The 44,371-nt window shown below is 42.6% G+C and carries 36 protein-coding genes and 1 riboswitch; of the genes, 19 read left to right on the forward strand and 17 right to left on the reverse strand.

Going from position 1 to position 44,371, the window contains the following annotated elements:
- Positions 1–16: 16 nt before the first annotated feature.
- Positions 17–128, forward strand: a riboswitch (TPP riboswitch).
- A 144-nt stretch (positions 129–272) separates the two neighbouring features.
- The 6 genes from thiC to thiH all read left to right on the forward strand — a co-directional run bounded on the left by thiC (position 273) and on the right by thiH (position 5,824).
- Positions 273–2,261: a phosphomethylpyrimidine synthase ThiC gene (thiC, locus tag PR767_RS19450; RefSeq protein WP_109913191.1), complete on the forward strand. Its 1,989-nt coding sequence runs from the start codon at positions 273–275 to the stop codon at positions 2,259–2,261.
- On the forward strand, positions 2,245–2,910 hold the full coding sequence (gene thiE, locus PR767_RS19455) for a thiamine phosphate synthase (protein WP_272520830.1): 666 nt from the start codon (positions 2,245–2,247) through the stop codon (positions 2,908–2,910). The genes thiC and thiE overlap by 17 nt, the downstream gene beginning before the upstream one ends.
- Positions 2,911–2,986: 76 nt before the next feature.
- Positions 2,987–3,745 carry a HesA/MoeB/ThiF family protein gene (locus tag PR767_RS19460; RefSeq protein ID WP_004265857.1) on the forward strand — a complete coding sequence of 253 codons (759 nt, stop codon included), beginning with the start codon at positions 2,987–2,989 and terminating at the stop codon, positions 3,743–3,745.
- Positions 3,733–3,933: a sulfur carrier protein ThiS gene (thiS, locus tag PR767_RS19465; RefSeq protein ID WP_004265860.1), complete on the forward strand. Its 201-nt coding sequence runs from the start codon at positions 3,733–3,735 to the stop codon at positions 3,931–3,933. The genes PR767_RS19460 and thiS overlap by 13 nt, the downstream gene beginning before the upstream one ends.
- Positions 3,934–3,935: 2 nt before the next feature.
- Positions 3,936–4,706: a thiazole synthase gene (locus PR767_RS19470; protein ID WP_110732256.1), complete on the forward strand. Its 771-nt coding sequence runs from the start codon at positions 3,936–3,938 to the stop codon at positions 4,704–4,706.
- Entirely contained in the window at positions 4,703–5,824 is a 1,122-nt protein-coding gene (gene thiH, locus PR767_RS19475; RefSeq protein WP_004265866.1) for a 2-iminoacetate synthase ThiH, read from the forward strand. Before PR767_RS19470 ends, thiH begins: the two co-directional genes overlap by 4 nt.
- A 54-nt stretch (positions 5,825–5,878) precedes the next feature.
- On the opposite strand, the gene PR767_RS19480 is transcribed toward thiH, so the two are convergent.
- The 6 genes from PR767_RS19480 to PR767_RS19505 form a co-directional block, all read right to left on the reverse strand.
- The gene (locus PR767_RS19480) at positions 5,879–7,180 is read right to left on the reverse strand and encodes a uracil/xanthine transporter (RefSeq protein WP_272520831.1); all 1,302 of its coding nucleotides are present in this window, start codon (positions 7,178–7,180) and stop codon (positions 5,879–5,881) included.
- Between the two features lie 257 nt (positions 7,181–7,437).
- Positions 7,438–8,016 carry a DJ-1/PfpI family protein gene (locus PR767_RS19485; RefSeq protein WP_117163048.1) on the reverse strand — a complete coding sequence of 193 codons (579 nt, stop codon included), beginning with the start codon at positions 8,014–8,016 and terminating at the stop codon, positions 7,438–7,440.
- A gap of 91 nt (positions 8,017–8,107) precedes the next feature.
- Complete coding sequence (locus PR767_RS19490) at positions 8,108–8,962, reverse strand: tagatose bisphosphate family class II aldolase (protein WP_196720035.1); 855 nt, start codon at positions 8,960–8,962, stop codon at positions 8,108–8,110.
- Between the two features lie 115 nt (positions 8,963–9,077).
- Complete coding sequence (locus tag PR767_RS19495; RefSeq protein WP_272520832.1) at positions 9,078–10,544, reverse strand: DUF2264 domain-containing protein; 1,467 nt, start codon at positions 10,542–10,544, stop codon at positions 9,078–9,080.
- A 62-nt stretch (positions 10,545–10,606) separates the two neighbouring features.
- The gene (locus PR767_RS19500; protein WP_196719216.1) at positions 10,607–12,214 is read right to left on the reverse strand and encodes a sulfatase family protein; all 1,608 of its coding nucleotides are present in this window, start codon (positions 12,212–12,214) and stop codon (positions 10,607–10,609) included.
- A 23-nt stretch (positions 12,215–12,237) separates the two neighbouring features.
- On the reverse strand, positions 12,238–13,473 hold the full coding sequence (locus PR767_RS19505) for an anaerobic sulfatase maturase (RefSeq protein ID WP_272520833.1): 1,236 nt from the start codon (positions 13,471–13,473) through the stop codon (positions 12,238–12,240).
- A 527-nt stretch (positions 13,474–14,000) separates the two neighbouring features.
- Here PR767_RS19505 and agaR point away from each other — a divergent pair.
- The 11 genes from agaR to PR767_RS19560 all read left to right on the forward strand — a co-directional run bounded on the left by agaR (position 14,001) and on the right by PR767_RS19560 (position 23,975).
- Positions 14,001–14,777 (forward strand): transcriptional repressor AgaR, encoded by a 777-nt coding sequence (gene agaR, locus PR767_RS19510; RefSeq protein ID WP_115166442.1) that lies wholly within the window; start codon positions 14,001–14,003, stop codon positions 14,775–14,777.
- Positions 14,778–14,828: 51 nt separating this feature from the next.
- Complete coding sequence (gene kbaZ, locus PR767_RS19515) at positions 14,829–16,112, forward strand: tagatose-bisphosphate aldolase subunit KbaZ (protein WP_272520834.1); 1,284 nt, start codon at positions 14,829–14,831, stop codon at positions 16,110–16,112.
- Positions 16,113–16,120: 8 nt separating this feature from the next.
- Complete coding sequence (locus PR767_RS19520) at positions 16,121–17,305, forward strand: SIS domain-containing protein (protein ID WP_115166440.1); 1,185 nt, start codon at positions 16,121–16,123, stop codon at positions 17,303–17,305.
- Positions 17,306–17,339: 34 nt separating this feature from the next.
- Positions 17,340–17,834 carry a PTS N-acetylgalactosamine transporter subunit IIB gene (gene agaV, locus PR767_RS19525; RefSeq protein WP_115166439.1) on the forward strand — a complete coding sequence of 165 codons (495 nt, stop codon included), beginning with the start codon at positions 17,340–17,342 and terminating at the stop codon, positions 17,832–17,834.
- Positions 17,835–17,888: 54 nt separating this feature from the next.
- On the forward strand, positions 17,889–18,659 hold the full coding sequence (gene agaW, locus PR767_RS19530; RefSeq protein WP_004264436.1) for a PTS N-acetylgalactosamine transporter subunit IIC: 771 nt from the start codon (positions 17,889–17,891) through the stop codon (positions 18,657–18,659).
- Positions 18,649–19,536 (forward strand): PTS system mannose/fructose/sorbose family transporter subunit IID, encoded by an 888-nt coding sequence (locus PR767_RS19535; RefSeq protein WP_117163054.1) that lies wholly within the window; start codon positions 18,649–18,651, stop codon positions 19,534–19,536. Before agaW ends, PR767_RS19535 begins: the two co-directional genes overlap by 11 nt.
- A 62-nt stretch (positions 19,537–19,598) precedes the next feature.
- The gene (gene agaF, locus PR767_RS19540; RefSeq protein WP_115166437.1) at positions 19,599–20,030 is read left to right on the forward strand and encodes a PTS galactosamine/N-acetylgalactosamine transporter subunit IIA; all 432 of its coding nucleotides are present in this window, start codon (positions 19,599–19,601) and stop codon (positions 20,028–20,030) included.
- The gene (gene nagA / locus PR767_RS19545; protein WP_272520835.1) at positions 20,027–21,199 is read left to right on the forward strand and encodes an N-acetylglucosamine-6-phosphate deacetylase; all 1,173 of its coding nucleotides are present in this window, start codon (positions 20,027–20,029) and stop codon (positions 21,197–21,199) included. Before agaF ends, nagA begins: the two co-directional genes overlap by 4 nt.
- A gap of 37 nt (positions 21,200–21,236) precedes the next feature.
- On the forward strand, positions 21,237–22,067 hold the full coding sequence (gene kduI, locus PR767_RS19550; protein ID WP_272520836.1) for a 5-dehydro-4-deoxy-D-glucuronate isomerase: 831 nt from the start codon (positions 21,237–21,239) through the stop codon (positions 22,065–22,067).
- 67 nt (positions 22,068–22,134) lie between these two features.
- Positions 22,135–22,890, forward strand: a complete 756-nt coding sequence (gene kduD / locus PR767_RS19555; RefSeq protein WP_115166435.1) for a 2-dehydro-3-deoxy-D-gluconate 5-dehydrogenase KduD — start codon at positions 22,135–22,137, stop codon at positions 22,888–22,890.
- Between the two features lie 17 nt (positions 22,891–22,907).
- Complete coding sequence (locus PR767_RS19560; RefSeq protein ID WP_272520837.1) at positions 22,908–23,975, forward strand: glycoside hydrolase family 88/105 protein; 1,068 nt, start codon at positions 22,908–22,910, stop codon at positions 23,973–23,975.
- Positions 23,976–24,309: 334 nt separating this feature from the next.
- Here PR767_RS19560 and PR767_RS19565 read toward each other — a convergent pair whose 3' ends face one another.
- A complete protein-coding gene (locus PR767_RS19565) occupies positions 24,310–25,029 on the reverse strand; it encodes an oligogalacturonate-specific porin KdgM family protein (protein ID WP_117163059.1) in 720 nt (239 codons plus the stop codon).
- Positions 25,030–25,153: 124 nt separating this feature from the next.
- Complete coding sequence (locus PR767_RS19570; RefSeq protein ID WP_115166431.1) at positions 25,154–26,713, reverse strand: sulfatase-like hydrolase/transferase; 1,560 nt, start codon at positions 26,711–26,713, stop codon at positions 25,154–25,156.
- Positions 26,714–27,607: 894 nt separating this feature from the next.
- Here PR767_RS19570 and pepT point away from each other — a divergent pair.
- Positions 27,608–28,861 carry a peptidase T gene (gene pepT, locus PR767_RS19575; RefSeq protein WP_272520838.1) on the forward strand — a complete coding sequence of 418 codons (1,254 nt, stop codon included), beginning with the start codon at positions 27,608–27,610 and terminating at the stop codon, positions 28,859–28,861.
- Positions 28,858–30,231 carry a C4-dicarboxylate transporter DcuC gene (dcuC, locus tag PR767_RS19580; RefSeq protein ID WP_109913195.1) on the forward strand — a complete coding sequence of 458 codons (1,374 nt, stop codon included), beginning with the start codon at positions 28,858–28,860 and terminating at the stop codon, positions 30,229–30,231. The genes pepT and dcuC overlap by 4 nt, the downstream gene beginning before the upstream one ends.
- A gap of 69 nt (positions 30,232–30,300) precedes the next feature.
- On the opposite strand, the gene PR767_RS19585 is transcribed toward dcuC, so the two are convergent.
- The 9 genes from PR767_RS19585 to secE all read right to left on the reverse strand — a co-directional run bounded on the left by PR767_RS19585 (position 30,301) and on the right by secE (position 43,743).
- The gene (locus PR767_RS19585) at positions 30,301–31,254 is read right to left on the reverse strand and encodes a VWA domain-containing protein (protein ID WP_442959525.1); all 954 of its coding nucleotides are present in this window, start codon (positions 31,252–31,254) and stop codon (positions 30,301–30,303) included.
- A 294-nt stretch (positions 31,255–31,548) separates the two neighbouring features.
- Positions 31,549–35,772 (reverse strand): DNA-directed RNA polymerase subunit beta', encoded by a 4,224-nt coding sequence (gene rpoC / locus PR767_RS19590; protein WP_109913197.1) that lies wholly within the window; start codon positions 35,770–35,772, stop codon positions 31,549–31,551.
- Positions 35,773–35,880: 108 nt separating this feature from the next.
- Positions 35,881–39,909 (reverse strand): DNA-directed RNA polymerase subunit beta, encoded by a 4,029-nt coding sequence (gene rpoB, locus PR767_RS19595; RefSeq protein WP_004265877.1) that lies wholly within the window; start codon positions 39,907–39,909, stop codon positions 35,881–35,883.
- A 359-nt stretch (positions 39,910–40,268) separates the two neighbouring features.
- Entirely contained in the window at positions 40,269–40,634 is a 366-nt protein-coding gene (gene rplL, locus PR767_RS19600) for a 50S ribosomal protein L7/L12 (RefSeq protein WP_004265879.1), read from the reverse strand.
- A gap of 60 nt (positions 40,635–40,694) precedes the next feature.
- Positions 40,695–41,192 (reverse strand): 50S ribosomal protein L10, encoded by a 498-nt coding sequence (gene rplJ, locus PR767_RS19605; protein ID WP_004264381.1) that lies wholly within the window; start codon positions 41,190–41,192, stop codon positions 40,695–40,697.
- 325 nt (positions 41,193–41,517) lie between these two features.
- Positions 41,518–42,219 carry a 50S ribosomal protein L1 gene (gene rplA, locus PR767_RS19610; RefSeq protein ID WP_004265881.1) on the reverse strand — a complete coding sequence of 234 codons (702 nt, stop codon included), beginning with the start codon at positions 42,217–42,219 and terminating at the stop codon, positions 41,518–41,520.
- A 4-nt stretch (positions 42,220–42,223) separates the two neighbouring features.
- Positions 42,224–42,652 carry a 50S ribosomal protein L11 gene (rplK, locus tag PR767_RS19615; RefSeq protein WP_004264379.1) on the reverse strand — a complete coding sequence of 143 codons (429 nt, stop codon included), beginning with the start codon at positions 42,650–42,652 and terminating at the stop codon, positions 42,224–42,226.
- Between the two features lie 158 nt (positions 42,653–42,810).
- Entirely contained in the window at positions 42,811–43,356 is a 546-nt protein-coding gene (gene nusG, locus PR767_RS19620; protein WP_004264378.1) for a transcription termination/antitermination protein NusG, read from the reverse strand.
- The gene (gene secE, locus PR767_RS19625; RefSeq protein WP_004265885.1) at positions 43,357–43,743 is read right to left on the reverse strand and encodes a preprotein translocase subunit SecE; all 387 of its coding nucleotides are present in this window, start codon (positions 43,741–43,743) and stop codon (positions 43,357–43,359) included. It abuts the gene before it with no gap.
- Positions 43,744–44,371 lie beyond the last annotated feature (628 nt).

Genomic DNA, 44,371 nt, shown 5'->3' on the forward strand with positions numbered 1-44,371 from the left:
GGAAAGCTTATACTGAAATCTCTTGTCGGAGTGCCTAGCATGCATAGCATCGGGCTGAGACCGTTAATTCGGGATCCGCGGAACCTGATCGGGTTAATACCCGCGAAGGGAACAAGAGTAATCACTCAGCGTCTTTTTGCCATCTCTCATTTGGCTAAAAATTAAACGCAATGTCTTTTTATTACTCCGCCGAACTCCTGACAAGCAACTTTCTTTCGATAAACCCGCTACACACTTAGCTGTGATAGCCGTGACAATGTCAGGAAATTGCTATGTCCAATAATACACAACAAAATATCATCCCTACAGCTGATTTATCGCCACAAGCAGCACCCGCTCGCACTCGTAAAGCCCAACGTGATGCCGCTGAAAACTTTATCAACACTGTTTCTGGCGTTTCATTTCCCAATTCTGAACGTATTTATCTTCAAGGTTCAAGAGACGATATCCAAGTCCCAATGCGAGAAATTCAGCTTTCGCAAACCCTTATTGGTGGCGACAAAGACAACCCGCAATTTGAAGACAACGAACCCGTTCCTATCTACGACACTTCAGGCCCTTACGGCGACCCAACATCAGAACTCAACGTTCACAAAGGCTTGAAAAAAATTCGCGCGCCATGGATAAACGAGCGCTCAGACACCACTAAAGTAGAAAATCTCAGCTCTGACTTCACACAACAACGACTTGCTGATGCAGGCCTTGACCATCTACGCTTTAACAACCGTCCCCACCCGTTAAAAGCCCAAACTAACAAGTGTGTTACCCAATTACATTACGCACGCAAAGGTATCATTACCCCTGAAATGGAGTTTATTGCAATCCGCGAAAATATGGGACGTGAACGTATTCGTGACGAAGTTTTATTGCAACAACATCCAGGCCAAGGCTTTGGCGCAAATTTGCCAGAGAATATTACCCCTGAATTTGTTCGCCAAGAAGTGGCGGCGGGTCGCGCTATTATCCCAGCCAATATCAACCATCCCGAATCAGAACCAATGATTATTGGTCGTAATTTCTTGGTTAAGGTTAATGCCAATATTGGTAATTCATCGGTCACCTCATCCATTGAAGAAGAAGTAGAAAAACTGATTTGGTCAACACGCTGGGGGGCAGATACCGTCATGGATTTATCCACTGGCCGTTATATCCACGAAACCCGCGAATGGATTTTACGTAATAGCCCCGTGCCTATTGGTACAGTTCCGATTTACCAAGCCCTCGAAAAAGTGAACGGCGTCGCCGAAAATCTCACGTGGGAAATGTTCCGTGACACATTATTAGAGCAAGCAGAACAAGGTGTCGATTACTTCACTATCCATGCCGGCGTATTGCTACGCTATGTGCCAATGACAGCTAAACGCCTAACAGGGATCGTCTCTCGCGGTGGCTCTATCATGGCAAAATGGTGCTTGTCTCATCACCAAGAAAATTTCCTGTATGAGCACTTCCGTGAAATCTGTGAAATTTGTGCCGCTTACGACGTTTCCTTGTCGTTAGGGGATGGACTACGCCCCGGTTCAATTCAAGACGCCAACGACCAAGCTCAATTTGCCGAGCTCCATACCCTTGGTGAGCTCACAAAAATTGCGTGGGAATATGATGTTCAAGTCATGATTGAAGGTCCCGGCCACGTACCAATGCAAATGATCCGCCGCAATATGACCGAAGAGTTAGAGCACTGCCACGAAGCGCCATTCTATACGTTAGGGCCTCTAACAACAGATATTGCTCCGGGTTATGACCACTTTACCTCTGGTATTGGTGCCGCCATGATCGGTTGGTTTGGCTGTGCGATGTTATGTTATGTCACCCCTAAAGAGCACTTAGGATTACCGAACAAAGAAGATGTTAAACAAGGGCTAATCACTTATAAGATTGCAGCCCATGCCGCTGACCTTGCTAAAGGCCACCCAGGTGCACAGATCCGTGATAACGCCATGTCCAAAGCCCGTTTTGAATTCCGCTGGGAAGACCAATTTAACTTGGCGTTAGATCCTGAAACTGCTCGCAAATATCACGATGAAACCTTACCACAAGCCTCTGGGAAAATTGCTCATTTCTGTTCTATGTGTGGGCCTAAATTCTGTTCAATGAAAATATCCCAAGAGGTTCGTGACTACGCGGCCCAAAAAGAAGCAAATGAAAAAGAAGCGGGTATGGAACAGATGTCAGAAGCCTTCCGTGCCCATGGCAGCGAACTCTATCACGGTGCTGAAATTGTGAATGCTGAGGTGGATGAAAATGCCAAAATTGCCTAATGCTATAACTCTCCCAAATAGCCCTTTTCCTGAGACTGCACAACGCCTTGGGCTTTATCCCGTTGTGGATTCCGTTGAATGGATTGAACGTTTGCTTAATGCAGGTGTTTCCACAATTCAATTGCGTATCAAAGACAAATCTGACGCAGATGTTCGTGATAAGATTCAACAAGCTATTGCGCTCGGGGAAAAACATAACGCACGCTTATTCATTAATGATTACTGGCGGTTAGCGGTCGAGTTTGGTGCTTATGGCGTACATTTAGGCCAAGAAGATTTGGAAACTACCGATTTATTAGCAATCCACCAAGCGGGCTTACGGTTAGGAATATCAACGCACGATGAGCATGAATTGGCTATCGCAAAATCGGTTCGCCCTTCCTACATTGCCATGGGGCATATCTTTCCAACACAAACCAAAGAGATGCCTTCTTCGCCTCAGGGTTTAGAAACACTTAAAGCCATGGTGGAAGCAACACCTGATTACCCAACGGTAGCCATTGGTGGGATTTCCATTGATAAAGTGCCTGACGTGCTAGCAACTGGAGTGGGGAGTGTCGCGCTAGTCAGTGCGATTACTAAAGCCGATGATTGGCGCGCCGCAACAGAAACTTTGCTGAATTTAATTGAGCGGGATCACGCCAATTAGTCGATTTTTAATCACAAAATTAGCCCTAGTTTATCGTCATAAAAACAGGGCTAATGATGATTTAAGGAATTCAATCATGTTAAGTGACCAAGAATTCATGCGTTACAGCCGCCAGCTATTACTTGAAGACATCAGTCCTGAGGGGCAACAAAAACTGAAAAATAGCAAAGTCCTAATTGTCGGTTTAGGGGGCTTAGGCTCTCCCGCATCCCTTTATTTAACGGGCGCTGGTGTCGGCGAATTGTGGCTAGCTGACCACGATGACTTACACGTTTCTAACTTACAACGGCAGGTACTTTACGATACCGATGATATTGGCCAGTCAAAAGCCCAGCTTGCCGCAGATAGGCTACATCAACTCAATCCGTTGGTAAGAACCCATGTTATCGCACAAAAGTTGGATGTTGAGACTTTAATTCCATTAGCGGAACAAGTCGACTTAGTGCTTGATTGCTGCGATAACATGGCCACTCGTCATGCAGTTAATGCCGCCTGTGTCATGACCAATACAACCTTAGTCAGCGGCAGTGCTGTTGGGTTTGGTGGCCAATTAATGGTACTTGAGCCGCCATTTAGTACCGGTTGCTATGCCTGTTTATACCCAGACCAAGATGAACCCGAACGCAACTGCCGCACTGCTGGGGTATTAGGGCCAGTGGTTGGGATTATCGGCACGTTGCAAGCACTGGAAGCCATTAAATTACTTGTCGGCCTTCCCTCTTCACTGAGCGGTAAATTGCGTTTATTCGATGGAAAACAGCAACAATGGAATACATTGCAATTAATGCCGTCACTGCAATGTCCAATCTGTCGGGAAGAAACATGCATATCATAATTAATGACCAACCTATGGAATTCGACGCCCCACTGACGGTTAATCAATTATTTTCCACTCTCGATCGCCCAATGGTGGGAACTGCACTTGCCATCAATCAAGTGATCATTCCGAAGAGTCAGTGGGATTCATATCTCATTAATGACCAAGATAATATCTTGTTGTTTCAAGCTATCGCGGGGGGCTAATGATGTTAAAAATCGCAGATTTTACTTTTCACTCACGCCTATTTACTGGAACAGGTAAATTTGCCAGCGCCAATCTCATGCAAGACGCCATTGCGGCATCCGGCAGTCAATTGGTGACAATGGCAATGAAACGTATTGATTTACGTGGGCAAGATGATGGTATTTTACAACCTCTACAACAATTGGGCGTGAAACTATTACCGAATACTTCAGGGGCGAAAAATGCCCAAGAGGCGATATTTGCTGCACGCCTAGCTCGTGAAGCCCTTGGTACTAACTGGGTCAAACTCGAAATCCATCCAGATATGCGTTATTTACTACCGGATCCCATCGAGACATTACTCGCCGCAGAGCAGCTCGTTAAAGAGGGATTTGTTGTATTGCCTTATTGCAGCGCAGACCCGGTGTTATGCCGTCGTTTAGAAGAAGTTGGCTGTGCCGCTGTGATGCCATTAGGCGCACCGATTGGCACAAACAAAGGCTTAGCAACGAAAGAAATGCTCCGTATCATTATTGAACAAGCTTCTGTACCTGTCGTTGTAGATGCCGGAATTGGTGCACCAAGCCATGCGGCAGAAGCCATCGAAATGGGCGCTGATGCCGTTTTAGTCAACACTGCAATCGCTGTAGCAAAACAACCTGTACTCATGGCAAAAGCGTTTAAACTCGCGGTCGAAGCGGCTGAATTAGCTTATCAAAGTGGTTTAGCTACGCCGAAGCAACAGGCGCAAGCGTCCAGCCCATTGACCAGTTTCTTAGGGGCCTTATCATGATCCCAAGCTTCCAAGAACGCTTACAAGCACTGGATTGGGACGATACGACACTGCGGATAAACAGTAAAACACCTGCCGATGTAGAACATGCTTTAGCGGTGGATATACTCACACTCGATGATTTTATGGCACTGCTTTCCCCTGCTGCCCGTCCCTATATTGAGCTGATGGCACAAAAAGCTCAGAAACTCACCCGACAACGCTTTGGCCATGCCGTTGGGTTTTATGTGCCACTTTATTTATCGAACCTATGCGCAAACGATTGTACTTATTGCGGTTTTTCGATGAGTAATAAAATTAAACGTAAAACGCTAAATGACGCTGAAATTATCAATGAGTGCGAAACCATTCGCAAAATTGGTTTCGATAGCTTATTGCTAGTCACCGGAGAGCACCAGAGTAAAGTGGGTATGGACTATTTTCGTCACACATTCCCCATCATTCGCCCTTATTTCAGTTCCTTAATGATGGAAGTGCAGCCATTAAGCACAGATGAATATAAGGAATTAAAAACTCTGGGGTTAGATGGTGTGATGGTTTATCAAGAAACCTACCATGAGCCCACGTATCAACTCCATCACCTCAAAGGCAAAAAACAGGATTTTCACTGGCGCTTAGCCACGCCAGAACGCTTAGGAGAAGCGGGTATAGATAAAATCGGCCTTGGTGCGTTAATTGGTTTATCAAACAGTTGGCGTACTGATTGCTATATGGTTGCAGAACATTTGTTGTACCTACAGCAATACTACTGGCAAAGTCGTTATTCTATCTCTTTTCCTCGCTTACGCCCTTGTGCGGGTGGTGTTGAACCGGCATCACTGATGAATGAAGCCGAATTAGTGCAATTAATTTGTGCTTTTCGCTTACTGGCGCCAAATGTAGAGCTTTCACTCTCAACCCGTGAATCACCTTATTTCCGTGATAACGTGGTGCCATTGGCAATTAACAACGTCAGTGCTGGCTCGAAAACCCAACCAGGCGGCTATGCAGATACCAAAGAAGAGCTAGAACAATTTTCTCCAAATGATAACCGCAGTGCCGCACAAGTAGCGAATGCACTTGTGCAAGCCGGTTTACAGCCCGTTTGGAAAGATTGGGATGGTTATTTAGGCCGTTAGAATTTTACTGAAAAAGAGCATTAGCTGCACAACCGCTTAGTGCTCTTTTATTATTTAGGAGATTTTATCCCACTTGATCGTATTTTCTAAAATAAGAGCCAATATAATGCCCATAAGTAACCCATTACCCAGTAAAGAACTAAACATTGTTGGTAACGAATTTAGTACCGCAGCAGGGGCTGACATCAAAAAAATGCCAATAAAAATAGGTAATGCGAGGCGATAAATATTACGTGCATTCAGTTTCATATCCGCAAGAAATGAAAATGAAGAAAATAGCAGCGGCAAATAAGTCGCTAACATAACCGCGCTACCAATGGCTAACGGCAAAGAGCGGAAAAATTGAGTCAATACCGCAACGCCCCCCACGCATAAGAAAATAAGGCTGCCAATCGTAAAAGAGATACGTGAACTGTCTTTTGTTTGAGTAATTAGACCAATTGATGAAACAAACGGTGAAAAAGGCACTACGCCTATCGGCGCTGCTAATATTGTTACAACTCCTGACATCATAAAACTACGCCGATATAAGGACTTAACGGGTAATGAATCGGGGTAAAATACATCCGTTCCGCGCATTGCTCCAAACGTATTTGATGTGTTTAATATCCCAGCCAAAATCGCTGTTATCACAATACTTACATTAATTTCATCAGAGCGGCCTAATGGAAATAGCACCCATTCTCCTGATGAAACAGATGATATCGTGCTACCAAATAACCCACTATAAGCAACCCACCCTGTGATTGTTCCAATCAATAATGCATATTTACCAATATTCACGGGTAAATACACAATGATGCCTATCACAAATACTAATACTGCGAGCGCCAAAAAGAATACAGGATAATTAACTGTAATATTCTCACTACCAATACCAAAGGGTAGCCCTAGCATCCCCTTTAAAAAAATAGTGACCAACTGTGCGCCAAGTAAAAACATAAATACCACCAGCACACCTGGTTTGAATAAACCCGCTAACCAACCACCAAGACCACTTAGGCCAATAAGAATGGTAATAATCCCAGACAGAAAAATTCCCATTGCCAAACTCCATCCAATCGTCTCAAGAGGAGTTCCTTGCATAGATTCTGACAAAGTAACGGTTAAAATTGTTGCCCACCACAGCCCTGTAGGCCCTTCCATTATGGAGCGTTTATGTCCTATAAATGCTTGCAACAAGCAAGCTAAAGCTGTTAATAAGAAAGCATACTGAGTAATAACAAACGTGGTTTGTGGTGACAAATGAAAAGCAGACTGTAACGTCGGGGGAATAACAACCGTATTACAAAAGATAAAAAAGAACCATTGAAAGCCAGAAATAATATTATTTTTTGTAATAGCAATATTCCGCATTTTCATTCCTTACCAGTGATTATATATCTGACCAGATTAATGTTTATAACGGAAAATTTCTAATTTAAATCTAATTGTTATGATATTTATAAATTATGATTTATTCTTCTCATGATAAAAAATAGCTTCATACACTATTAATTCTCTATTTTTATTTTCATTCGACTAGTTGATAAAAATAAAGCGGGGGAAAATATTATTCCGCTTTATTTATTACCTTTATTGCCGATATAAAAGTACGTAGTTACCAATAAAAATTATAGATAGGAAAGCGGCCAATGTTTAAAATATATATGTTTAGCCTGCCAATCCACTTTATCAATATTATCAGCAAGCAAATGTTTTGCGACGGTAAATGCAAATTCAAAGCTTACACCAAGCCCTTTTGCACTAATAAATTTTCCATCAACAACAACATCTTGGTCGACATAGATACCATCATCAAATTTTTCAGCCAGCTTATCTCCTGTACTATAATGCCGTCCTTCCAGTAACCCATGAGCCGCTAACACCTTCGCACCTGAAGAACATAGCGCACAAATATACTTATCCTCATGTATGTGCCGACGAAGAAAATCAACTACTTTTTCATTCGCATACAAGCGGTCAGTTCCTTTTGGGCCCCCTGGCATCATGATGGCATCATAAGTATGGGATAACTTATCGACTAACAGATAATCTGCACTAATTTTAGTACCAAAATACGTATTTAAAACAAGCGTATCCATGCAAGACAGCACATCAACATGAATATCTAGCCGACGCATGATATCAATGAAAATGACCGCTTCCCCTTCCTCAAAGCCATCCGCGAGCAAAACAGCAACTTGTTTCATGACATTCCTTTTATTTTTAAAGAAATTTATTACGGATCATCCGCAATAAATTTGGTTTATACATCAAGTAAATCCAGATGATTTTTACTTGTTAAAGTGTTCCATCACTTTTGCAAACACGAATTTTATCCATCACCACCGCTTTCATCGCCGCCTTTCCGGGAACCAAGTAATGGCGTGGGTCGGTAGCCTCTGGGTTTTCAATGAAGTATTGCTTAATGGCATCAGAAAACGCAATTTTGAGTTCTGTCGCGACATTGACTTTACAAATTCCAAGGTCAATACAATGCCGTACATCCGCATCCGGGATCCCCGAAGCACCATGCAGAACTAACGGTAAGTCTGTTTTCTTACGGATGGCATCTAGCCTAACAAAATCCAAATGAGGCTCACTTTTGTACATGCCGTGAGCGGTTCCGATGGCAACAGCTAAGGAATCAATACCCGTTCTTTGAATAAAAGTAATCGCGGCATCAGGATCGGTGAAAAGTGCATCTGCTGCATCGACAACTAAGTCATCTTCTTGCCCCCCTAAACGCCCAAGTTCCGCCTCAACCGTACAGTCCCACTGATGGCAAAAATCAACAACCCGTTTAACAATTTGAATATTTTCTTCAAACGGAAAATGAGAAGCATCAATCATTGCAGAACGTACACCCGCGGAGACTTTCTGGAAGATATCTGGGATATCTTCATGATGATCGAGATGCAAAGCCACGGGGACTTTATAGCGCTCAGCGGCCTGCTGGCAGATTGCTATCAAATAGTCACTTCCTGCATAAGAAAAGGTACTCGGTGTGCCTGCTAAAATAACCGGAGATGCCATTTCTGCAGCAGTTTCCATAACAACTTGAATGGTTTCTAAATTATGAATATTAAATGCGGGAACTGCATAGCCTCCCAGTTGGGCTCTGTTCAACATATTACGGGTAGATACCAAGTACATAATCGCCTCTCACCTTTCGATTGATTTCGAACAATATTAAACGAAAGAAATAGAAAGGTAAAAGATCTAAATCACATTTCCATTCCTTTCGCACTGAAAGCAAATGAAAGGAAGATTAGAAGTAGTGAGTCATTTTAGAGCTATAACTTGTCACTCCTTTACGTAACAAGTTGTTTTTAGGTCGTTTTGATTGGCCTAGTAGCGTTTCAATTACTTTATGTGAGCATAATTGTTTCTCTAAGCGGCGCGTCAATGGGGATTGCTGTTTGAGGTAATCTTCACGAAATATCACGGTGACCTCTTGTGTTTCTTTCACACCAATAACCGTTACCGCAATTGATGGTATTTCGAAATGAAAGTCTGAGCTTTCAACTGGCAGTGGGCTACAAGGGCTATCCCAAAGTTGAATTCGATTGCCACAATACAAAGCAATAATTACAGCACGTAATGACCAAAAACTACTCGCAGGACCACTGTAATTATCGACTAGGCGGGCATCATAGCTGAATAAACCTTGAGTTGGCGCTCCCGCTTTTAAGGCACCATGACCAATAAAATAACGCAAAGTACTTTCTAGTGCTTTTTTAGCCTCCCCCACACTCACAGCATCCCCACCTAAATCAACACCGGCTAATAAAGGCGCGGACACCGCGAGGCGATAACATGCACTGCGGCCAAAAAATGGAATCCCTTGCGGTGTCATAAAATAACGATAATGATGGTTAAACTGATTTAATGAACTACGAATGAATTCATCATCGAAGTGGGGGCAAATTTGGTTCAGCCAATATAATGAATAGTAAAAGCCCCATGCATTATAGTAATCAAAGTTACCTTTCGCGCCATCCCGAAACCAGCCATCACCCACGTAAAATTGTTTCACTCTTTCATACCGCCACATTGCAATAGTATCTCGAGCAGTGAGCGCTCGGATCACAAATTGCACGGTAAGTGGAAAAAGGTGCCAGTTGTTATCAACAATATCGCAATGATTAACCTGTTCAAACCATGTAATAATTTGCTGTTGCGCAGGTGTATCCAATTTTTCCCATACCCACTCACGGCTTAACCAAAGCGTCAGAGCTAAGTCTGCTGACTCACAAATTTTTTGGTCATAATTTTCAAGTTTTCCCCAATAGCCTTTATGAGTGGGGTCAGTGCCATGTAAAAATGCATTTTTGATAATCTCAGGAAGGTCAATCGACGCTAAATTTAATCCATTTAATGCAGTTTTTCGGCTATGAACTAACCATGCGGCAAACAAAGGTAGTACACGACTAACGCCTTCTAGCGCATCTGTTCGCACAGTCTGTTGGCCAGGACTGCCAGGGTAATAGGCATGAGAGTAGCCCCAAGCTTGATAATGAACAAAGGCTTCTGCGGTATAGCGGACTAATAATTCGCAAAGAACTGAAAGTGGTTGATTTTCATCTTGAAAGGCTTTGATGATGTGGCTATCGTTACATTGATAGGCTGACTTTCTCATTAACCTTCTAATGATATTTTCTTTGAATAGTTTTTGATAAATTTTTATATCTGGGTGTTCATAAGGCAGCTTTGGGCGTTCAGTCGGCGTTGTCATACGTATTTCTCTATGATGAAACAGGCGCATCCTTGCGCGCAGATTAGAACAAAAGTTTGTATTTATTTTGCTGATTCAATCAGAACTTGGTAACGGTCTTGTCCCCATACGACAGGTTTTGGTTTATCTTTAATCCATTGATAATAAGCAAATTTCAACTCTTTTACTTTTTCTGGGTATTGAGCTGCTAAATTATTCGATTCGGCTGGATTTTGTTTATCATTGAATAATTGGAGCTGGTTAGAACCATCATCATAAAAATAAAGCGCCCATTCCCCATCACGGATAGCCCATGAGCCTTTCGATAGTTTTTCTAAATTAGGGTTATTTGGAATTTCTTTGCGTTGATAAGTGATCCATTCATGGTAGCCATGCCAAAAATCTTGGTTTTCTTCGCTGTAATGTTTCGTCCCTGGACCTGTCCAATACAGATAATCATGTGGTGACTTTTCTGTTTTACCCGTTAATAGTGGCATAATATTTTTGCCTTCTACTTTCATGCTATCGGGTATGGTGATCCCTGCGCTTTGTAATGCGGTTGGTAAGATATCAATCGCTGAAACCATCGCATCACTGTGTTTACCCGCAGGAATATGCCCTGGCCAATAAACAACAAATGGAACACGTACACCACCATTAAACATTTGCCCTTTAAAGCCTTTATCCATCGCATTCATTGGCATTGGCGACTCATGCACCGCACCATTATCAGAAATAAAGAAAATTAGCGTATTATCTAATTCACCATTTTCCTTTAGTGTATTGATAATTTTACCAATTCCCTCATCGGCCGCATTTAGCGCAGCAAAATATTTATCGGCTTCAACATTACCCGTATTGAATTTATCCATGTATTTCGCTGGAGAAGCTTCTTCTAACGGAATGTGCGGCACGCTATATGAAAGATTGATAAAAAAAGGTTTGTCTTTGTGCCCATCAATGAAATTAATGGCTTCATCCGTTAACAAATGCGTGGTATAGCCAGGAGCTGGCACATTTTCACCATTTCGCCACATTGCGGGGGAGTTCCAAAGTGCCGCCCCTGATGCATAGAAACTATATGCATAATCGAAACCTCTTTCATGAGGTGCGAAACCTGGCTCCGGTGTCGAAATCATATTATCGTGATAATCGCGCGTTTGCTTTTCTGGTGCAATTTTAGGTTTTTTCAATACCTTCGCATTATGCCATTTTCCAATACTGGCGGTGGCATAGCCATTTTCTTGGAATAATGCAGGTAATAGTTTGATATCTTGAGGAATACCTAACATCGCATCATCGTTACTGTAAGTACCAAAACTTGCAGGAGAGCGCCCAGTAAAAATACCCGCTCGTGATGGGCCACAAACAGGATGAGCCACAAATGCATTGGTCATCTTAATCCCGCCTGCAGCCATATCCGAAACATTTGGCATTGCTGCTCTTGCTGCTTCCACCATCTTATTAATATCACCTTGATAACGTTGTGGTGATGGGCGCTGCGCAAGCTCTTTGACATCAAGGCTATCAAGCACAAAATCGAGCTGCCCTGTTCCTAAGTCATCCATAACAATCAGTAAAACATTCGGCTTTTCCGGTGTGCCTCCTGCATTCGCTGCAATGGGAGGCACTAAGCTGCTTGCGGCTATCAGCCCAGCTAATAGGCTTTTCTTCATAGAAGGTAATCTCACAAAAATATCTCCAGATAATATGATTATTGCTTGTAAGCACGCTGTATTGCGCCAAGTGCATCACTGGCTAAAGCACCACCCGATATCGCTTGACGCATTAACTGCATACCTAAAGCGGTATGATGAAAAATTTTTTTATATGAACGACATAAATAGTTATGGCGATATTTTTCACCTTCTATCGCCGTGATCCGGTGCTTAGGGCAACCACCATAACAAAGGCTTTGAACCTCACAGCGCTGGCAAAGATTAGTTAGCTTGTCATATTTATTTTGCCCAAAACGGACTTGCTGCTTAGAAGAAACAATACGGGAAAGGGAGTGTTGTTGTACGTTACCCAACCGATTTGCAGGGTACACATAGTGGTCACAGGAATAGACATCCCCATTAGATTCAATAATCAGTGCTTGCCCACACGTTTTAGATTGTACACAGGTTGATGCGGGATAGCCCATCCAAGTTCCTAATAAGCTATCAAATAGACGTATGTAAATTTTGCCAATGTCTCCTTGATGGATCCATTCATCAAAAATATCAGCCATAAACTGCCCATACCCCTCCGCGGGTACTGAAAATGGCGCCATCACCGCATTTGGTCCAGGGGCATAATGACCACTTTGGGTTTGTGGAAAGCGCCTATCAACCTCAACAATAGGGATAAACTGAAAAAAAGTGGACCCCAATGCTTTCAAGGCTCGGTACGTTTCTTTTCCTTTTTGCCAATTTTGGTCATTAACTACGGTTAGGGTATTAAATTCAACACCGTATTCAATCAAGAGCTGAATGGCTTTCTTCACACGCTCAAAAGTTGGGTTGCCATTAACGGAAATTCGATATTTATCATGAACCGCTTCTAAGCCATCAATTGATACACCAATTAAAAAACTGTGGTCTACAAAAAACTGCGCCCATTGTCGATTAATCGCAATGGCGTTCGTTTGCACACTATTCGTGATCGTTTTTCCTTGGGCATATTGCTTTTGGTACTTAACAACTCGCTCAAAAAATTCGAGCCCTGCAAGTGTTGGCTCCCCCCCTTGCCATGAAAAATCTACCTGCTCACCAGCATGGGACTGGATATAGTCTTTGATATAACGACGTAGCACGTTATCAGGCATAACGTCATGTTGATCTTGCGCAGGTTGCTCGTGAAACACATTTTCTTTTTCAAGATAAAAACAGTATTCACATTTAATATTGCAGCGATAACTGGTGGGTTTCGCCATCATATGAAAGTAAGTGGGTTGGTTTGCAGGCATTTAAATTAATCCGAAACAGTCAGGTTATTTTTATAGCATTACCCAAAACACGAAAAATCAAAAGAGATTGAAATCACAAAACAGCAAAATGAAAGAATTTGAAAGAAAGTAGTTTGAGTTAGAACAATTGAAGAGAGTATAAATAACATACAGTAAACCGCTGACTTTTGTTTTTGATTTAAAGAAACTTCTCTTCCTTTCGAAATTTAAATATCACCTTCACACTTTATGCCGATTTTTGAGCTTATATTCCGCGAATTTTTTGCAAATATTGCTAATATTTATGCAAAACACCGAGTTTGCTCAGTAAAAGTACAATTATTGATACTTTATTGATTGGATACTTTCTTATTCGAAGATATGATATTTAAAATTTGAAAATATCCGTAAGCAAACAACATACAAATCGAAACTTTGTGAAAGAGATCAAAAGTTTTGTTTTTTTTCGTTGTCGGTATTTTTTAGCGTAGTAAACTTAATTCGAAATCAAATGAAAACAAATCATTTGATTTCGTAAGGAGATGAAAGTGAAAGCGGCTGTTGAAAGGCGCATGGAAATCCTCGACATGATTAACCAACAAGGTAAAGCACGGGTCGAAGATTTAGCCGAAATATTTAAAGTTTCAAGTGTCACCATCCGTAGCGATTTAAGCTTTCTTGAAAAAAATGGTTATGTGGTCCGCTCCCATGGGGCAGCAATTCCAAATACTGGGTTTATTGCTGAACTAAGCATTCACGAAAAACGGGGACAGAATGCGGGCACAAAAACATTAATAGGGAAAGCAGCCGCCGCGCTCATTAATGATGGCGACACGATCATTTTAGACTCGGGGACAACGACACGAGAAATTGCGACACACTTAAAGTCGCGGGATAACGTCGTTGTCATGACTAACGGTTTAGATGTCGCAATGGAGTTAGCAACAGCCGCAGGCGTTGATGTACTAATGACTGGCGGCGCATTGCGCAAAAATGCTTTATCGTTTTCTGGCTCACAAGCAGAAAATAGCCTCAGAAATTATCGTTTTGACAAGGTTTTTCTTGGGGTTGATGGTTTCGATTTACGCGTTGGTATCACGACACACAATGAACAGGAAGCTAGCCTTAACCGGTTAATGTGTGAAATCTCGGAAACAGTTATTGCGGTTGCTGATTCTACGAAATTTGGTAAGCGCAGTTGTCATATGATCCGTGAATTCGCTGATATTGATGTTTTGGTGACAGACTCTGGGATCCCTGATGAATATGTCCAAGAGTTGAAAAACCATAAAATTGAAGTAATCATCGTCGATAAAGAGCAATAATTCGCTAACTCCATTAACAATACAACCGTGTTGATTGTGGAGTTAGTATTAATGCATCCTTTAGAAAAGATTGTTCAGCAAAATAAACTTGGTAAACAGAATGGTATTTATTCTGTTTGCTCAGCCCACCCATTTGTTATTGAAGCTTCATTGCATCAAGCGCTGGATGATGATTCCTTTCTTTTAATTGAAGCCACATCAAATCAAGTTGACCAATTTGGTGGCTATACGGGTATGACTCCGGCTGATTTTTTCAATTATGTGATTGAAAAAGCAGAAAAAATCAATTTCCCTCTGAATAAGTTAATTCTTGGTGGTGACCATTTAGGCCCAAATCGTTGGCAAGGGCTTAAGGCCGCTGATGCCATGGATAATGCCGATGTTCTGATTGAACATTACGTTGCCGCAGGGTTCAAAAAAATCCACCTTGACTGTAGTATGTCCTGCGCAGATGACCCCGTTCCACTCTCGGATGAAATCGTTGCACAACGTGCCGCCCGACTCGCTGTTATTGCAGAAAAAACCGCCAAAGAAAAATTTGGTTACAGCGATATCGTGTATGTTATTGGTACTGAAGTCCCCGTACCAGGTGGAGCAACTGAAGCGCTTGAAGGCGTTGAAATCACAGCCCCACAAGCCGCGAGAAAAACCTTAGACTGCCATGCGAAAGCGTTCGAAAAAGCAGGTGTCGGTGACTGTTGGGCACGTGTTATTGGCCTCGTCGTTCAACCGGGTGTGGAATTTGATCATACTGGTATTATTGATTATCAACCCGAAAAAGCACAAGCATTAAGTCAAGTAGTTGATGATTACCCTCATCTCGTTTTTGAAGCACACTCAACCGATTACCAAACACCTAATGCTTATAAGCAGCTCGTTCAAGACCACTTTGCCATTTTAAAAGTTGGTCCGGCTTTAACATTTGCTATGCGAGAAGCCCTCTATTCTCTATGTGAAATTGAGAATGAAATGTTCCCGGCAGAACAGTGTTCTCACTTAAAAGAGAAAATGGAACAGTTGATGTGTCGTGAGCCCGAATTTTGGCAAAAATACTACCATGGTAATGCCCAGCAGCAAGCTTTTGCTCGCGTTTATAGCTTTAGTGACCGTATTCGTTATTACTGGCCTGATAAAGAAATTAACCAAGCCATAGAAATACTGATGGCTAACTTATCTTCAAAACCAATCCCGTTACCACTTTTAAGCCAATACATGCTGCATCAATTCAAACAATTAAGAGAAGGCATGCTCGATGGCTCAGCGAAATCCTTTATTTTTGCAAAAATTCGCGACGTACTTTCGGTATATGCCGATGCATGTAAATTTAGTCACTGAGGTTTGACATGGAATATTTAAGCTATCAAACACCCGAGCTCGAAAAGCTAAACGCATTCTGGACAGCAAAAGAAATTGAGCAACAACCTGAATGCTGGGAAAAAACAAACCAGCTAATACAAGAGCAACGTACTGAAATTGATACATTTTTAGCTAAAGTGCTTCAGGCATCGGACGCACGCATTATCATGACGGGTGCTGGAACATCGGCTTTCGCTGGCCGCGCTCTTGCCCCCGTTCTCACCGGTCATTTAAAACGCCGAGTGGATGCCATTGCCACCACGGATTTAGTCGCTGATCCAAAAGAATATTTAGCGGAAGACGTACCAACGTTACTAATTTCTTTTGCTCGCTCAGGCAATAGCCCCGAAAGTGTTGCCGCCCTCGACGTGGCAGAAAAATGCCTCACTCAATGTTACCACTTAGTTTTAACCTGTAACGAGCAAGGACAGCTATATCGTTATTGCCAAAATAATACCAATGCATTAGCCATTTTAATGCCTGAAGAGTCAAATGACCGTTCATTAGCCATGACTTCAAGCTTTTCATCCATGATGATGGCGGCACTGTGTATTTTCTTAACAGAATCCTTCTATTTAAACGAAATTAAACCTTATTTCTACGATTATCACGACATTTTTACTCAATTTAACCACCGTATCCGGGAAGAATACGCGGGTAAATTTAAACGAGTCATTTATTTAGGTAGTGGTGGCCTACAAGGTCTTGCACAAGAAGCCGCTCTAAAAATGTTGGAATTAACAGCTGGTAAGGTCGTTGCTAACTTCGACACACCGTTAGGCTTTCGCCATGGACCGAAATCTATCGTCAATAAGGAAACGTTAATCGTGCTGTTTCTGTCAAACGATAAATACACTAGACAGTATGAAACTGACTTATTAAGAGAGGTAATTCACGATAATGCTTCAGCAAAAGTGATCGCGGTCACCTCCTCTTCTGATGACACACAAATAGAGGAAAGTTTTGTTTATATTAAAAAAATGGAGCAATGCTCAGACTCAGCCCTATTTTTCCCTTATTTAATGTTAGCGCAGGCCTTTGCATTCCATAGTTCCATTGCACTGGGGAATACACCGGATAACCCATCTCCAACCGGAGAAATTAATCGAGTTGTTCAAGGTGTCACTATTTACCCGTTCTCATATCAAGAAGATGGCGTCATGCCTTCTTAATGATAAATATAGCTAATAATAAGAGAGCAATTATATGCACGCACCAAATATTGTCTGGACCCGAATCGATGAGCGTTTATTACATGGGCAAATTCGAATCACTTGGGGTAAACACACTGAAGCAAATTTAATTCTTGTCGCTAATGATGATGCTGCGGATGGCCCTAATGCTGCTTTTATGCAAGCAGGAATGAAAGCCTCCGCGGGTGGAGAATATGCCGTCCGATTTTTCTCTATCGAAAAAACTATCGATGTCATTCACAAAGCGTCTCCTCGTCAAAAAATCTTTATTCTTTGCAATAACCCAACAGATGTTGCCCGCCTTGTCGAAGGCGGCGTTCCTATCACTCACTGTAATGTTGGCAATATGCACTTCCATGAAGGAAAACGCCAAATTACCAAAACAGTGTCTGTGGATGAGCGCGACTTAGAAGCATTTCGTCGGCTTGTCGACAAAGGAGTCGCTTGCACGATTCAAAATACTCCCGATCAAACCCCCGTTAATGTTCTTACTCTCGCATCAGCATAAGCATAAGCAGATTGAGATAACAACTTAACACTAAGGCGTTTAAGGAAAACTATTATGATTTATGAAGCTTCTCTTGTGGCTTTATGGGCCTTCTTTTGCGGTATAGATAAGTATGACGTTGCACTCAATATCCACCGCCCACTGATCACAGGGCCTGTTGTCGGCCTGATTATGGGTGATATGCAAGTCGGTTTAATTGCGGGTGCAACATTAGAATTAGCTTGGCTTGGGCTTGTTCCAAATGCAGGAGCTCAGCCACCTGATGTTACTTTAGGCACTATCGCCGCCGTTGCATTTGCCATTATGACTAATCAATCACCAGCGGTAGCGATGGGGATTGGTATGCCAATTGCCGTTCTCATGCAAATGATCATTATCGGCTTTTTTGCTATTACCGCGTTCACCATGGGTAAAGCTGACCGCTACGCTGAAAAAGCCGATGCGGCGGGGATCTCTCGGTTATTAGTCGCCACAATTACCGTTCGTTCTTTACTCTACGCGATCGTCGCCTTTGTAACGGTTTACTTCGGTGAACACGCAGCACAGTGGATTGATGAAAATACACCAAAAGTGCTCCTCGAAGGCTTAGGTATTGGGGCGAAAATGGTTCCAGCAATTGGCTTCGCGATGTTGTTGAAAATTATGTGGTCAAAAGAAGTGGCGGGTGTGTTCTTTGTTGGTTTCGTTATGACCACTTATCTCAAACTGCCAATTATGGCAGTAGCAATACTCGGCGCATCTGCGGCGGCTCTGTATTACTTCTTCAGCGGTAACAACAACAAGAATAACTCACAACAAAATGAGGATTTTGAAGATGGTATCTGATAACAAAACAACAGTAGAAACAAAAAACTTACCTGTGGAATCCTACGTTGATGGCGTTGATGAATATCAAGATACCACTGTCCGCAAAGTCATCACGAAAGGCGATCTATGGCGCTGTGCTTTTCGTGGGCTATTTATGGAAGGTAACTTTAACTTTGAACGTATGCAAGGAGGTGGCTTTGCATTCTCCATCATCCCAGCCCTACGCAAAATTCATGGTAATAACAAACGAGATTATGCAACCGCACTGAAAAATCACTTACAGTTTTTCAATGCGAGTCCAAAATTATTTACTTTCTTACTTGGTACTGCCGTTGCCATGGAAGAAAACAAAGAGAAACCTTCTACGGTCAACGTCATGAAAGTGGCAGGCATGGGCCCAACAGGTGGAATTGGCGATGCTATCGACCATATGACACTGATGCCACTGACTTTAGCATTAGGTGCATCTATCGCAATGGAAGGCTCAATTGCCGGCCCATTCGTTTTCTTCTTTTTGTACCAAATTGTTCACTTTTTTGTCTATTTCGGTTTGATGTTCATGGGATATCGTGCAGGTACTGCAGCGATGGTTAACATGAGCGATGCAACAGAAAAACTCGCTAAAGCCGCCAACATCATGGGGATTTTTGTCATCGGGGCGCTTTCCGCCACCTTCATAAAAGTACAAACCACCGCTGCTGTCGAGGTGGGTGGCAAAGTGGTCGAACTACAAACCGCCTTGTTTGACAAAATCATGCCTAACTTACTCCCTCTGTGTCTTGTCTTTTTGATGTTCAAAATGGTGAAAGGGACAGGCTTTTGGGCAAAACCGCCAGTACTTATCTTCTCTGTCTTAGCCTTCGGTGTTATTGGCCATGTACTTGGTGTGATGTAACAAAATCGTATTAAATTATTTTTAGGTGGGTAGCAAAGTTACCCACCAGCAAGGAGTTATAAATGATTGGTTTGATTGTTTCTGGGCACATTAATTTTGCGAGCGGTATGGCTTCCGCCGTCAAAGCCATCGCAGGTGAACAGGAAAATATGGTGTTTATTGATTTTGTTGAAACCCTTTCTCCCGACGAATTGGAACAACAAATGCGAGCAGCAATGGACGCCATGAATTGTGAACAAGTACTTTTTCTTACCGACCTTCCTGGTGGAACCCCTTGTAACCGAGCTATGGCAATTATGATGGAAGATAAATCCGTTGAAGTTTTAGCTGGAGTTAATTTGCCGATGATCGTCAATGCGGCATTGGAACGTGAAGGCGTTGATGCGAAAGAACTTCTTTCTATCTTACAGGATATTGGTACTAGCAGTATCCAAGACCTACGTCAGCAGCTGGCTATGATATCAGAGCCTGAATTTGAAGAAGATGGCCTATGAAACAGCAATACGCCATTTTAGCGGATCGCACCTTTACTCCTGAAGGAATTCGCTATCAGCAGTATGTTCGAGTGTGCAACGGTGTTATACAGGAAATTACGGATACTGCTCCCGAACACTGCCCTGTTATCCGTCTTGAAGACCGCTCCTTACTGCCGGGGTTTGTTGATATCCATATTCATGGGCGTGCTGGTGCAGATGTCATGGATGCAAGCCAACAAGGGTTGCAAACCATTGCTGATGCATTAATCAAAACCGGCGTTGTGGCTTGGGTGGGAACCACCGTCACCGCACCAATGAATGATATTAAACGCGCACTCACCCAAGTGTGTGAATTTATCACCAAGCCGCAAACATCAGGAGCCCAATTAGTCGGCAGTTTTTTAGAAGGCCCTTACTTCACTGAACGTCATCGAGGCTCACATCCTGTTAAGTACTTAAAATCGCCGACCATTCATGAATTAGAAGACCTTATGCAATGTGCTAATCACACACTTTTGCGTGTTGCAGTTGCACCTGAAGCTGAAGGTGCCATTGAGGCTATTGATTGGTTAGTACAACACGGTATTAAAACCAGTGTTGCACATACCGCCGCCGATTTCATGCAAACCAGTCTTGCATTTTCCCAAGGAGCAGATTGTGGTGTGCATCTTTATAACGGGATGACCGGTTTACACCATAGAGAACCCGGTTGCTGTGGCGCAGTGTTGTACCACGATGTTCTTGCGGAACTGATTGCCGATGGCATTCATGTTCATCCCGTCATGATGCAGCTAGCGTATCGAATGAAAGGTTATCAGCGGCTCGCTTTAATCACAGATTGTATGCGAGCTGGCGGCCTACCAGATGGTGATTATGCCCTTGGGGCACAAACGGTAAAAGTCACGCAAGGGCAAGCTCGCACAGCCGATGGCTCTCTTGCGGGCAGTACATGTAGCCTTGATAACGCATTGCGCAATATGGTGCAACTCGCTCATGTTCCTGAGTGGGAAGCTGTACAAATGGCCACATCGGTCCCCGCTCAATACCTTGGAATTGATGACCAATTTGGCTACATCCGAGTTGGGGCTCAAGCTAATTTTGCCGTTGTTGATAATAATTTTTATCTAACAGATACATTCATCAGAGGTGAACACGTTCACTCTGTATTCGGGGATACCGACCATTAAGGTTGGTTACCTATCAGTAAATCATGAGGTATTTATAATGGAAATTCGTCAACCAATTCACAGCGAGCATGCAAAAACACTTGATACTGAAGGCTTACGCAAACAGTTCCTGATCGAGAACTTGTTCCGTGAAGAGGAAATGAATCTCACTTATAGCCATATCGACCGCATCATTGTGGGCGGCATTGTTCCAACACAAAAGCCACTCGCTCTTATGGCAGGAAAAGCATTAGGCGTTGAGTTCTTTCTTGAGCGTCGAGAACTGGGTGCAATTAATATTGGGGGGGCTGGTCAAGTTATCGTTGACAGCGAAACTTATGATATCGCACCAAAAGAAGCTATTTATATTGGTATGGGTGCTAAATCTGTCGAGTTTATCAGTAACGATGCCATTACCCCTGCACGTTTTTACATGAACAGTGCTCCTGCACACCATACCTATCCAACACGCAAAATTACTATCGAACAAGCTTCACCAGAAAAATTGGGTAATGTTGAAAATTGTAACGTTCGAACCATTTATAAATTCTTACACCCATCTATTTTACCAACCTGCCAATTATCAATGGGCATGACAGTACTCGAACCCGGTAGCTTATGGAATACCATGCCATGCCATACCCATGAGCGCCGTATGGAAGTGTATCTGTATTTCAATATGCAAGAAGACAACGTTGTTTTCCATTATATGGGTGAGCCTTCGGAAACCCGCCATATTGTTGTTCGTAATGAACAAGCCGTCATTAGTCCAAGCTGGTCTATTCACTCAGGAGTGGGAACCGCGGCTTATACATTTATATGGGGAATGGTTGGGGAAAACCAGGTATTCCACGATATGGACCATGTCGCGATGAAAGATCTGAAATAACCCTTTTATCTTTTTAACATAATAAAAATCGATGTGGCAGTACTGCCACATCGTAAGTGAGGCACAGATGAACTTATTTGATTTAACAGGAAAAGTTGCGATTGTCACTGGATGTAATACCGGTTTAGGTCAAGGGATGGCAATTGGTTTAGCCCAAGCAGGCGCGGATATTGTCGGGGTTGGTATTCAAGATGCCCCTGAAACACGTACTCAAGTTGAAGCTTTAGGCCGTAAATTTCACTATATTATCATGAATTTAATGGAACAAGACGGGTTACAAACTTTAGTTGATGATGCGGTATCCGCTATGGGCCATGTTGATATCCTTGTCAATAATGCGGGTATTATTCGCCGTGAAGACTTATTAGAGTTTAGTGAAAAAGATTGGGACGATGTGATTAATATTAATCAAAAAACCTTATTCTTTTTATCTCAACGTGTTGCACGCCAATTCGTGAAGCAAGGTAATGGCGGGAAAATTATTAATATTGCATCAATGCTTTCATTCCAAGGTGGTATTCGGGTTCCATCTTACACAGCAAGCAAGTCAGCTGTCATGGGGCTCACTCGTGCTCTTGCTACTGAGCTTTCCCAATATAACATTAATGTGAATGCAATCGCCCCAGGTTACATGGCAACAGACAACACAGCAGCACTACGCGCAGATGCAGACCGCAACGCGGCTATCTTAGAGCGCATTCCTGCAGGTCGTTGGGGAACACCTGAGGATTTAGCAGGACCAGCCATCTTTTTAGCCTCCAAAGCAAGCGACTATATTAATGGTTATACCATTGCTGTTGATGGTGGCTGGTTAGCTCGCTAATCCATCAGGAGAAAATAATGGAACAATCATCATTACCAAAACCATTACAACGTAATACGGTTTTAGATGATATGAAACGAGTTTATCGTTATCAATCAAAAAACCAAGTACGCAGTGTACTTCGTCGTAGTGGCAAAACCCGTTTTATCAAAGATACAGACTGGGAACGTGGTGTTCTGTGGTCTTGTGTTGCTGCTGCATGGCAAGCAACACAGGATAACGAATATCTCGCTGGTGTATTGGATTACACATTACATACAGGATTTCGTACAGGGCCTAACCCGCGTTTTGCCGATGACCACGTCTGCACCCAAGCCTATTTAGCTGTGAGTTCACAATTTGATCATCCAGAAGTCCTTGAACCCACTATTAACGCATTCAACCTTATGTTAGCAGAGCCAAAACCAGGTCGAGAGGACTGGTGGTGGTGTGATGCACTTTTCATGGCCCCTCCAGCTTTTGCTGCATTATCAACTAAAATGAATGACGGTCGCTATTTCGATTACATGCATACCGCTTATTGGGATGCGATAGAACATTTGCGTGATCCTGAAACTGGCTTAATTTATCGCGATTATCGTTATATTCCTGATGGTAAAGGTGGTGAATTGCGTGAAAAAAATGGTGAGAAAGTATTTTGGAGTCGAGGCATTGGTTGGGTCATTGCGTCTATCCCTCGTATCTTACAATCTTTACCTAATGATTTCCCTGCCCGCCAGCAATATGTAAATTTATTTACGGAGCTAATGGAAACTGTTATTCAATACCAGCAAGAAGATGGCTTCTGGCGTACCAGTTTACTTGACCCGCAAAGCTTCCCCGCTCCCGAAAGTAGCGCCACCGCATTATTTTGCTATGGCTTAGCATGGGGGTTAAACCAAGGTTTGCTGGAAGAAATGCGTTATCTGCCTTTACTCGAAAAATCATGGCGTGCACTACAAAACTGTATTCACCCTAATGGCATGTTAGGTTGGGTGCAGCTTCCGGCGTTCAATCCACGAGAAGTCAAGTATGAACATAATATGGATTATGGGGCAGGAGCCTATTTGTTAGCAGCAAGTGAAGTTATTCAACTCAAAATTTAATTCATTACAACCCGATTTACCATTGCTCAAGTTGTCATTTCATTACTTTCTTTTTGGCCAATTTATTGGCCATTTTTCTTGCTTTTTTTCCGTATTTATTTATCCCTTCACTTTAAAAATAGGCAATAAAAAAACCCACGATGATTCGTGGGTCAGGCTGCCGACAAACATATTGTATTTGGCGGCAAGTCTAATAGGTTTTGAAAATAAACTAGGAAAATCAATTTATTGATTTTCGGCTGATAATACAAAGCGGGAAAAACCACGCTTTTATCCCGCTTTGTCAACAACCTCACCCGCGATGATTCGTGGGTATATTTAATAAAAAACGATATTACCAAGTATATTGAATACCTACACGGAAACGTGTTTGGCGGTCACTTGAAAACCTATTTTCTTTCACATTACCCACTTCAACAAATGGGCGCCATAAAGCACCATCATCCGCTTTAATGTCATAACGAAGGCGAACGTTGTGTTGATAATCGAATTTCTTATCATTATAAAGAGGTTGAGCGTTGTCAGCCATTTCCCACATTAAATCTAACTGATATTGCAGGTCTAAGTTACCCCATTTGTAACCTATCCAGCTATCAAACTCCTGGATTTTAGAATGGTAATTACTGCCGTTTTCCCCAGCTTGACCATAATCCCATACTTTCCATTTATAACGGCCTTGCAAACGAATACCATTATCGAATGTATAATTTAAACGGACATAAGGCACATAAACTAAACCTAATTTATCAAAATCAAGAGAAGCACCGATAAGTCCCACTAAATTTGGGTTCAACTTTGTATAATAAAAAGCTGAAAATTCTGAACCATCAATTTTCATTGCATCATAGGCACCATCTTTATTCCCATAACGTGCATCGAGTTCAAATCCAATATTTTTTCCTGTATCCAAGAAAGCTTTAATTCTATCTCCACTTTTCCCTGATGCATCTAAATATTGGTGACGGTATTCAATTGTTGTTTTATAGTTATTTGCGAGAGCAGATTGTGATGAAATTGCAAATAACACTGCACTAGCAATAATTAATCTTTTCATTATCTTTATTCCAAAGCTGTGTGCTATTTAAGCACGAGGATAGTGATTCCCTGTTTTATTAGAGAATAATAATTTCATTATTTTTAGTTATTACCGCCTAATTAATTAGGCGGCAAAAAATAATTTATTTAACTTCACACGCTGAGACTTTCTTATTTAATTTATTTGTTGTTGCCGTAATAAACTCTGTTGGTCTCCAAGAGTCACCGGTTTTTTCTAACCACGGTATGAGCTCATCTTTAATTAATTTATCAATAATTGGCTTGTTTTCATCTGCCACATTTTTCATTTGATAAGGGTCATTCACATTATCATAAAGCGTATATTTCAGTGGCTGTCCATCTTGGCGATCAATAACCAGTGTATGAGTTTTCGTTCTCACACCGCGTTTACCAAACGAAGGTTCACCATACGGAATGAATAAGTAAAGTTGAGAATTGGCAACATCCCCCTCACCAGTAACCACTCGCTCAGCTAAATTACTTCCTTCAACTGAGCCGGGAATCCATTGCTCTAATCCTAATAAACCTAGAATCGTTGGGTAGATATCCGGTGCTGACATTAATGCATCATCTTGCCCCGGTTTAATTTTACCCGGTAACCGAAACATCATCGGAACACGCATTGATTCATCATAAGGGTTATTTTTTGTCGGCTGCCCATTTGCACCAAGACAACTACCATGATCAGAGAAGAAAACGACCAATGTATTATCAGCAAGTCCCTGTTTTTCAAGTTCATCAACGATACGCCCAAATTGTTCATCGACGCCGTTTACCATCGCCAGATATTCTTTAAAATATTGAGGACCATAACCTTCTTGGTATTCCACATCCCATTTAACGTTTGGGCGAGTATTTAACTCTTGCGAGGTTTTCCCTTTATAGACATCAAGATATTTTTGTGGGACTTGGTCATACGGTGAATGCGGAGGGTTCATTGAAACAACCAGCGCAAATGGCTTAGTATTATCACGGTATTGTCCATTTTTATTCTGTAAGAATTTTATGGCCATATCCGCTTCGTGCTCTGGTCCCCATTGGTCGATATAAATAGGTTTTTCTCGTGGTGTATTATTGGCCCAATACATCGGTTTCATATGCAAATCATATGTGCCATAGGAGTACCAAAAATCAAAGCCATGGCGGCGGTTTGGTGCTGCCCATTCATTCCAATAACGCCCTTCCATCGGATTGTTATAGCTTTCAATGAAAGGTGCATATGGCGCATCCAAATGCCATTTACCAATATAACCCGTGCTGTAATCCAATGATTTCAAAACATCAGACCAACAATTAGCGTAAGGTGATAAATCAATCCCTACCTTCCCACCATAATCGTGTGCGTTGCCTGTAATACCGTTACGTACAGGATATTGCCCAGTCATAAACATGCCACGAAATGGAGAACATAGTGGGTAATTGGATGCCATTTGTGTCATGACTTTTGATTGTTTGGCAAACTTATTTAAATTAGGGGTAATTGACGGGTCTTCTCCCATAAATTGTAACGCATGGGCACGCATCTCATCGGGGAATACTATCAATAAGTTAGGGGAGTTATCGGGCCGATAAGGCTTAATATTTGAAGGTTTTCCATCACTGGCTAAAATGGGACTAGAAACCGACATTGCTGCACCGCTGGCTGCTAATCCTTTTATAAAGGTTCTGCGCGAAACAGTCATTGCTTCATCCTCTTTTTGCTTACGTTTTCTTTCGTTTTTGGTTAATACATATTATTTATACTTTTACATAAGATCAAAAAGTAAGTGATCGAAAATACCAAAATTCAAGTAGAGATCACAAAAAGTAAGCAATTCATCGAAAACAAGTCGATTACCTCACAGTAAAAAAATGATGACAACTTAGCAAAAATAACCATAATCAAATGATTTTTAATAAAAACAAACAATTCAGAGATACTGAGCACAAAAGTAGAATTTTGCTTTGAAATTACATAGCAAGTGGTAGTTAAAAATCGACATTAAATTTTCATTTACTTTCAAAGAAGGATGGATAGAGGCAATGTGAAACAATACAAAAAAAATTTTTTATCACTATCCTATAAAAATCAACCAATATAAGGGGCATTATAAAATTTATTCAATTATCTAAATGAAAGATAAAGAAATAAAATGTCAAAATATGATTTTAAGCATTCATTCCATCTACTTTTCTATTAATATTGTTAAATTAAAATTGTTTTTATTTTTAGAATAAATTATTTTTTAGTTACCCAGCAACAATATATATTAATTAAATTTAAGATAGAGTGAGTTTAATACTAGGTGTTAAATAAAATATACATCGTGAAGGAATATTATCACGTATCAATATCAATAATTTAACAATGTAAAATAAGATAGGAATAAAGTCACTCATTTTAATTCATTATGCGAATAATGCCACTATTAATTATCAATTTTATATTCCCACTAGCATTTCTTAGAAAAATTCAACAGGTCTGATATTCAGAATATCTTCAGTTGTGATACAAGAATAATACTGTGAAATGAAATTACAGTCACAGATATAACTAATGTAAAACGCATTCTATAAGATGCTGGGGAATTAAAAGAATGAATATTGTTGAGCGATTTATTTCTTACACCAAAATTAACACCACCACTGATAGGGAAAAGGGCGCGGCAGGGATTATGCCATCCTCAGAAGGGCAACGTGTCCTTGCGAAACAATTGGTTCAGGAGCTCGAGGCTCTGGGCGTTGAAGACATTAAACTGCGTGACACTGCTATTGTCACCGCAACGTTACCTTCCAACCTTGATTATGATGTCCCAACCGTCGCTTTCTTCGGCCACTTAGACACTAGTGCAGAACAAACTAATGATACTAAGGCGCAAATCTTGCCATACACCGGTGAAGATTTATGCATGAATAAAGAGCTTAATATTTATCTACGTAAGAGTGAATTCCCTGAATTGGTGAACTACATTGGTGATGACATTATTGTCACTGATGGAACCAGCCTATTAGGTGCTGACGATAAAGCGGCAATTGCCTCTATCATGGATATGCTGCAATACTTTAAGCAAAACCCAGAAATCAAGCACGGAACCATTAAAATTGGTTTTGTTCCGGACGAAGAACAAGGCCTCCGTGGCGCAAAAGTTTTTGATGTTAAAGAGTTTGGAGCAGATTTTGCTTACACCTTAGACTGCTGCGGTATTGGTGAACTTGTGTATGAAAACTGGAATGCGGGTGATGCCGAAATCATCTTTACGGGTAAATCAGCTCATCCAATGTCTGCGAAAGGCAAACTCGTTAATTCATTATTAATGGCGCAAAAATTTATTGCCATGTTACCCGGCGGTGAAGCCCCTGAATATACAGATGGTCGCGAAGGCTATTATTGGGTGAAACAAATGTCAGGTAATAGCGCTCGTACCGTGTTAAAAATGGACATTCGCGATTTTACCGAAGACGGCTATCGCAAACGTATGGCTTTCTTAAAACAATTAGCAGAAAGCTGTGAAAGTCTCTGGGGCAGCGAAAGTGTTGTTTGTAAGCTATCAGATCGCTATTCTAACGTTTACAACAGCCTACAAGATGATAACCGTTACCCTATTGATATTGCTGTTGACGCCTACCAAGCTTGTGGTATTACACCAAAAGTCATTCCTATGCGTGGTGGCTATGATGGAGCCGCATTATCACAAAATGGGTTACCTTGCCCTAACATCTTCACAGGTGCACATAACTTCCATTCAATCTATGAATATCTACCTGTTAAATCCCTACATGCCGCCAGCGATGTATTAAAACAAGTGGTACAAATCACCGCTGAACGCTTCAAATCAGGAGCTAAAGCATGATCCCAATTCTAACGGTTCTGATTATCGTTGTTTTGGTTGCGCGGTTTATTTTGAAGGGATACAAAGCTGAGCCGGTATTATTAATTGCAGGCTTAGTATTGATGATATTCACCCTAGCCCTTGGCTGGGGGCCTATCCTCCCTAAAAATGTCGCCACCACCGGTATCACTTGGCTCGATCCATTTGAAGTCATGCGAGATTTATTCAGTAGCCGCGCAGCAGATCTCGGTTTAATGATCATGGCATTGATGGGCTTTGCGCACTATATGGACCATATAGGTGCCAATGAAGCGGTAGTACGTGTTGCAACCAAGCCACTGAAAAATATGCGTTCACCTTATGTACTACTATTTTTCTCTTTCTTACTGGCAAGTATCTTGCAATTAGCCATTCCATCAGCAACAGGCTTAGCTGTATTGTTAATGGGTACCATGTTCCCCATTATGATTGGTTTGGGATTATCACCTGCTTCTGCGGCTGGGGTTATCGCTACATCCCTTGGTGTGGCCTATACTCCAACGGCAATTGATGCTATCCGTGGTGCAAAAGCTGTCGATATGTCTGTTGTTGAATATGTACTTTACTATCAAGGCCCTGCCGCGTTAGCGACTGTATTGGTAGTCGGTATTACCCATATTTTCTGGCAACGTCATTGTGACCGTAAGCAAGGTTTCGTGCCTGAAATTGGTAAAGCTGTTCAGTCCCATGAAAAAGAGGAAACGACTAAGTCCGTTCCTGGATATTATGCAATTCTTCCTATGTTACCCATTATTATGGCAGTAGGAACATCCAATTTGTTCTTTTCCGGTATTCACTTAGATGTTGTGACTATCGTACTGATTGCGATGGCAATTTGTATGGTGATTGAAACACTTCGCGTACGTAATTTCAAAACGGTTTGTAATGGCTTCCAAACATTTTTAAATGGTATGGGTCATGCATTCAGTAATGTAGTTGGCTTATTGGTTGCTGCTGGTGTGTTCGCTCATGGTATTAAAGTCAGTGGAGCAATTGACCAACTGATTTTAGGTGCTGAGTCCGTCGGCTTGCCACCATTTGCCATGGCGATTGTATTTGCATTAGTGACCCTTGCAGCAGCCATTATTATGGGTTCAGGTAATGCACCATTCCTTGCATTCGTTGAGTTAATTCCACAAATTGCGCATAGCATGGGCGCTAACCCAATCGCCATGATCCTACCAATGCAACAAGCTTCACACATGGGTCGAGGTATGTCACCAGTCGCGGGAGTTATTATTGCCGTATCGAGTGGGGCAAAACTGCAACCTTTTGATGTCGTGAAACGAACCGCTGTACCATTGATGGTTGGGTTTGTCGCGCACTGTGCAATTATTGGTATTTTTTATTAATCACGAAACTTATCAGTAATAACTATAAAAGCGGGGATATTTTCCCGCTTTTATTTTCATAACACAATATTAATGTTTACACTGGCATGAATCATCATGTTTCGTATCTGAGTCTATTGGGCAACAAGAGTTGATAGTTTTATTGATGATATCGGACAATGTATTTACTGTATTGATAATTAATGGCAAGTTGTCACACACCGCATCACAATTTAATAAACCTTTATCTGGTTTTACTGGTGGTGTTAAGCTGTCACACAATATTTCCTGTAAAACCAAGGAGAAATTTGCAATCCCTGTGGTGTAAATGTACGCACGTCCGTCGGTTTCTTTGGCTAGTCGTTCATACTCCCTCGTCACGTTATCTCTATCAGCAAGAGTCGGAAAACGATCTAGATTTGTTGGGCTATCATCCGGTGTACCTTGGTAGGTATACACCTTAATTCCTCTTTCTTGAGCGACAGATATGGCTTCATTATTTTTTGCAATTGCAGCACGAGTAAGAATTCCGCCGCCACCTTCCATCCCTTCATCACCCAACACAAAAATAGCCCTACGCGCATCATCACGCCAATCAAAATGTTTACTAATATCAATAACCGCGCGACATAAATCTTCTTTATTTCCAGCATGATCTCGCCCATCGGATTCTTTAAACGGTAATCTTGCTTGTAGATCCCTTTCGTTCGCTCCGATCTTAATTAAATATTCACTGGCAGATTGATCAAACTTAGTGTTTGCCCAAGTCCCTTCAATACCTAAAAATGTGGCACGAAGATGCGATGGACATTTTGCTGATGCCGCTTCAATCGTCGCATCAATCTGTTTACTTAAATCCCCTGCTTCATCAGCCATTGAACCACTGGTGTCGATAACAACAACTAAATCTAACGCAATTTGTCCGTTCCCAGTGACTATCTGAGATGTATTCATTACCCCTAATGAATTTGATAATAAACCATGATAAGCCGAAAGGCTGGCTTGATTTGTATCTACCTGTTCATTTGTCTTTTTTTTATCCATCGTATATTCCTTTTATTTATTCCTATTAAATAATTTGAAAGTGATTTTTGTATTATTATTTTTATTACCGTTTAATTTTTAACCCGGAAAATTATTATTACGTTTTTTCACTGGCCGATATATTTTAAAAATAGAAATACGTATTACATATTCAGATAAATTTAAGAAATAAAAGGATTTATTGATGAATTCAAATTAGAAAAATAAAAATCAATTTATCATTTTATTAGATATAAAAAAGCCAGTACCTTTCGGTACTGGCTTCTGTCAGGAATTTTGCAGTGAAATCAGAAATTAGTTCTGGTTGTCGCTGCTGAAACCTGCATTTAACAGCTCAGCTAAGTTCGCTGTTGCTTCATCTGCACTGACTTGTGGTGCATCCACAACATCGTTCAGATGACGGCGGCGGATACGGTCTTGGTGATACGCAAAACCAGTACCTGCTGGGATCAGACGTCCAACAATTACGTTTTCTTTCAGACCGCGCAGTTCATCACGTTTACCTGCAACTGCTGCTTCAGTCAGTACGCGTGTCGTTTCTTGGAACGATGCTGCTGAGATAAAGGATTCTGTTGCCAGAGATGCCTTAGTAATACCCAACAGGTCACGAGCAAAGTTCGCTGGAATTTTGCCTTCTTGTTCCAGTTTACGGTTAGAAACTTTAACACGTGAGTACTCGACTTGTTCACCTTCGAGGAATTCAGAACTTCCTGCATCCGCGATAGTGACTTTACGCAGCATCTGACGAACGATAACTTCAATGTGTTTATCGTTAATCTTAACGCCTTGTAAGCGGTAAACTTCCTGAACCTCGTTAGTGATATAACGCGTAACAGCATGGACACCACGCAAACGCAGAATATCGTGTGGAGATTCTGGACCATCGGAAACCACGTCACCACGTTCAACGATCTCACCTTCGAACACGTTAAGCTGACGCCATTTAGGGATCATCTCTTCGTACGGATCGCTACCATCTAATGGTGTGATAACCAGACGACGCTTCCCTTTGGTTTCTTTACCAAACGAGATAATACCGCTGATTTCAGCCAAGATTGCAGGCTCTTTCGGACGACGTGCTTCGAACAAGTCAGCTACGCGTGGCAGACCACCCGTGATATCTTTAGTACCCACAGATTCTTGTGGAATACGCGCTAAGGTATCACCGACATTGATTGCGATGCCATCATCTAACTGAACAATTGCTTTACCCGGTAAGAAGTACTGAGCAGGCATGTCTGTGTTAGGTATAAGAACGTCGTTACCATTTGCGTCAATAACACGTAAAGCAGGACGTAGGTCTTTACCACCACTGGTACGTTCCGCAGTATCCAGAACAACGATTGAAGACAGACCGGTTAATTCATCAGTCTGACGCGTCATTGTTTGACCATCAAGCATGTCAGAGAAGCTGATAATACCCGATACTTCACTGACGACTGGCATGGTATGTGGATCCCAGTTCGCAACAGTTTCACCGCCCGTTACTGCATCGCCATCGCCTTTCGTCAAGTGCGCACCGTAAGGGACTTTATAGCTTTCTTTAGTACGACCGAATTCGTCAATCAGACGCAGCTCTGTATTACGTGAAGTAATAACCAGTTTACCTTCTGAGTTCGTAACGAATTTTGCGTTAACCAGTTTCAGAGTACCTGTGTTACGGACTTGAATGCTAGATTCTGCCGCCGCACGAGATGCCGCACCCCCGATGTGGAACGTACGCATCGTTAACTGTGTACCCGGCTCACCGATTGACTGTGCCGCGATAACCCCGATAGCTTCACCTTTGTTGATGATGTGACCACGAGCAAGGTCACGACCATAACAGTGAGCACACACACCGAAGTCAGTTTCACAACTTACAACTGAACGAACTTTAACGCTGTCGACTGAGTTAGCTTCTAACAGGTCACACAGTTTTTCGTGCAGTAATGTATTACGTGGAACTAGAATGTCCGCAGTTCCTGGGATCAGGATATCTTCTGCAGTCACACGACCCAGTACACGCTCACGCAGTGGTTCTTTAACGTCGCCACCCTCGATAACCGGAGTCATCAGGATACCTTCGTGAGTTCCACAGTCGTCTTCAGTTACCACCAAGTCCTGTGCAACGTCAACTAAACGACGTGTCAGATAACCGGAGTTCGCTGTTTTCAATGCGGTATCGGCAAGACCTTTACGCGCACCGTGCGTAGAAATAAAGTACTGGAGAACGTTCAGACCTTCACGGAAGTTTGCCGTGATTGGTGTTTCGATGATTGAGCCATCTGGCTTAGCCATCAGACCACGCATACCGGCTAGCTGACGAATCTGAGCTGCAGAACCACGAGCACCGGAGTCGGCCATCATAAAGATACTGTTGAAAGAAACTTGTTGTTCTTCGACGCCATCACGGTTAATAACCGCTTCAGTCGATAAGTTTTCCATCATCGCTTTAGCAACACGTTCGTTTGCCGCTGCCCAGATATCGATAACTTTGTTGTAACGTTCGCCTGCTGTAACCAGACCAGACTGGAACTGTTCCTGAATTTCTGCAACTTCAGCTTCTGCTTCGGCGATAATTCCAGCTTTTTTCTCTGGAATAACCATATCATCGATACCAACTGATGCACCAGAACGTGCCGCATAGGCAAAACCGGTATACATGATTTGGTCAGCAAAAATAACAGTAGGCTTCAGGCCCAGAACACGGTAACAGGTGTTCAGCATTTTAGAGATCGCTTTTTTACCTAACGCTTGGTTAACCAATTCGTAAGGCAGACCTTTCGGTACGATCATCCATAAAATTGCACGACCAACAGTAGTGTCAACTAAGCCCGTGTTGATTGTGATGTTACCTTCCGAATCTTTTACTTCTTCAGTGATACGGACTTTAACGCGGGCATGCAGTGACGCATGACCTGAACGGTAAACACGCTCAGCTTCTTTAGGACCGGCTAATACCATGCCCTCGCCTTTCGCGTTTACGCAGTCACGTGTCATGTAGTAAAGACCCAATACAACGTCCTGTGAAGGAACGATGATAGGCTCACCACTTGCAGGTGACAGGATGTTGTTGGTTGACATCATCAACGCACGTGCTTCTAACTGAGCTTCCAGAGTCAGAGGAACGTGTACCGCCATTTGGTCTCCATCGAAGTCGGCGTTATATGCCGCACAAACGAGTGGGTGCAATTGGATAGCTTTACCTTCGATAAGAATAGGTTCGAAAGCTTGGATACCCAGACGGTGAAGTGTTGGTGCACGGTTCAGCATAACTGGGTGTTCACGGATAACTTCATCCAAGATATCCCAAACAACCGCTTCTTCGCGCTCAACCATTTTCTTCGCAGCTTTAATGGTTGTTGCCAGACCACGTAATTCTAATTTGCCATAGATAAATGGTTTGAATAACTCAAGAGCCATTTTCTTAGGCAGACCGCACTGATGCAGACGCAGGTATGGACCTACGGTGATAACAGAACGACCTGAGTAGTCAACACGCTTACCAAGTAAGTTCTGACGGAAACGACCTTGTTTACCTTTGATCATATCTGCCAAAGATTTCAGAGGACGTTTGTTAGAACCTGTGATTGCGCGACCACGACGACCGTTATCTAACAGGGCGTCAACCGCTTCTTGCAACATACGTTTTTCGTTACGTACGATGATGTCTGGCGCAGCCAGATCCAGGAGGCGTTTCAGACGGTTATTACGGTTGATTACGCGACGATACAGATCGTTTAGATCTGATGTTGCGAAACGACCACCATCGAGTGGAACTAATGGACGCAGATCCGGTGGTAATACAGGTAATACGTTTAAGATCATCCACTCTGGCTTGTTACCAGATTGGATAAATGCTTCTAGCAGTTTGATACGCTTAGTCAGCTTCTTACGCTTAGTTTCAGAGTTAGTTTCGTTTAACTCTTCGCGCAGCGTTTCACACTCGTTCTCAAGATCGAGGTTTTTCAGCAGGCCTTGGATTGCTTCCGCACCCATTTTCGCATCAAATTCGTCACCGAACTCTTCCAGCGCATCTAAGTATTGCTCTTCTGTCAGAATCTGTGCACGCTCAAGGCTAGTCATACCGCCTTCAACAACTACATATGATTCAAAGTACAGAACGCGTTCGATATCACGCAGTGGCATATCAAGCAGCAAGCCGATACGGGATGGCAGTGATTTTAAGAACCAAATGTGTGCAGTCGGAGATGCAAGTTCAATGTGACCCATGCGCTCACGACGGACTTTGGTCTGTGTAACTTCAACGCCACACTTCTCACAAATCACACCACGGTGTTTTAAACGTTTGTACTTACCGCACAGACATTCGTAGTCTTTTACTGGCCCGAAAATACGCGCACAGAAAAGACCGTCACGCTCAGGTTTGAACGTACGGTAGTTAATGGTTTCTGGCTTTTTAACTTCACCGAATGACCATGAACGGATCATATCAGGTGATGCCAGAGCAATCTTGATAGCATCAAACTCTTCGGTCTTGGTTTGCGCTTTCAGAAACTTTATTAAGTCTTTCACAAAATGCTCCTGTCGGAGTTAGACCTGTCAGGTGAGTGTTCAAAGACACTCTCCCCAAATCCCAGTGCTTACATGTGCCGGAAAGCAAGCTTTCCGGCATAAAACGAATTACTCGTCTTCCAGCTCGATGTTGATACCCAGTGAGCGAATTTCTTTCAGTAATACGTTGAAAGATTCCGGCATACCAGGTTCCATCTGATGGCTGCCATCGACGATGTTTTTATACATCTTCGTACGGCCGTTAACGTCATCCGATTTAACTGTAAGCATTTCTTGAAGAGTATAGGCTGCACCGTATGCTTCCAGTGCCCACACTTCCATCTCCCCGAAACGCTGACCACCGAACTGCGCTTTACCACCCAGCGGTTGCTGAGTAACCAAGCTATAAGAACCTGTTGAACGGGCGTGCATCTTATCGTCAACCAAGTGGTTCAGTTTCAGCATATACATGTAGCCAACAGTTACTTGGCGCTCAAAGCGCTCGCCAGTACGACCATCGAATAATGTAATCTGACCTGAAGTTGGCAGACCACCCAATTTCAGCAGTTCTTTGATTTCTTTCTCTTTCGCACCATCAAATACTGGTGTTGCAATTGGCATACCTTTTTTCAGGTTCTCAGCCAAACGCATAACTTCTTCGTCAGAGAAAGTGTTCAAGTCAACTTTCTGGCGTGGATCATCACCTAAATCGTATGCTTTTTGGATAAACTCACGCAGTTTGGCAACTTCTTCTTGCTGTTTAAGCATAGCATTGATTTTCTCACCAATACCTTTCGCTGCCATCCCTAAGTGAGTTTCCAAAATCTGACCGATGTTCATACGTGATGGTACGCCCAGCGGGTTCAGAACGATATCAACTGGGTTACCGTTTTCATCGTAAGGCATGTCTTCAACTGGGTTGATTTTTGAGATAACACCTTTGTTACCATGGCGACCCGCCATTTTATCACCCGGTTGGATCTGACGTTTAACAGCCAGATAAACCTTAACAATTTTCAGTACACCCGGTGCTAAGTCATCACCTTGAGTAATTTTACGACGTTTTGCATCGAGTTTTTTCTCGAACTCAGATTTCAGTTCGTCATACTGTTCAGCTAATTGCTCTAACTGGTTTTGCTTCTCTTCGTCAGCTAAAGATAACTCTAACCAACGGTCGCGAGGCAGTTTGTCCAGTTTTTCAGCTTCAATTCCGCCGTTAACCAGTACAGAACGGATACGTGCAAACAGACCTGCTTCGAAAATACGTAGCTCTTCTGTTAAGTCTTTCTTCGCATCACGTAACTGAGTTTCTTCGATCTCTAATGCACGTTTGTCTTTCTCTACGCCGTCACGGGTAAATACTTGTACGTCAATAACCGTACCAGATACACCGTTAGGAACACGTAAAGAAGAGTCTTTAACGTCTGATGCTTTTTCACCAAAGATAGCACGTAACAGTTTCTCTTCTGGCGTCAGCTGAGTTTCACCTTTAGGTGTCACTTTACCAACCAGAATATCGCCGCCTTTCACTTCCGCACCAATATACACGATACCGGATTCATCAAGTTTAGACAGTGCAGCTTCACCGACGTTTGGAATATCTGCAGTGATTTCTTCAGGCCCTAATTTAGTGTCACGAGACACACAAGAGAGCTCTTGAATATGAATAGTTGTAAAACGGTCTTCTTGAACAACACGCTCAGAAACTAAGATGGAGTCTTCGAAGTTATAACCATTCCATGGCATGAATGCCACGCGCATGTTTTGACCAAGTGCTAATTCACCGAGGTCTGTTGAAGGACCATCCGCTAACACGTCACCACGTTCAACTGGCTCACCTAAAGATACACAAGGCATCTGGCTAATACAGGTGTTCTGGTTAGAACGGGTATATTTAGTCAGGTTATAAATATCGATTCCAGCTTCGCCTGGGTACATCTCATCTTCGTTAACTTTGATAACGATACGAGAAGCATCAACGTACTGAACCGAACCACCACGTCTTGCAACAGCAGTAACACCAGAGTCAACCGCTACTGCACGCTCCATACCTGTACCAACTAATGGTTTGTCAGCACGCAGAGTAGGAACCGCTTGACGTTGCATGTTTGCACCCATCAATGCACGGTTGGCGTCATCGTGTTCAAGGAATGGGATCAGGGACGCACCAACAGAAACAACCTGTTGAGTCGAAACGTCCATATATTCAACCTGTTCACGGCTGAATAAGCTTGATTCACCTTTGTTACGACACGTAATCAGTTCTTCAACAAAGCTACCATCATCACCTAAAACGGTGTTCGCCTGAGCAATGATGAAGTTACCTTCTTCAATTGCAGACAGATAATGGATTTCGTCTGTCACTAAGCCATCACGTACTAAACGGTATGGGGTTTCTAAGAAACCGTACTCATTGGTCTGTGCATAAACAGATAATGAGTTGATCAGACCGATGTTTGGACCTTCAGGCGTTTCGATTGGACAGACACGACCGTAGTGAGTTGGGTGAACGTCACGTACTTCGAAGCCCGCACGCTCACGAGTCAAACCACCTGGGCCTAACGCAGAGATACGACGTTTGTGCGTAATTTCAGACAACGGGTTGTTCTGGTCCATAAATTGAGACAGCTGGCTGGAACCAAAGAACTCTTTAACTGCGGCTGAAATTGGTTTCGCATTGATCATATCTTGTGGCATTAATGCATCGAGGTCGCCCAGAGAAAGACGCTCTTTCACTGCACGCTCAACACGAACCAGACCGACACGGAATTGGTTCTCTGCCATTTCACCAACAGAACGAATACGACGGTTACCTAGGTGGTCGATATCATCCACTTCGCCTTTACCGTTACGGATATCGATGAGTTTACGCATAACATCAATGATGTCTTCTTCACTCAGGATACCTGAACCTTCGATTTCTTCACGGTTCAGTGAACGGTTGAACTTCATGCGACCTACCGCAGACAAGTCGTAACGATCTTCAGAGAAGAACAGGTTCTCGAACAAGTTTTCTGCAGCTTCACGGGTTGGTGGCTCACCAGGACGCATCATGCGGTAGATTTCTACCAATGCACTCAGGCGGTCGTTAGTTGGGTCGACACGAACGGTTTCAGAAATGTAAGCACCGTGGTCTAAGTCATTGGTAAACAATGTTTCGATTGTTTTATGACCAGACTGGCTCAGACGTGCCAACATATCTAAAGAAAGTTCCATGTTCGCTGCACAAATCAGCTCACCGGTGCTTTCATCAATATAGTCTCTAGCAACAACTTTACCTGCGATATATTCAACAGGAACTTCGATGCTATTGACTTCTTCTTTCTCTAACTGACGAATGTGACGTGCAGTGATACGGCGGCCTTTTTCTACATAGACTTTACCGTTCGCTTCGATATCAAACGAAGCAGTTTCACCACGTAAACGCTCAGGAACCAGCGTCATCATCAGTTTATTATCACGGATTTGGAATACTGTTTTTTCGAAGAACAGATTTAAGATTTCTTCGGTGTTGTAATCCATTGCACGCAGAATAATGGTCGCAGGTAATTTACGGCGACGGTCAATACGTACAAACAGGTTATCTTTCGGGTCGAATTCGAAATCAAGCCATGAACCACGGTAAGGGATAATACGTGCGTTATATAGCACTTTACCTGAAGAGTGTGTTTTACCTTTATCGCTGTCAAAGAATACACCTGGACTACGGTGTAACTGAGAAACGATAACACGCTCAGTACCGTTGATAACGAAAGTTCCGTTTTCAGTCATGAGTGGAATTTCACCCATGTAAACTTCTTGTTCTTTGATGTCTTTAACAGTTCCTTCCGGTGCTTCACGCTCATAAACGATGAGACGTAATTTCACACGTAAAGGCGCAGAGTAAGTTACACCGCGAATTTGACATTCTTTAACATCAAAAACAGGCTCGCCTAAACGATAGCTGACATATTGTAATTCAGCATTACCGCTGTAGCTCTGAATTGGAAACACAGAACGGAAAGCTGCTTCCAGCCCATTCTGGCCATCTGGATCTTGCTCGATAAACTTCTGGAACGAGTCAAGTTGGATAGAAAGGAGATAAGGTATGTCCAAAACTTGTGGACGCTTACCAAAGTCCTTACGGATACGTTTTTTCTCGGTATAGGAGTAAACCATAGGTTTCCTCAGCTCGTTGATCAGTGACCCAAGTGGTTAGCTCTTAGTTTAAGAGACTGAACCGCAACGCGTTTTTATATAAGAAATGGAAAATGAATACTTTCCTTAATACTCATTGCTATTACTCTTAAATCATTTCATTGCGTTGCCATTGCTACCGAGCTACCCGAGCGGGTCGTAGCGAAGAACACAGTATATTAAGTCGTCAATAGAAAGAAGTATTGGAGGGTTGTTGTTAACATTAAAACTGCGTGAAAAGCTGTTAACACCCATCACGCCTTACAGCGCAAAAAGGCTGGTGATTAAAAAATCACCAGCCGTCAGCCTAATTAGATCAGGCTGCGTTCTTGAAGTTGAACTTATTTAAGTTCAACAGAAGCGCCTGCTTCTTCAAGAGATTTTTTCAGAGCTTCAGCTTCGTCTTTGCTTGCAGCTTCTTTAATAGTAGCTGGAGCAGATTCTACCATGTCTTTAGCTTCTTTCAGGCCAAGACCGGTTGCACCACGAACTGCTTTGATAACTGCAACTTTGTTACCGCCAACAGCTGACAGTACAACGTCGAATTCAGTTTTTTCTTCAGCAGCTTCAGCTGGGCCCGCAGCAACAGCAACAGCTGCAGCAGCAGAAACGCCGAATTTTTCTTCCATCATAGTAATCAGTTCAACAACGTCCATTACAGACATTTCTGCAACTGCATCAAGGATTTGGTCTTTAGTGATAGACATAACAAGTGTTCCTAAAATTCAGAAATAGTTTATACGTTAAAAAGCAACGAAGGAAAGGGCTTATGCAGCTTCTTTCTGATCGCGCAGAGCAGCCAGAGTACGAACCAATTTGCCTGCAGCGGCTTCTTTCATGGTTGACATCAGGCGTGCGATTGCTTCATCGTAAGTTGGGAGAGTTGCCAGACGATCGATATCTTTCGCTTGGATTAACTCACCTTCAAAGGCCGCAGCTTTAATCTCAAATGCTGGATTCGCTTTCGCGAACTCTTTGAACAGACGAGCGCCAGCGCCCGGGTGTTCGTTAGAGAAAGCAATTAAGGTTGGACCGACAAACACGTCTTTCAGTACGTCATAAGAAGTACCTTCAACAGCACGGCGGATCAGTGTGTTACGAACAACACGGATATAAACGCCAGCTTCGCGACCTGCTTTACGCAGTTCAGTCATTTTTGCTACAGTTACGCCGCGTGAATCAGCAACAACTGCAGAAAGCGCGCCTTTGGCTACTTCGCTGACTTCAGCAACAATCGCTTGTTTGTCTTGAAGATTTAGTGCCATTAGCTTCTTGCTCCTGGATTAACCGGGAAACCCCGGGACTCACATCACTCAAACACAACATTATGTAAGAGCGCTAAAACACGGTGAGCAGAATAGAAATCCAGAATTAAATTCTAGGTATCTCTGTCACCGTCTACGCAGGTAAATTAAGCAGCGGTTAGACTACACCTGCGGTCTTGGACGGGGTCTGGAAAGGCCAGACTCCATACCGAAATTTGTGGTTTGTTGAGTATATTGCTATACCCAACAAACTCAAGGCGTCAAATTTTATACAAATTTGACGCAAAGGTAAAGCCTAATTACCAATTAGCCGAAGCTATAGCAATTAAACTGTCGCTGACAGACCAGCTTGGTCAACAGCAACACCTGCACCCATAGTGGTAGACAGGCTAACTTTCTTGATGAAAACACCTTTAGCAGAAGCTGGTTTTGCTTTTTTCAGCGCGATCAGCAGTGCTTCTAAGTTTTCTTTCAGTTTGTTAGTGTCGAAATCAACTTTACCGATAGTGGTGTGGATGATTCCGTTTTTGTCATTACGGTAACGAACCTGACCTGCTTTAGCATTGTTAACTGCTTCAGCAACGTTTGGAGTTACAGTACCAACTTTCGGGTTTGGCATCAGACCACGTGGGCCCAGAACTTGACCTAATTGGCCAACAACGCGCATTGCATCTGGAGAAGCAATAACAACGTCAAAGTCCATTTCACCAGCTTTGATTTTATCAGCCAGATCTTCCATACCTACCAGTTCAGCGCCTGCAGCTTTAGCAGCTTCAGCGTTTGCGCCTTGTGCGAACACAGCAACGCGAACTGAACGGCCAGTACCGTGTGGCAGTACAGTTGCACCGCGAACGTTTTGGTCAGATTTACGAGCATCGATGCCCAGGTTGATAGCTACGTCAACGCTTTCTACGAATTTAGCAGTTGCTAATTCTTTCAGCAGTGCAACGGCTTCGTTGATGTCGTACTGTTTAGTTGCATCAACTTTTTCACGGATATTGCGCATGCGCTTAGTCAGTTTAGCCATTGTCTTAGTCCTCCACTACCAGGCCCATGGAACGAGCAGTACCTTCAATTGAACGCATCATTGCGTCAACATCAGCACCAGTCATGTCCGCAGCTTTAGTTTCAGCGATTTCGCGAATCTGAGCAGAGGTCACTTTACCAACTTTATCTTTGTTAGGCTTGCCTGAACCAGACTTAACGCCAGCTGCTTTTTTCAGCAGAACTGCTGCAGGTGGAGTTTTGGTAACGAAAGTGAAAGAACGGTCTGCGTAAACAGTAATAACAACAGGAATTGGTAAACCTTTTTCCAGGCTGTCTGTTTTTGCGTTGAACGCTTTACAGAATTCCATGATGTTAACACCTTGTTGACCCAGAGCTGGACCAACTGGTGGACTTGGGTTCGCCATACCAGCTGCAACTTGCAGCTTAACGTAGGCTTGAACTTTCTTAGCCATGATATTTCCTCTAGATGGGTGATAGCGCCTTACAATTTGCAAGGCTCCCCGTTACATTAAACATGTCCCGCACATTAATTTGCGCCGAACATAAAAACAAAAGGCGCGAAATTGTAGTCAAATTTCACGCCTTTTGCAAGTCAGTTTTGTCGCTTAGATTAGGCTTTTTCTACCTGACCAAAATCCAATTCGACTGGAGTTGCGCGACCGAAGATAGAAACAGAGACTTTTAAGCGGCTCTTTTCATAGTCAATTTCTTCAACAACACCGTTAAAGTCAGCAAATGGACCTTCGCTAACACGAACCATTTCACCTGGTTCAAACAGTGTTTTCGGACGTGGTTTATCACCAACTTGTTGTAAGCGGTTCATGATAGCGTCAACTTCTTTATCGCTAATTGGCGCTGGACGATCTGACGTTCCGCCAATGAACCCCATTACACGCGGTACACTACGCACTAAGTGCCAAGAGTCATCGTTCATGACCATTTGGACCAAGACATAGCCTGGGAAGAATTTACGTTCACTCTTACGGCGCTGACCGCTACGGATTTCAACAACTTCTTCTGTTGGAACCATAACTTCGCCAAAAGAATCTTCCATAGCATGTAATTTGATATGTTCACGTAAAGATTGTGCTACGCGACCTTCAAAACCAGAGAATGCCTGAATGACATACCAGCGCTTTTTAGGTGAATCGGACATTTAGAATAACCTCAGGCTTGTAATAAATGAAACTAAACGCACCAGGATACCATCTAGTCCCCACAGTATTAAAGACATTACAGCCGTTACTGCAGCAACAATTAAAGTAGTTTGCAATGTTTCCTGGCGAGTAGGCCAAATGACTTTTCTCATCTCGACGCGAGCTTCGCGTGCAAACGCCAGTGTTGCTTTACCTTTTGTAGTCCATAAAGCGACAGCACCTGCAATAGCGACAACAGCCACAACTGCAAATGCACGCAGCGCGAGATTATATTGACGGAAGTAATAATTGCCAACAATAGCAATTATTAATAAGGCACAGACAATGACCCACTTGAAGATGTCTGCACTGCGTCCACTTCCTTGAGCTTCGCTATTCGCACTCATAATTCAACCTGTTACCATGAAGTATGTACATAGCCTGCTTGCTTACAAAGGTAAAACAACCAAGCCAAACCAATAGAATATGCCAACATATCCCTCAATTACTACAAACTAAGCCTGCAAAATTTAATAGGGATATCAATAACATCACCTGCGATCTAAAAGTAATTAGCCTTGTTAATGGAGGTAATTAGCGTTATTCGTTCTGCAAACACAACAAGTTGCAGCAACATTTTATTTCGCAAGTACTACTTGTACGTCAGTACTATCACTTTACAAGTGCTACCCATTTCACAAGTGCTATTCCATTTTGCAGGAATTTCAGCATGCCCAGCAAATTTTTTAACTACACCAAATAAGAAAATAACATTCTTTTTGTGGCAGCGGTAAAATATACCATATCTTCTGAGCAAAACCTTAATAAATCTCATATAACTGCGCAAAGGAATACGCACAGTTATCAATTCGTTGTTTCAGAGCCTATCTCACCAATAATTATACAAATGATTGATGAGATAGGTTCTTAATTTTGCAACGTCTGAATTTTGCAATGTATAAAAAGGACGTCTATTAGACGCCCTTTTTTACTAAGTGGTTCTTTCTTATTCAGAAAGAGCGGTATTATGCAATG

The sequence above is a fragment of the Providencia sp. PROV223 genome (genome assembly GCF_028479245.1).
Classification (GTDB): domain Bacteria; phylum Pseudomonadota; class Gammaproteobacteria; order Enterobacterales; family Enterobacteriaceae; genus Providencia; species Providencia rettgeri.

Coding starts and splice junctions, on each gene's coding strand:
- thiC (WP_109913191.1), top strand. CDS start 273: ATGTCCAATAATACACAACAAAATATCATCCCTACAGCTGATTTATCG.
- thiE (WP_272520830.1), top strand. CDS start 2,245: ATGCCAAAATTGCCTAATGCTATAACTCTCCCAAATAGCCCTTTTCCT.
- PR767_RS19460 (WP_004265857.1), top strand. CDS start 2,987: ATGTTAAGTGACCAAGAATTCATGCGTTACAGCCGCCAGCTATTACTT.
- thiS (WP_004265860.1), top strand. CDS start 3,733: ATGCATATCATAATTAATGACCAACCTATGGAATTCGACGCCCCACTG.
- PR767_RS19470 (WP_110732256.1), top strand. CDS start 3,936: ATGTTAAAAATCGCAGATTTTACTTTTCACTCACGCCTATTTACTGGA.
- thiH (WP_004265866.1), top strand. CDS start 4,703: ATGATCCCAAGCTTCCAAGAACGCTTACAAGCACTGGATTGGGACGAT.
- PR767_RS19480 (WP_272520831.1), bottom strand. CDS start 7,180: ATGCGGAATATTGCTATTACAAAAAATAATATTATTTCTGGCTTTCAA.
- PR767_RS19485 (WP_117163048.1), bottom strand. CDS start 8,016: ATGAAACAAGTTGCTGTTTTGCTCGCGGATGGCTTTGAGGAAGGGGAA.
- PR767_RS19490 (WP_196720035.1), bottom strand. CDS start 8,962: ATGTACTTGGTATCTACCCGTAATATGTTGAACAGAGCCCAACTGGGA.
- PR767_RS19495 (WP_272520832.1), bottom strand. CDS start 10,544: ATGACAACGCCGACTGAACGCCCAAAGCTGCCTTATGAACACCCAGAT.
- PR767_RS19505 (WP_272520833.1), bottom strand. CDS start 13,473: ATGCCTGCAAACCAACCCACTTACTTTCATATGATGGCGAAACCCACC.
- kbaZ (WP_272520834.1), top strand. CDS start 14,829: ATGCATCCTTTAGAAAAGATTGTTCAGCAAAATAAACTTGGTAAACAG.
- PR767_RS19520 (WP_115166440.1), top strand. CDS start 16,121: ATGGAATATTTAAGCTATCAAACACCCGAGCTCGAAAAGCTAAACGCA.
- agaV (WP_115166439.1), top strand. CDS start 17,340: ATGCACGCACCAAATATTGTCTGGACCCGAATCGATGAGCGTTTATTA.
- agaW (WP_004264436.1), top strand. CDS start 17,889: ATGATTTATGAAGCTTCTCTTGTGGCTTTATGGGCCTTCTTTTGCGGT.
- PR767_RS19535 (WP_117163054.1), top strand. CDS start 18,649: ATGGTATCTGATAACAAAACAACAGTAGAAACAAAAAACTTACCTGTG.
- agaF (WP_115166437.1), top strand. CDS start 19,599: ATGATTGGTTTGATTGTTTCTGGGCACATTAATTTTGCGAGCGGTATG.
- nagA (WP_272520835.1), top strand. CDS start 20,027: ATGAAACAGCAATACGCCATTTTAGCGGATCGCACCTTTACTCCTGAA.
- kduI (WP_272520836.1), top strand. CDS start 21,237: ATGGAAATTCGTCAACCAATTCACAGCGAGCATGCAAAAACACTTGAT.
- kduD (WP_115166435.1), top strand. CDS start 22,135: ATGAACTTATTTGATTTAACAGGAAAAGTTGCGATTGTCACTGGATGT.
- PR767_RS19560 (WP_272520837.1), top strand. CDS start 22,908: ATGGAACAATCATCATTACCAAAACCATTACAACGTAATACGGTTTTA.
- PR767_RS19565 (WP_117163059.1), bottom strand. CDS start 25,029: ATGAAAAGATTAATTATTGCTAGTGCAGTGTTATTTGCAATTTCATCA.
- PR767_RS19570 (WP_115166431.1), bottom strand. CDS start 26,713: ATGACTGTTTCGCGCAGAACCTTTATAAAAGGATTAGCAGCCAGCGGT.
- pepT (WP_272520838.1), top strand. CDS start 27,608: ATGAATATTGTTGAGCGATTTATTTCTTACACCAAAATTAACACCACC.
- dcuC (WP_109913195.1), top strand. CDS start 28,858: ATGATCCCAATTCTAACGGTTCTGATTATCGTTGTTTTGGTTGCGCGG.
- PR767_RS19585 (WP_442959525.1), bottom strand. CDS start 31,254: ATGGATAAAAAAAAGACAAATGAACAGGTAGATACAAATCAAGCCAGC.
- rpoB (WP_004265877.1), bottom strand. CDS start 39,909: ATGGTTTACTCCTATACCGAGAAAAAACGTATCCGTAAGGACTTTGGT.
- rplL (WP_004265879.1), bottom strand. CDS start 40,634: ATGTCTATCACTAAAGACCAAATCCTTGATGCAGTTGCAGAAATGTCT.
- rplJ (WP_004264381.1), bottom strand. CDS start 41,192: ATGGCACTAAATCTTCAAGACAAACAAGCGATTGTTGCTGAAGTCAGC.
- rplA (WP_004265881.1), bottom strand. CDS start 42,219: ATGGCTAAACTGACTAAGCGCATGCGCAATATCCGTGAAAAAGTTGAT.
- rplK (WP_004264379.1), bottom strand. CDS start 42,652: ATGGCTAAGAAAGTTCAAGCCTACGTTAAGCTGCAAGTTGCAGCTGGT.
- nusG (WP_004264378.1), bottom strand. CDS start 43,356: ATGTCCGATTCACCTAAAAAGCGCTGGTATGTCATTCAGGCATTCTCT.
- secE (WP_004265885.1), bottom strand. CDS start 43,743: ATGAGTGCGAATAGCGAAGCTCAAGGAAGTGGACGCAGTGCAGACATC.